A 54107-nucleotide genomic window follows, 5' to 3' on the forward strand; every position below is an offset into this window, starting at 1 on the left:
GACGAGCGGGGCGTCCGGTCGCCGCATCGCGGCGAGGGCGGCCCGGAGGTTCGATGGGGAGGAGCTGTGCGGCGCGCGGACGAGCGGGACGACACCGGGGAGGAGCGCGCTCGCGAGCGCCGCCGCCTCGGAGAGACGGGGCGCGACGACGGCCAGAAACGGCGGTCGACTCGCGGGCGTGGTCGCGTCCGAGTCGGCGTCGGTCGCCGGGCTCTCGGGTGAGGACATACGACGTGAGATTCGCTGTCACGGGTGATAAGTATGGAGCCGCACACCCGCGTTTCACGAACTGTATCGACCGTTTTATGATGATTTGTCAATTTCTGTTGCAAATCGCTTGTCGATACGCTCACCGTCTCGCGGCGACAGACAACGGCGCGGCGCGGACGCTCGATTAACGGCGTCCCAACCGACGAGTGAGCTGACAAAGCGGATGCTAACGGGCGTGAAGCCGCAAAAAACGTCGTGAATTCGGCCGAGCGATTCGAGTCGATGCGAAGTCAGAGTGTGGGTGTGAGTGGTGTAGGCCTATCTGGGGGTGCTCACATCGCACCGCCCATGCCGCCCATACCGCCCATGCCACCCATGCCGCCGCCCATGCCGCCGGGCGCGCCGCCGTCGTCGTCGTCGCCGCCGGTCTGGCCACCGGAGAGGTCGCCAGCCGCGATGACGTCGTCGATGCGGAGGATCATGACTGCGGCTTCGGTCGCGGACTCGATAGCCTGGGTCTTGACGCGGAGGGGCTCCACGACGCCCTCTTCTTCCATGTCGATGACCTCGCCCGTGTAGGCGTCGAGGCCGGCGGCGAACTCGCCGCCGTCGTGGCGCGAGCGCAGGTCGACGAGGGAGTCGATGGGGTCGAGACCGGCGTTCTCGGCGAGGGTGCGCGGGATGATGTCCAGCGCCTCGGCGAACGCCTCGACGGCGAGCTGTTCGCGGCCGCCGACGGAGTCGGCGAACTCGCGGAGTTGCAGGGAGAGCTCCGTCTCGGGAGCGCCGCCGCCGGGGAGGACCTTCCCGTCTTCGAGCGTCGTGCGGACGACGCCGAGGGAGTCCTCGATGGCGCGTTCGAGCTCGTCGACGACGTGCTCGGTGCCACCGCGGAGGATGAGCGTGACGGACTTCGCGTCCTCGACGTCCTCGACGAAGATGCGCTCGTCGCCGCCGACGTCCTTCTGTCCGACGGAGCCGGCGAAGCCGAGGTCGTCGGCCTCGATGTCGTCGAGACTGCTGACGACGCGGCCGCCCGTCGCGCGGGCGAGACGCTTGAGGTCGGAGGACTTGGCGCGGCGGACCGCGAGGATGCCCTCCTTGGCGAGGTAGTGCTGGGCCATGTCGTCGATGCCGTCACCGACGAAGACGGCGTCGGCGCCGACCTCGACGAGCTTGTCGACCATCTCTTTCAGCTGTTTTTCTTCCTGGTCGAGGAACTGCTGAAGCTGGTCGGGATCCGTGACGTTGACTTCCGCGTCGATTTCGGTCTCGCGGACTTCCAGCGCATCGTCGAGGATGGCGATGTTCGCGTCCTCGACGGCGTAGGGCATGTTCTCGTCGACGCGCTCTTTGTCGACGATGACGCCCTCGACGAGTTCGGAGTTGTCGATGGTGCCGCCGACGACCTTCTCGATGGAGACGTTGTCCGTGTCGATGCCGCTTTCGTCCTTGACGGCCAGCACGGCGTCGACGACGAGTTCGGCGAGCAGGTCCTTCGCGGACTCCGCGCCCTTCCCGGTCATCGCCGTCGCGGCGATCTTCTGGAGGGTCTCGCGGTCGTCCTCGGTGACCTCGATGGCGTTGTCTTCGAGGACTTCCTTGGCCTTCTCGGCGGCCTGGCGGTAGCCCTGCGCGACGGTCGTCGCGTGGACGTCCGATTCGAGGAGGTCCTCGGCCTGGTCGAGGAGTTCGCCGGCGATGATGACGGCCGTCGTCGTGCCGTCTCCGACCTCGTCCTCCTGGGTCTCGGAGACTTCGACGATCATGTTGGCCGCGGGGTGGTCGATGTCCATCTCCTTGAGGATGGTGACGCCGTCGTTCGTGACGACGACCTGCCCGCCGGAGTCGACGAGCATCTTGTCCATCCCCTTCGGGCCGAGCGTCGTGCGTACGGCCTCTGCGACGGCCTTCCCGGCCGTGATGTTCATCGACTGCGCATCCTGTCCGGATGTGCGCTGAGAGTCCTCGCCCAGAATGATCATGGGCTGACCCTGCTGCATTCGCTGGCTCATAGTCATCGCCTGATTGTTTGTGATTCTATAAAAAAGCTTCGTTTATTGGTATGGCAAAACGCAACACGGTGGGGTGGTCGTCCCCCGGCGACGGCGGTCGATTTCGCGGGTTTATCACCGGGTTCCGGCGGGTCGCCTCGCCAGTCTCGGAGCGGGTGCGGTGAAAAGACGATGCGGGCGAGTGCCGTGTCGGCGGTGGACTCGTCGGCGGTGGCGTCTCAGTCGTTCTGCCGGACGTTGAAGCCCTGGGTCAGTTCGTTGTGCTTCCGTTCGAGGAAGGAGTACACCGCGCCGTGGGGCGCGCCGTCGAGAATCATCTCGACGGCCCGGCGGACGGCCTCGACCTCCTCGGGCTGGCCGATGATGCCGAGCGTCGAGCCGTAGATGACCACCTCGGCACCCGTCAGCTCCTCCATGAGTTCGCGGGTGCGGCCGTTCTCGCCGATGAGGCGGCCCTTCTGCCGCCGCATGTCGTTTTTGTTTCGGGTGTGCCGGTCGATATCGATGAGTTCGAACATCATCATGTCGTCGTCGAGGAGCGCCATCGCGTCCTCCGGGGCGAAGCCGCGGCCGACCGCTCGGACCACGTCGGGAGCGACCATGCCGAGTACGGGGTCGCCGACGCTGTCGATGGCGACGCTTCCGTTCTCCGAGTCCACGTCGAGTCGGACTTCCGCGCGACTCTCTATCTCTCGGAGCGTCGAGCCACCTTCGCCGATGAGAACACCGATACGGTCCTGCGGCACCTTGACGTGCTGCATATCACCCGATACCCGTCGGAGTGGTTTAAGCGTTCGCTCGGCGACTCGCCGCGTGTCTCGGTCGCACACCCGTCTCGCGGCGGGTTCGCGTTTCTCCCGGTTCCGGCTCAGTCTTTGTCCTCGTCTTCCTCGGCCGTGACGAACTCGTACAGCGAGTCGCCGTCGGCGTCGGCCCCCTGCCGCCGGAAGAAGTTGGCCACGTTGCGGCAGTCCCGCCGGAGGAACTCCTCGGCGTTGGGGTGGTGAACCGTGACGGCCTGTCCGAGGTCGATGACGACGAGTTCGCCGTCGTGGATGATGAGGTTGTACTCCGAGAGGTCGCCGTGGACGAGGCCGGCGCGGTGGAGCCGACGCATGTACTCGCGGACCACCTCGAAGGCGGTCTGGGGGTTCTCGACGCGCACCTCCGAGAGCCGTCGCGCCCGGTCGTCGACGACGCCGACGAGTTCCATCACGAGGACGTTCCGCTGGACCGCGATGGGCTTCGGCACCCGGACGCCGGCCCGCTGGGCGCGTTCGAGGTTGGCGTACTCCTTTCTGACCCACGCGCGGACGACCTGTCCCTTGTCGTGGCCGATGTTCTCGAAGCGCGGGTCGCCTTCGAGGTAGTCGCGCATGTGCCGGAAGTCGGAGGCGTTGATGCGGTATATCTTGACCGCCACGTCGGTGTCGTCCTCGCCGAGCGCCTCGAAGACGTTGGCCTCCTTTCCGGTCGAAATCGGGCCGCCGAACGCGTCGATATACCCGTCTTGGACGAGTTTGTAGATGGCGGCGAAGGTCGCGTCGTCGAACACCGACTGCTCGACTTTGAACTGGTCGGCGTCCTTCAACCGCATCCGGAACTCGTCGAAGTCGCGGTCCTTGCGGCGCGCGATGCGGTCCGCCTCGTCGTCGGAGACGTCTATCTCCTCCCACTCGTCGCCGAACGCCTCGCCCTCCTGGGGTTCGACCATGCCGAACTCGTCAGTCATTGGACTAGGGCTACGAGAGGCGAGATGAAAAGGGCACAGGCTCTGCGTTCGGCGTCGGTCGGGGAACAATCAGGCGCGGTCTCGAACGCGTTACTGGATGTGGCCTTCGCGCCGGAGCTGGTCGGCCTCGGACTTCTCGTAGCGCCACGACACGTCGGCCTTCTCGTCCTGCCAGTCCCACGGTTCGACGAGCACCACGTCGTCCTCTCGAATCCAGATTCGCTTCTGCATCCGTCCGGGAATGCGAGCGGTCCGCTCGACGCCGTCGGCACAGCGGACGCGAATACGATTGGCCCCGAGCATGTTCGTCACGACGGCGAACACTTCGTCGTCGTTCGGCATTCGAAGGTCTCGGCGGCTCTCGTTCTCGTCGTCGCTCATGCGCGAGCGTTCGACGTGGGCATGGTTAAATCCGCCGACGTTCGGCCGGTAGGAAGCGTCCGACGGAACGACGCGTTTAGGGCGCTCCCGACCCGCCGTCGTCGTATGCTCGACAAACTCGGCACGAAGGGTATCGCCGGCGTCGTCTCTCTGCTCTTGGGTATCGGTATCGTCGCCTCTCAGGCCCCCGTCGTCGCGGCGGGCCTCGCGTTCGTCGTCGCCGGTCTCGGCCTCGTCGCCGGCGGCCTCGCCGAGGGCGTCATGAAGATGTTCGGGATGGCCTGAGCAAGCGTCGCGGTTACTCCGCTATTTTCGCGCGCCCCGGCTCGATGAGTTCGTCGAGGTAGTCGGCGAGCGCGCCCTTCGCGTCGGCCGGGTGGAGTTCGCCGGATTCGAGGTCGGCCTCCAGCGACTCGTAGTCGTCGTAGTCGAGGTTGCCGCCGTACTGGTCGGGTCGCTCGACGACGACCCGCTCGAAGCGCGGGAAGACGTGGTACTCGAAAATCTGGAGGACGGGGTTCTCGCGTTCCTCGCCCTCGTCGGTCGGGTCGGGGTCGGCCGTCGGCGGGCAGAACGCGCCGTTGACCTTGTCTTCGATGTCCTCGGTGGAGTCCTCCATCGAGATGGTGACGCCTTCCGAGGAGGACATCTTGCCGATGCCCGTCCCGAGGTCCGCGATGAGCGGCGTGTGCATGCAGGTCGGCGACTCCTCGCCGATGCTCGGGAGCGTGTCGCGGGCGAGCATGTGGACCTTGCGCTGTTCCATCCCGCCGATGGCGAGGTCCACGTCGAGGTAGACGATGTCGAGCGCCTGCATGATGGGGTAGACCGCCTGCGCGACGGTGACGCCGTCGCCGCTTTTGATTTCGGCCATGGCGCGCTCGGCGCGCGAGAGCGTCGTCTCCAGTTCGAGCGCGTGCAGGTCGAGGACGTAGCTCTCGTCGAGTTGGTACTCCGAGCCGAGGACGAACTCCGTCTGGCTCTCGTCGAGGCCGTAGGCGATGAACTGCGCTTTCATCCGCTCGGCCGTCTCGCGAATCTCCTCGAAGGTGCCCTTGCCGTTGAGGTAGGCGTGTACGTCCGCGAGGAGCACGACTACCTCGAAGCCCGCCGCTTGGAGGTCGATGAGCTTGTTGGCGGTGAGCATGTGACCGATGTGGAGGACGCCGGAGGGCTCGTAGCCCACGTACGCTCGCTTGCCCTCGGGGTCGTCGGCCAGCGCGCGCACTTCGTCCTCCGTGACCACTTCGGAGGCGTTCCGAGTGATCAGGTCGTATGCGTCCATACCTGTTCGGTGTCGGTGATGTGGGATATGACTTCTGGAAGGCGTTCGCGGGCGAAACGGACAACATCCACCGGTCCCAACTCCGGGTGATGTCCGACTCAGGAACCACGACGCGTGCGCCCGTCATCATCTTCGCCGCGCTCATCCTCGTCGTCTTCGGCCTGCTCGCGGCCATGTGGGCGTCGGTCCGCGGCGGCGACCTCCTCCCGTACATCCTCGGCTTCGCCGTCTACTTCCTCGCCGCCCACGTCTATCTGCCGTACCGGGTCCACAGGGACGCGACGCTCAAGGGACGAAACGCGACGTTCTGGGCCGTCCTCGCCTTCCTCCTCCCGCTCGTCGGCCCGGCGCTGTACTTCGTGGTCGCCGTCGTCGTCGGCCACGACGCGACCGACTGAAAATCAGACGCGACGCTATCCGCGCCGGTTCTCGGCGCGGTGTTCGGAGATAATCTGGTCCACCATCTCTTTTTGCTGTTCTTTCTGCCGTTCTTCCGCCCGGTCTTCCCAGTCGGCAATTGCAGATTCGACCTCGGACTCCTTCGCCACGGCGAGTTCGTCTATCTCCTGAATCGTCACGCCGTCGGCGGGTGCGACCGGAACGTCGGCCTCGAACAGCACCTCGTCTGCGACCTCCGAGAGGTTGCCCGACCGGAGGACGACCTTGGGGTCGAACTCGGCGAGGCGCTCGGCGGTCGTCCGCCCGGCCCCGCTGGCGTCGCGGAGGTAGACCACGTCGCCGGCGGCGATGCCGTACTCCTCGACGGTGTGGTCGAGCGCGCCGTTCGTGAACTGCTCGACGATTTTGACCGGCACCAAACTGCCGTCGGTGTTCACGTCCGCGAAGTTCGAGTGGTCGAGCTTCCACAGCGACTTCAACTGGTCGAGCTTGTCGGCGAGCTCCACCTTGTCGGATTCGAGCGATTCGACTTTCCGCTCTAACCGGCCGTTCTCGCGTTCGAGCCGGGTGACCTCGCGGCGCTCGCGGGCCTCGCGGCGCTCCTCGCGGCGGGCGTCTGAGAGCTCTTGTTTGTACTCCTCGATGGTCTCGTCTTTCTCCTCGATGGTCGAGTTCAGGTCCTCGACGTGCGATTCGAGGCGCTCGACCCGCGACCGCAACTCCCGAACCTCGCGTTCTTCGGGCGTGAGTTCGGGTTCCTCGTGGGCCTCCTCGTCGGCGTCGTCGCCGCCGGATTCGCCCCCGTCGTCATCCATCTCGCGGAGAACGGCCTCGACCGACTCCTCGCTGGCGAGGACGCGGGCGATGACCTCCTCTCTGTCCACGTCGGCGGGGACCTTCCGGGAGATGCGCTCGAACTGGTCTTCGTGGTCGTCGAACGCGAACAGCGCCGCGGCGAGGGCGTCGCGCTCGTGGTCGTTGTCGTAGTCGACCTCGCGGGTCCGGTGGAGCTTCTCGTCGACGGGGATGTCGCTCGGCGGGGCCCAGCCGGCGGCGTCGAAGCTCCGGCGGAACTTCTCGACCGTCTCGGGCATCGGCTGGACGTCGGCGGCGACGAGACTCGGTCGCCCGCGCTCGATGAGCCACTCGATGACCGCGGCGGTGTCGGCGGTCCGCGTCGAGTGCACGTCGAGGACGCGGCCGTCGAAGCCGACGACGGCGACGGCGGTGGTCGTGCCGGGGTCGATGCCGACGATGACGCGGTCGCGGCGCTTCACGAGGGGTTCGAACTCGATGCCGTCGCGGCGCTCGCGCTCGATTTCGACCCGGGTGTCGCCCGAGCGGTGGGTGGACACGGGGATGTCCTCCGGCCGCGCCTCGACGGTGAAAAGCGCCTGCGAGTAGCCGCCGTACTTCTCGGTCACGTCCCGCTCGTAGTCGAGGTTGGCCTCCTTCAGCGCGGACTCGACCTCGCGGGACTGCTGTTTGACCGACCCGTGGATGCGGCGCGTGTAGCGGTCCTGACTCCACCCGCCCTTGCCGGTCGAGCGGCCGCGAGAGACCTTCACGGTCGTCGTGTTCTCGAAGGCGGCGACCTCGTAACCGACGTTCGCGAGGGCGAGCCGGGCCGCGGCCTCGGCCTCCTTCATCGGCTCTTTGCCGTAGGGGACGCCGTGGCGAGAGGCGACCCGCGACAGCGGTTCCGGTCGCTCCGCGCCGGTCACTTGCACCAACTGCGTCCCGTGGGGGAGCCACCGCAGGAAGCGGACCAAGTCGTCCTTGTCGGTCGCCAACTCGTACATGTTGTCCGTGGCGACGACGCGCGGTTCGTCGCGCTCGATGAGCCGGCGTAACTTGCGGAAGGAGACCACGTCTCGTTCGATTCGGACCTCGTCTGACTCGGTGTCTCGGGTGTCCAACACGACCAGCGCGTACGACGGCGAGTCGCCGCGGATATCGCCGCTCTGGATGTCGACGCCGAAGACGACCGAGTCGAGCGCACTCGTCCGGTCGTTCACGACGGCGACTAGGGCCGCGCCGGATATATACTCCACGCCGGTCGCGGGTGTCGACTCGGTCGGGTGTCGCGTTTGCGCGACTCGGCCGCCGAGTGGGCGTCGCCGTCGACGGTCGCCGCGACCCCGTTTGACACGAAACAAACAAGTCTCGGCTATTTGAAATCAGAGTGATGAGTTCTGACATCCCCGACCCGCCGTCGGTGACCTCCGGGTCGCTGACGCGCATCGCCCTCATCGGTGTCGTCGCCCTCCTCCTTATCGCCGCCCCCATCGCCGGGCTTCTCGCGTGGGAACCCGTCGAAGAGGGGAACGTCAAGGTCGTCAAGAAGTGGGGCGCGACCACCGGCACCGTCTTCGATCCCGGCGCGCACTTCGTCAACCCCGTCTCGCAGTCGACCTCGTCGCTGTCGGTGCGACCGCAGTCGTACACGATGTCGTCGTCGACGAGCGAAGGCGACAGGCGCGGCGACGACGCCATCACGGTCCTGACCGAAGACGGCCTCCGGACGGACATCGACGTGACCGTCCGCTACCGCATCGACGCCGGGCAGGCCGTCGAGTTCTACCGCAACTACCGGACGCTCGAAACCGCCGAAGAGCGCCTGATTCGGCCGTCGATTCGGTCGGTGCTCCGGACCGAGGCCGGTCGGCTCCCCGTCACGGTCATCTACACCGGCGAGGGCCAGACCCAGTTGAAGGCCGCCGCCGAGCGGGAACTCGCCGAGGAGTTCGCCGACGACGGCCTCATCCTCGAAGCGGTGCAGGTCCGCAACGTCGAACTCCCCGCCGAGTACGCGCAGGCGGTCGAACAGAAGGAGATCACCGAACAGCGCCGCCAGCAGAAGCAGGACGAACTCGCCGTCGAGGAGCTGGAGGCCGAGCGCAAGCGCATCGAGGCACAGGGGCAGGCCGACGCCAACCGCATCCTCGCGGAGTCGCTGTCCGACGAGGTGCTGGCCCAGAAGTACATCGAGAAGCTCGACGAGACGGACACCGTCTACATCCCGGTCGGCGACGGCGGCTACCCGCAGTTCGTCCGGTCGCTGGATAACGACGGCTCGTCGTCGTCTTCGTCCTCGTCGTCCGCCGGTTCGTCGTCGGACACTCGCTCGGCGTCGTCCAGTTCGTCGGGGTCGTCCAGTTCGTCGGGGTCGTCGTCCTCGTCCGGCTCCGAAAACGAGACGAGCACCTGACGCCGTCGATGCGTCTCCTCCGTGAACTGGCCGTCGCGGTCACGTTGCTCGTCATCGTCGGCGTCCTCGCGCGCTCCGGCGTCGGCCGGTTCGTCCTGCCGGTCGTCGGCCTCGCGGTCGCCGCGGCGCTCGCGGCGCTCCTCTCAAAACGGCCGGCGTATCCGCGGACGGCGGTCGGCCCGCGAACGAGAATCATCGAATCGGCCGTCGAGTCCGCGGATACCGTCTGCGTCGAGTGCGGGTCGCCCGCGACGACGCGCCGGCGCTACGTCCGCGAGTGGGTCGTCCTCGGAGTCCCCGTCGTTCTCCTCGACGACGGCGAGAACCCGGTCTGCGATGACCACCGGGACTGACTCTCTTTTTCGCGCGTTTCGCCGCCCGGTTACTCCCCGGTCTCGGCCCCGCCGCCGTCGCTGTCGGCGTACGGCACCTCCAGTTTCTGACCGTCTTCGGCGACGAACGCCTCGCCGTCGTACACCTCGCGGGCCTGTTCGAGAAGCGGGCTCGGGTCGGCGGCGTACCGGGCGGAGATATGCGTCAGCGCGAAGCGTCGAACGTCGGCGTCGCGGGCGATTCGGGCGGCCTCTCGCGCGGTCGAGTGCGCGGTCTGCTTCGCTCGCTCCGCCTCCTCGTCGGTGAACGTCGCGTCGTGGACGAGCAGGTCGGCGTCGCGGGCGACCTCGACGGTCGAATCGAGCGGGCGGGTGTCGCCGGTGTAGACGACGGTTCGGCCGGGTCGGGGGTCGCCGACGACCTGCTCGGAGCGCACGACGGTTCCGTCTTCGAGCTCCACGTCCTCGCCGGCGTGGAGGCGGCCGAACGCCGGGCCGACGGGGACGCCGAGTTCCTCGGCCTTCTCGCGGTCGAACCGGCCGGGGCGGTCGTCCTCGACGAGGGCGTAGCCGACCGACGCGGTCCGGTGTTCGGTGTCGAACGCGCGGACCTCGTAGTCGTCGGCGCGGTAGGCGACGTTGCCGGGGCGGACCTCGTGGATGGAGACGTGAAAGCCGGGCTGGTAGCCGCCGGCGTGGACGAGCGTTTCGAGGTGGCCCTTGCTCCCCGGCGGGCCGTGGATGGCCAGCGAGGCCTCGCGGTCGTTGAAGTCGAGCGTCTGAATCAGGCCGGGGATGCCGAGGATGTGGTCGCCGTGGAGGTGGGTGACGAACAGGTGGCTGACGCCGAACCCGGTCCCGTAGCGCATCATCTGGCGTTGGGTGCCCTCCCCGCAATCGAACAACAGGCGCTCGCCGTCGCGGTTCACGAGGAACGCGCTCGGCGCACGCGCCGTGGTGGGGACGGCCCCGCCGGTCCCGAGGAAGGTCGCGCGCATGGACATGCACCACAATGATAGCGGCGGGACTAAACGTGCGTCGAATCCGTCGCGGCCTCGGGGCTCGCCGTCCCGAGACGGTGCGGCCGCCCGACGCCCCGGACCGACCGATTCTTACCCGACCGTCTGCTACCGGAGTCCAATGGACGCGCCGCTGTGGACCGAGACGCACGCGCCGGGGCTCGACGACCTCCCACAGCCGGAGGTCCGCGACCGCCTCCGACGCGCCGTGGACGAACCGATGAACCTCGTCGTGCAGGGCCCGCCGGGCGTCGGCAAGACCGCCGCCGTCCGCGCGCTGGCTCACGAGGCGCATTCGGACCCCGAAAACGACCTCATCGAACTCAACGTCGCGGACTTCTTCAACCGGACGAAAAAGCAGATTCGCGCCGACCCGCGGTTCGAGCAGTTCCTCGACGGCCGCAGTCGCATGGCGAAACGCGACATGATTAACCGCGTGCTGAAGGAGTCCGCCAGCTACGCCCCGATGTCGGGCGAGTACAAGACCATCGTCCTCGACAACGCCGAGTCCATCCGCGAGGACTTCCAGCAGGCGCTCCGCCGCGTGATGGAACAGCACCACCGGACCACGCAGTTCGTCATCACCACGCGCCAGCCCTCGAAGCTCATCCCGCCGATTCGCTCGCGGTGCTTCCCCGTCCCCATGCCCGCGCCGGACGACGAGGCGCTCGAAGCCCTCCTCGCCGACATCCTCGACGCCGAGGGCGTCGACTACGACGCCGGCGGCCTCCAGTTCCTCACCGACGCCTCGAACGGAAACGTCCGCAAGGCAATCCTCTCGGCCCAGCGGACGGCCACCGAGGCGGACGAGGTCACCATGTCCACGGTCCACGCCGCCCTCGGCGACGTGGGCTTCGACGACGAGTTGAAGACGCTCCTCATCAACGCCCGCGAGGGCGACATCAAGGACGCCCGCAAGACCCTCACGACGCTCCTCGACGACGAGGGCTACGAGGGGCAGGAACTCCTCCGCGACATCCTCCGGGTCGCCGACTCGACCCCCGAGCGCTTCGCCGGCGGCGAACTCGCCCGCCTGCACGAACTCGCCGGACAGGTCGACCTCGACATCTCGACGGGCATCGACGACCGACTGCACCTCACTCACCTCCTCACGAGCTGGGGCGCGGACGTCCGCGGCGAGGCATAATGCAGTTCGCACCCGGCTACCGACGGTTCGCGCTTCCCGCCTTCGTCGGCGCGGCGGTCGCGGCGGTCGTCTTCCCACCGCTCGGAGCCGCGCTCCTCGCGGTCGGCGCGTTCGTCCTCTGGTTCTTCCGCGACCCCGAGCGCTCGCCCCCCGACGAACCGGGCGTCGTCGCCCCCGCCGACGGGCGCGTCTCCGTGATTCGCGTCGAGGACGGCCGCGTCCGCGTGGGCGTGTTCATGAACGTCACCGACGTGCACGTCAACCGAGCGCCGGTCTCGGGTGCGGTCAGCGACGTGACTCACCGCCCCGGCGCGCACAAGCCGGCGTTCTCGAAGGACTCCGACCGCAACGAGCGCGTCGATATCGAACTCGACACCGACGAGGGCGACCACGAAGTGTCGCTCATCGCCGGCGCGTTCGCCCGTCGGATTCACTCGTACGTCGCGCCCGGTGACGAACTCGTCCGCGGGCAGAAACTCGGCCACATCGACTTCGGCTCGCGGGCCGACGTGCTGTTACCGCCGCAGTACAGGTCCGACGACGTGCTCGTCGAGAAAGGCGAATCGGTGCGGGCGGGCGAGACGGTACTGGCGCGGCGATAGGCCGGATAAGCGGCCCGGGCTGTCCCGCCGACACAAGACATTTGTTCTGACTGCAAAACTACATTTCATGCACCGTAGACGGGTCCTCGCGTCTCTCGGTTCTCTCGCCCTCCTCCCCGGCTGTCTCGGTGGCCCCGCCGAATCCTCGACCGAGACGACGGCCGCGACCGAAACGACGACCACGACCGCTACCGACTCGGAGACCACCGAATCCGGGCGGCCCGCGACCACGACGGACGAGTGCGGCTGGCCGCAGTTCTGCGAAGGCTCAGAGATGCTTGAGGTCACGGTCAACGGCGGCTTCGACGGCGAGGTCGTCTTGAACCCCGCGTGCCGCGAGGACGATATCGAACTCTCGCCCGGCGAGACGGAAACGCTCATCCGGCAGGTCGACGCCGAGACCTGCGACGTGAAACTCCTCGTCGACGGCGAGGTGGCGTACGACGAGCGGATTCAAGACTACGAGTTCGTGACGTTGCGCGTCGGTCCGAACGGCGAGATTACGCGTCGGAAGGAAGAACTGTAGCGGCCTCGTTCACCCCGACTACCGGAGTTTCTCGACGGCGAGCATCGCCACCGAGACGACGAGCGAGAGGACTGCCACCACGAGACCGAACAGGTAGTACGGGTTCGAACCGTCCGGGTACGACAGGAGCGAAAACAGCAGGAACGACGACCCCATCGCGACGATGACCATCGCTCGCGGGTCGGGGTCGTACGCCTCGGCGACAGCGTTTCGAACCCTACGGTACATGCGCTCGCTTCGACGCGCTGGAGGATAGCCCTGTCGGGCGACTGAATGGAAACCGTTGACTGCGACGCCTCGTCGGCCGGCGATTCCGATTACCGATGGAGCAGATGCACGTACCGCACCAGCGACCGATGCACCCGTCGCTCGAACACCCGTTCGACCTCCCAGCCGGCGTCTTCGGCCTCTTCGGTCCACGACCGGTCGGCGACCATCACGCACTCGGGGGCGACCCGTCGAACCTCCGCGAGCGCCCCACCGACCAAATCCGCTAACGAGTGCCGGGCGATTTTCGACTGCCGGCCGTAGGGGGCGTCGAACACCGCGCCGTCCATCGAGTCGTCGCTGAAGGGGAGCGCGGTGGCGTCGCCGCGGACCACGTCGCCGGAGCCGACGTAGTGACGCAGGTTCTCCCGCGCGCCGCCGACCATCTTCGCTTGGGCGTCGACGCCGACCACGTCGGCACCGACGAGACCGGCTTCGAGGAGGACGCCGCCGGTGCCGCACATCGGGTCCAAAATCCGGGCTCCGGGCTCCGCGCCGGCCATGTTGACGAAGGCGCGGGCGTCCACGGGGGCCATGCTCCCCGGCTGGAAGAACGGTCTGTCGGTCGGCTTCCGGTCGGCGAAGTCGCGGACGGCCTCGACGGCGGTCCAACCGACGAGACAGGCGTCCTCGGAGAAGTAGACCCGAAGCTCGTGGTCGGGGTCGTCCAAATCGACGCCGAAGCCGCGCTCGACGAGCGCCGACCCGAGTTCGCGCTCGGCGTCGGTCGTGCTGATATCGGTCAGCCCTCGCACGTCGCGGGCGCGGACGGCGACGGTCCCCTCGCGGTCGACGTTCGCGGCCGCGACGACGGCGCGGGCGGCGTCGATGTCGGGGTCGCACCGCCCGACCAGTTCGACGACGCGACGGGTGTAGGCGAGTCGCCTCGCGCGCTCCGGTTCGACGCCGCGGGCGGTGGCGAGGCCGGGGGCGACGACCGTCACGCCCGTCGCGGCCGCCTCGGCCTCGCGGGCGGCGAAGGCGTCCTCCTCGCCGGCGAGTTCCAGTCCGTACACGCTCGGACCTGACGGGCCGCGGAAATGAGGGTATCGGTCGTCGTCGCGCCCGCGAGGGTGTCGGCCGGCCCGGACCGACTGCGACCCCGCCGAACCTGACACCTCGGCGACGGCGAGACTTATATCGGGCGCTCCGAATTCACCCGCATGACCTCTCTCGACGCCATCCTCTGGGGCGCGGCGGCGCTCACCTACGGGCTCGGCGACTACGTCACGACCGTCCTCGGAGTCAGGACGGCCGGCGTGCAGGAGGGAAACCCCATCGTGCGACGCATCTCCGGCGGCGACCCCGGCCCCGGCTCGTTCGCGGCGTTGAAACTCGTCTCAATCGCGCTGTTCGTCGCCGCCTACTGGGCGCTCAGACCGGGGGTCGCTCGCCTCGCAGTTCCAATCTCCCTGACATTACTCGGCTCGGTCGTCACCGTCAGGAACGCCCGGATTATTCGCCGTCGTACGTAAGCTGTCAACTTCTTGCACCAATCTTTTTAACCCTTAAATACGTGCCTTAAATCGTTGTATGACCGACCCCAAGGACACAATCAACATCGAAAACGTCGTCGCCTCCACGGGAATCGGCCAAGAGCTCGACCTCCAGAGCGTGGCGATGGACCTCGAGGGCGCCGACTACGACCCCGAGCAGTTTCCGGGACTCGTCTACCGCACCCAGGAGCCGAAGTCCGCGGCGCTCATCTTTCGGTCCGGGAAAATCGTCTGCACCGGCGCGAAGTCGACCGACGACGTCCACGAGAGCCTCGAAATCGTCTTCGACAAGCTCCGCGAGCTTCAGATTCCGGTCGACGACGACCCCGAAATCACCGTTCAGAACATCGTCACCAGCGCCGACCTCGGCGAGAACCTGAACCTCAACGCCATCGCCATCGGGCTCGGCCTCGAAAACATCGAGTACGAACCGGAGCAGTTCCCGGGCCTCGTCTATCGCCTCGACGAACCGAGCGTCGTCGCTCTTCTCTTCGGGTCGGGCAAACTCGTCATCACGGGCGGCAAACAGCCGAAAGACGCCGAGGCGGCGGTCGACGTCATCATCTCGCGCCTCTCCGAACTCGGTCTCCTCAACGGGTCGTTCTAACATAGTGGGTCGCCCGGCCGTACCGCGCGACCGGGACTCGAATCGACCGAACCTAAGTCAGTCGCGTCCCTCGGGCCGATATGGACGCGCTCACCTTGCAGACGGCCGCCGGTGCGCCGGTCACGGCCGTCGCCGGAACGTTCGCGCTGTTCGCGCTGTTCCTCTCTCTCACCGCCCACATCGCCGCGCGGAACGTCCTCGGCGACGTGGAACTCAAGAAGGCGTTCGCCATCGGGCCGGTCCCGGCGGCCATCGCCGTCGTCTTCACCACCTTCGGCTGGAACTCCCTCGTCGCGCTCGCGCTCGCAATCGGCCTCGACTTCGGCTTCGTCAAGTTCCTCTACGGCCGGTCGAACCGCCTGTCGGCGTACGTGGTGACCATCCACTTCGTCGTCTCGGTACTGCTGGGCCTCGTCCTGTTCGGCCTCTCCGCCATCCTGCTGACCGCGCCTTTCTGAGGTTCCCGCCGTACTTTCTTGACCGAGGCCGTCGAACCCCCCGCCGTGTCTCCCCGTCGCATCCTCTGGAACGACACGGAACGCCGGCCGCGCGCGCCGTTCCGACTGCTCGCGACGCCCGTCGTCTTCGTCGTCGTCTCGCTCGCGGTCGGACTCTCGCTTTCGACCGCCCTCGGTGACCTCGCCCAGTCCAGCCGGCTCGTGTCGCTCGTCGTCTCGCTCGTCTCGGTCGGCGCGAGCGGCCTCGCCGCGCTCGTCGTCGCGCGGTACGTCGATAGGCGGACCGTCGCGGACCTCGGGCTCGGACTCGACCGCGAGTGGGCGGCCGACCTCGGGTTCGGCCTCGCGCTCGGGGCGGCGCTGATGACCGCCGTCTTCGTCGTCGGCGTCGCGGCCGGCTGGATTGCGGTCTCCCCCGCCCCGCTCGGCGTCGACCGACTGCTCGGCGTCGGCTCGCTCCTGGCGTTCTTCGTCGTCGTCGGCATCGCCGAAGAACTCCTGCTTCGAGGTATCGTCCTCACCGATGTCGCCGAGGGCCTCCGCTGGCGGTTCGACCCGGACGCGGCGGTCGCCGGCGGCCTCGTGATTTCGTCGGCCGTGTTCGGCGTCGCCCACTACGCCAACCCGAACGCGGGCCTGACGAGCACGCTCAGCATCACGCTCGCGGGCGTCATGCTCGGCCTCGGCTACGCGCTCACCGGCGACCTCGCCATCCCGACGGGCGTCCACATCTCGTGGAACTTCGTGCAGGGCGGCGTCTTCGGCTTCGCGGTCAGCGGCCTCGACTTCGGCACGTCGCTCGTCGAGACGACCGAACGCGGCCCCGACGTGATTACCGGCGGCGCGTTCGGCCCGGAAGCCGGTCTGCTCGGCGTCGGCGCAATCGTCCTCGGCGCGGTCTGCATCACGGCCTACGTCCGGGCGCGCCGCGGCGACCTCGGGTTCGACCCGTCGGTCACGGTGCCGGACCTGCGCTGGAAAAAATGACGGCCGCGACGGGCAGGAGGCCGCGTCGCTTACTCGACTAACCGCTCGATTTCGGTCACGAGGATGCCGCTCGCGCCGACGTTTTTCAGGTCGCTGACGACCTCGAACACGTCGCGTTCGTTCACGACGGCGTGGACGGCGACGGTCGAGTCGCCGGCGACGTCCATCACGGTCGGGCCGCCGAGGCCGGGGATGACCTCCTTCACGTCGTCGAGTTTCTCGCGCGGCGCGTTCATCATCAGGTAGCGCTTGCCCTCCGCCGAGCGGACGGATTCGAGCGCCATGAGCAACTGCTGGACCTTCGGGTCGTCGACCACGTCGGGGCGGGCGAACAGCCGGACCGACGACGACAGCACCTCGTCGATGACGGCGAGGCGGTTCACCCGGAGGGTCGTCCCGGTCGAGGTGATGTCGATGATGGCGTCGGCCATCTCGACGTGGGGCGTCAGTTCGGTCGCGCCCGTGACCTCGACGACCTCGGCGTCGATGCCCGCCTCCTCGAAGTAGGTCCGCGCGATGTGCGGGAACTCGGTGGCGACGACCTTGCCCGACACGTCCTCGACGGTCTCGATGTCGCCGTCCTCGGGCGCGGCGAGGACGAGCCGACACTTGCCGTACTCCAAATCGAGCAGGTCTTCGAGTTCGTGGCCCGACTCGCGGACCTGGTCGAGGCCCGTGATGCCGACCTCGGCGGCCCCGTCGCGGACGTACTCGGGGATGTCGGCGGCGCGGGCGAACAACACGGTCACGTCGGGGTCGACGGTCCCGGCGTAGAGTTTGCGCTCGGCACCGTTGTCGAGGTGCAGTCCCGCACGCTCCAGGAGTTCAATCGTCGGTTCGTGCAGGCGGCCCTTGTTGGGCACGGCGATTCGCATACCTGCCCGTCACGTCCCGGAGGTAATTGACTTTCGCAAGCCGGAACGGTTTTTTGACACATCTGTGAAGTGTCATCTATGGCTTCCGCCACGTTCGCCGGCGCGCTCGTCGGCGTCTCCCTCCTCGGTGCCGGCTGGTCGCGGCTCAGCGCCGCGTTCCACGAGCGCCGCGGGTCGTCCGTCCAGCGGTTCAGAAAACGGGTTCGAAGCAACTGGCTCTACGCCGCCCTCCTGTTCGTCGGCGTCGTCTGGTGGACGGACGCGGACCGGGCGCTCCTCGCCGCCGTCGGCCTCCCGGTCGACTGGCCATGGGCCGTTCTCGGCTGGGCGCTCGTCGCCGTCGGTGCCGCGGTCGTGGCGACCGTCTCGTACATGGGCGCGTTCCCGGTGGCGAGGCGCGTGCGAGACGCCGATATGGGCGCGGGGGCGGCGGCCGCGAAGATGTTCCGCTACCAGCTCTTCATCGCGGCATTCGTCTTCTGCGTGGTGGCCGTGCTACAAGTCGAATTCCGGGTCTTGGGGACCGGCGGCCTGCTCACCCTGCTCGCGTTCGTCGCCGCCGCATACGTCTTTTCGGCACCGCTCGTCGGCGTCTCGCAGACGACGGCGGCCCCCGACGACGCGACGCGCGAGCGACTCGACCGCCTGTGCGACCGCGGCGGTCTCTCGGTCGCTCGGGTTCGACTCCTCGACGGCGGCGGCCACCGCTCGGACCACCTCACTCGCGGCCCGGTCGGGCGGAAGACGCTCTTTCTCACCGACTCGCTTCTCGACCGCTACGACGACGAGACGGTCTCGGCGCTCCTCGCGGTCGGCGCCGGACGCGTCGCTCGGTACGTCTACGAGCTTCGGCTGTTCACCGTAACCGCGGTGGCCGGGCTCGTCTTCTGGGGCGTCGCGTGGTCGCCGTTCGGGTTCTCCCTGTCGTTCTTGGCGTTCGCCGGAGTCGGCGTGATACTGCTCGTGACCGGCGAGTACGCGAGCAAACGGCTCATCTATCGGGCCGACGAGGCGGCGGCAGAACGGGTCGGACGCGCGGCCGTCGCCGACGCGCTCGACGCGACCGCCGACGAGGTCGACACCGGCCGCGCGGGGTCGTTCCTCTCGTTCGAGCCGTCGCTGGCGTCGCGGATTGGTCGGCTCCGAGACGCGGGCGGCGCGGGCGAGACGGAAGCGTAAGGTCGCCGCTTTGCGGACCCGCGGCTACCCTTCGACGAGGTGGTCGAGCAGGCGGTCGAACCGGTCGACGAACCGCTCGGGGAGCGACGGCGACACGTCGTCTAACAGCCGGGTCGTCCGCTCGGGGTGGGTGAGGACGAGCGTCACGCGGTTGTGCAGGTCGCGCTCCTTGCGGACCACGTCGCGCTCGACGAGGTGGTCGAGGTGCCACTCCAGCGTGCTCCGGGCGACGCCGATGTCGTCGGCCACGTCGTCGGGGCGGGCGTCGCCGTGTTCGAGGAGGTGGCCGAGGATGTCGCGGGCGGTCTCCCGGCGGACGAGCGCGAGCGTGCCGCGCTCCCACGCGTCGAACTCCGGGGGGAAGTAGTGCGTCCGCCCGTAGAACTCGGCGCGGCGGACCGTCTCGTCGGAGAGCAGTCTGCGGACGTGGTGTTGTACCTGGCCGGGGGCGAGGTCGAGCGCGCGAACGAGCTCGTTGAAGTGGACTCCCGGACTGTGCTTGATGTGGTCGGCGACGCGGGTTCGTGTCTCACTCATGGGTCGTTGACCCCCGCCTCGCGCTCGATGCTCCGGGCGTAGTAGATGGCCGCGAGGACGAGACCGGCCATCACGAGGTCCAAGAAGTGTTCGACCACGTGGTGGTCGAACTCGGAGAGGACGCCGGTGAGCGTCAGCGCCGCGACGGCCGCCCGCGACGCGAACGCCAACAGCGCCAGCGCGACGAGCAGGTGCGACCGCGTCCGCCGCCGGAGGAAGACGGCGACGCCGAGCGCGGCCAGCGTGACCGACGAGACGCCCGCGAGGACGACGACCGCGGTCATCCACGGACTTCCTTGGACGTGCCCCGGAACGAGCGCGAGGTTCGACGGGGGCTCCATGTCCCCCGATACTTGGGGTTCGGACCTAAGGGGGGGTGCTCGTTCTCGATTTTCGGGAATCGGACTACCGCCGGTATCCCGACCGCTCCGCGGCGAACTCGGCGGTTGGGCCTCGCGGCCGCGAGACGGTGGATTCACCACCCCGCCGACCCGAACGAGCGACATGAACACGCTCCGAATCGCCGGCGGACAGGTGCTCCGCCCCGACGCGACGGTCGAGGACGCGGACGTACTCGTGGACCGAGACGAGGGCACGATTCTCGATATCGGCGCGGACCTCGACGCCGACGCCGACGAGACGCTCGACGCCGAGGGCTGTCTCGTCACGCCGGGTCTGGTCAACGCCCACTGTCACGTGGCGATGACGCTCCTGCGCGGCTACGCCGACGACAAGCCGCTCGACGCGTGGCTCCGCGAGGACATCTGGCCCGCCGAGGCCGCGCTCACGCCCGAGGACGTGCGCGCCGGCGCGGAACTCGGCCTCGTGGAGATGATTAAGTCGGGGACCACCGCGTTCGCGGACATGTACTTCCACGTCCCCGAAATCGCCGCCGCGGTCGACGAGGCCGGCCTCCGCGCCCGCCTCGGCCACGGCGTCGTCACGCTCGGGAAGGACGACGCGGACGCGCGGGCCGACATCGACGAGAGCCTCGACGTGGCCCGCGAGTTCGACGGCGCGGCCGACGGCCGGATTCGGACCGCCGCGATGCCGCACTCGCTGACGACGGTCGCGGAGGAGTACCTCCGCGAGTTCGTCGCCGACGCCCACGACGAGGGCATCCCGGTCCACTACCACGCCAACGAGACGACCGACGAGGTCGACCCCATCGTCGACGAGCGCGGCGAGCGGCCCCTGTCGTACGCGAAGGACCTCGGCATGCTCACCGCCGACGACTTCCTCGCCCACGGCGTCCACGTCGACGACGCGGAAATCGACCTGCTCGCCGAGGCGGGCACCGGCGTCGTCCACTGCCCGGCGTCGAACATGAAGCTCGCCTCCGGCATGGCTCCCGTCCAGAAACTGCTCGATTCGGGCGTCACGGTCGGCCTCGGCACCGACGGCGCGGCCTCGAACAACGACCTCGACATGTTCGACGAGATGCGCGACGCCGCGATGCTCGGCAAACTCGCCGCGGACGACGCCAGCGCCGTCGCCGCGCCCGACGTGGTGCGGATGGCGACCGCCGGCTCCGCCGCCGCCGTCGACCTCCCCGGCGGCGCGCTCGAAGTCGGCGGCGCGGCCGACCTCGCCGTCGTCGACCTCGACGCGCCGCACCTCGCGCCCGCCAACGACCTCGTGAGCCACCTCGCGTACGCCGCCCGCGGCTCCGACGTCCGCCACACGGTCTGCGACGGGCGGGTGCTGATGCGGGACCGCGAGGTGCTGACGCTCGACGAGGACGCCGCGATGGCCCGCGCCCGCGAGGCAATCGCGTCGCTCCGCGAGCGCGTCTGAATCGCCGCGTCCGGCCCGCCGCCGTCTGGTCCCCCGTCTGGTCCGCCCACACCGCCTTCCGACCTCGCTACCCGGCCAGTTCGATGCGCAGTCCGTCGTCGGTCACCCTGACCTCCATCCGCTCGAACGTCCGGTGGTACTGCGCGACGTGTCGCCCGTCGCTGTGGTCGACCATGATGGACTTCTCGAACAGCGACGCCTCGTGGAGCCGCTTGACCTCTCTGTAGGCCGTCGACAGCGGTACGTCGGCTCGACAGCTCAGCTCCTTGACCGTCAGCGGCTCGTCGGCGACGCGGAGGAGGTCCGGAACCGCGGGGGCGCTCATCAGGGCGAACAACTCCTGCTCGGCGACCGTCTTGCCGTTTTCTATGACGAGCATCGGCCCTCGGCGATACAATCTCCCGGTTGACACTTGTAGATTCGGGGGCGGCGACCGCCTTCGGTAGGGTTTTCGGACCCCTCTCCGAACCCACGGGTATGAGCGAACACTACGCTCCCGTCTCCGAGCACCTCGACGACGTCGAGGCCGCCCGGACCGAGGGACGACGCAAGATGGACTGGGCGCTCCAGCACATGCCCATCCTGCAGGAGCTCCGCGAGCAGTTCGAGTCGGAACAGCCGCTCGCCGGCGAGGTCGTCGGCATGGCGATGCACGTCGAGGCGAAGACGGCGAACCTCGTCGAACTGCTGGCGCTCGGCGGCGCGGAAGTCGCCATCACCGGCTGTAACCCGCTTTCGACCCACGACGACGTGTCGGCGGCGCTCGACGCCAACGACGACATCACCTCCTACGCCGTCCGCGGCGTCGACGACGAGGGCTACTACGCGGCCATCGACGCCGTCATCGCCCACGAGCCGACCGTCACGGTCGACGACGGCATGGACATGGTCTTTACCATCCACGAGGAGTACCCCGAACTCATCGACACCATCGTCGGCGGGGCCGAAGAGACCACGACCGGCGTCCACCGCCTCCGCGCGATGGACGAGGACGGCGAGCTGAACTACCCCGTCTTCGCCGTCAACGACACGCCGATGAAGCGCCTGTTCGACAACGTCCACGGCACGGGCGAGTCGTCGCTGGCGACCATCGCCATGACGACGAACCTCTCGTACGCCGGCAAGAACGTCGTCGTCGGCGGCTACGGCTACTGCGGCAAGGGCGTCGCCAAGAAGGCCGCCGGCCAGAACGCCGACGTCATCGTCACCGAGGTCGACCCCCGCCGCGCGCTCGAAGCCCACATGGAGGGCTACGACGTGATGCCGATGGAGGAGGCCGCGAAGGTCGGCGACGTGTTCATCACGACCACCGGCAACCGCGACGTCATCACCCGCGAGGACTTCGAGAACATGAAAGACGGCGTTCTCCTCGCGAACGCCGGCCACTTCGACATCGAAATCGACCTCGACGCGCTGTCGGACCTCGCCGTCGACGAGTACGAGGCCCGCGACGGCGTCGACGCCTACGAACTCGAAGACGGCCGCCGCCTGAACGTCCTCGCCGAGGGCCGCCTCGTCAACCTCGCGTCGCCCATCGCGCTCGGCCACCCGGTCGAGGTCATGGACCAGTCGTTCGGCGTGCAGGCCGTCGTCGTCCGCGAACTCGTCGAGAACGGCGACGCCTACGACGCCGGCGTCCACGACGTGCCCGACGAACTGGACCGCGAGGTCGCCGAAATCAAGCTCGAAGCCGAGGGCATCGAGTTCGACTCGATGACCGACGAACAGCGCGAGTACATGGGTAGCTGGGCCCACGGGACGTAAGCCGACCCGCGCTCTCTCTCTCACCCGCGCCTCTCTCACCTGCGCTCTCTCTCTCACCCGCGCCTCTCTCACCTGCGCTCTCTCTCGTTTCTCACACCCGTCAGCGACCGCGCTCGGTCCACTCGCCGGCCCGCCAGACGCAGGCGACGCCGCCTATCCACGCCGCGAGTCGCATCGCCTCGATGGCCGCGTCGGACGGCGCTTTCCACCCCCAGCCGGTCGGGACGCGCTCGGTTTCGACCGGTTCGACGACGTAGTACCGCCCCTCGAACGCGACGTAGTGGGTCTCCGGTTCGTGCAGTTCGGATTCGGTCACGGTGCTACTGCCGTTTCGGACGGCCTCGCGGACGTATCGCGGCGACTCGGCGAGGCCCTCCGAGAGGTCGCGTCTGACCGTCTCGGTCGACACCGGGTGGAGCGAGAGCGTGAGCGTGCGCCCGTCGAGGGTCGCGTTCGGTTCGAAGTACTGGCCGTCGGCCCGGACGTAGTCGAACGACCAGAACTCGGGGTCGACGCCGCGGTCCGGGTCCAACTCCAGTTCGACCGGGTCGCCGCGGGCCATGTCGATGATGGCGGCGCACTCCGCCGACTGGAGGGGGTTCCACCCGCACGATTTGACCCGGTAGAACGCGTCGGCGGTGTGCGGGAGGTAGTCCACCGCCGACGCCTCGTAGGTGTACCTCTCCTCGTAGGAGACGCCGTCGGGATAGAGGAAAAGCGGGTTCGCGAGGAGGGCGACCCCGAGAACGAGGAAGACGAGGCCGAGGCGGTTCTCGCGGTTCATACGAGCAGTATCCGCCAGCCGATGGATAGCTCTGGTGGCGCGGTTCCTCGCTACCGCCGGTCGCCCCATTTATGACCGCCCGCGGCCGACTCCCGACCATGTCTTCGAACAGAAAGGGAGACCGACGCGAGCGCGAACTCGTCAACGCTCTCGACGAGGCCGGGTTCGCCGTCATGCGCGCGCCCGCCTCCGGGAGCGCGACGACGCGCGAACTCCCCGACGTACTCGCGGGCAACGGCGAGGTCTTCTACGCCATCGAGGCGAAGTCCTCCAGCGGTCGCCCCATCTACCTGAGCGGCGAGGAGGTCGAAGCGCTCGTCTACTTCTCGCGGAACTTCGGCGCGAAAGCCCGCATCGCCGTCCGGTTCGACCGCGAGGACTGGTACTTCTTCCACCCCGGCGACCTCTACGTGACCGACGGCGGGAACTACCGCGTGAAAAAGGAGACGGCGCTGGCGGAAGGCGAGGACTTCGAGTCGTTCACCGGCGGCCCGACTCAGACCAAGCTCGGCGGCGACTGAGGTTGCGGCGCGGATTTTCTGGCGCTCCGCTCACGCCCGAGCGAGTCGCTCGCCGAGCGTGCGAGCGCCGACGAACCCGCGCTCGACGCGACTGAGCCGCGAGGCGGGGAACCGGTAGGCATGCAGTTCGCCGAGGTCGGCGAGGCCGGCGTTCACCGGCAGCGAGTCCAGATACACGGCCTCGAAGGCTGGTTCGTGGTCGCCGTAGTCGCGGTTGCTCTCGTACGCCGAGACGAGGCGTCCCGTCTCGGTCGGCGTCTCGTCGGCGCGGGTGCCGAGCGCCCGCGTGACGACGAGGAGGCTCCCGCTCTCGCGGTCGTGGACGAGGTCGCCGGCGCGGTGTTCGTGGTCGGGACAGAGCTGTGGCCCCGTCGCGTCCATCGGGACGAACGTCTCGTCGCCGCAGACGGCGCAGGTGGCGCTCCGGCGGCCCGGCGGCGGGACCTCGCCGCGGGTGATCTCGATGGCGACCCGGCGGAGGTGCTTACAGCGGGCGTGCCGGATGGCGTTGTCGGGGCAGGTGCAGGTGCGCGCCTCCACGTCGACGACGTAGGTTCCGCCGTCGGTTTCGACGACGTAGCGACCGTCGCGGAGCGGCCGGACGGCCATCGGCTCGACGCGGGCGCGGCGGGCGCGCCCGACCAGTCCGTCGGACGGGAGCGTGGTCTTGCGGCGCACCGGGCGGCGAGTCGACGCGGGTGTGTGTGCGATGTGCGTCATGGTGGTGCGGGATTCCGACCTTACCAGCGGCTGTTCGAGGTCGGTTTCCGTCACCTGCAAGTAGGTTCTCGAACGACCTAAACCCTCGTTTCGCGTGGAAAATCGGGCGCGTGAGTGGCTCTCGTCGGGCATCCGCCCATCGAAGACCTTTTAGAACGGCCGCGGATACGTCGTCGCATGGCTATCGAAGCGGAGATGCGGCGGAAGATTGCCGTCTCCATCGTCGCGGTCGGGGTGTTTATCGCCCTCATCGTCGGCATCGGTGCGACCTACAACCAGAGTGGACTCGCCTCCACCGGCGGGTTCGCACTCGTCGGCGCTATCACGGCGTTCGTCCTCGTGATGGCTGGTATCGGCGTTTGGCTGTCGCGTTCTTCCTAACTCGGTCGGTCGGTTTCGGTGACGTGTTCGCCGTCGCGGGGCGCTCGACGCGTAGCGGCGGCGCTCGGCGGTCGGCTGACGGCCCGCGGACGGCTCGCAGAAACGCTCTTCGTGCCCTCGTCAGTCGGCGGCTTCGTCCGCGGCGGCCGCGTCCGCGTCGGTCGTCGCCGTCTCGAAGTACTTCATCGGGTGCTTGATGGTGTCACAGCGGTCGTCGCGGTTCACACAGAGGTCGTACGCCTGCATCGTCTCGCAGGTCGGCGGCGCGTACTGCGACCCGCTTGAGTCCGCGAGGACGGTCGCCCGCTTTTCGAGCTCCTCGGCGTTCGCGTCGCCGACGACGCCCCCGACCGCCTCGGGTTCGAGGCCGACGCCGACGAGGAACGCCGCGAGCGCGAACGCCGCCTCGTTCGGGAGGTCCTCGCCCTCTCGCGCCCGCGCCAACAGCGCCTCGACGCAGGGCGGGAAGTGGTCGGGGTCGACCGAGTCGACGTAGACGACGTTGACCGCGCCGCGGTCCGAAAGCAGGTTCCGCAGGCGCTCGACGTGGGGTTTGAGCGCGTCGGCGAGCCGGTCGCCGGCGTCGCTCCCGCGGACGGCGAAGGGAAGCCCCTCGGCGACCCGGCGGCGGACCGCCTCGCGGAGCAGTTCCGAGAGCTCCTCGCGGGTGACGCGGACCGCGCCGCCGGCCAGCGAGCGGTTGACGAGCCGCCAGTCCGCGCCCCAGTCGGTGTCGGAGTAGGTGAGGTACGGCCCCACGTCGACCCAGTAGTGGTCGGGCGCGCGGCGGCTGTTGCGGTTCCGGGTCGACTCGGCCCGCACCGCGCCGTCGAGGTCGAACTCGCGGAGGAAGTCGTCGAGGCTCGCGCGGGCCTCGCCGTGGACGTCGTCGTCGCCGGCGTCGAAGTCGGCGAGCATGCGCTCGTAGGCCGTGTCGGCCTCGGCGCGGGCGTACTTGTCCACCGCCGCGGGCGTCTCGACGAGCGAGACGATGATGCGCGAGATGGGGTAGGAAAGCAGTTCCGTCTGGGTGTCCCGCCCGTAGGCCTCGTCGGGGTCGGGTTCGACGGTGCCCTCCATGAGGGCGCGTTCGACGCGCTCGACGCCACGCTCGACGGCCGGGGCGTCCTCGGCGACGAGCGTCGCGATGGCGACGTCGGCCGATTCGACCGCCTCTCTGGCCGCGGCGAAGAACGGGTATCGGGCGTGGAGCGGGCGCATCCGCATACCGCCACGTTCCGGGTGCCCACCGATAAACGCGACGGATTCGGCGGTGGCGCACGGGTCGCGTGACCCCGTCACAGACCCGCCGGCGGCGACGCGCATCACACAACCTATTACCGACCACTTCCTCAGGCTCTCACGTGCCGCACTTCGACTACCCGTGTCCGGACTGCCGCGCCACGACCAGTCTCCACGACGCCGACTGCCGCTTCGAGGGGACGCCGTGGGTCGAAGTCGAGCGGGCCTACGTCGACATCGTCTCCGTCCTCGCTGGCGGCCCGTGCGACGAGGAGACGCTCCGCCGCGAAGCGCCGGGCGAGTGGGGACCGCTCCAGCAGGCCGCGCTCCGCCGACTCAAGCGCGACGAGCGGGTGTCGGAAGCGAACTCGGGCGTCCTTCGGCTCCTCACCGCCGAGGAGTTCAGAGAGGAGGTCTCGGAGCCGACCCGGGAGCCGATGCGGACGCTCCACCAGTACGGGAGCGTCCCCGGCTGTCACGACAACGCCGTCTTCGCCATGATAGCGTGGTACGAGATGGTCGGCCTGTCGTGGCCCGAGACGCGCGAGAACGTCGTCAACTGGCTCCGCGACACCGGTACGTGGGACCGCGGCGGCTTCGAGGAGGCGACGCCCGCCGAACTCGTCGAGAAGAAGCGCCACGTCTACGACGCGGGCTACGGCTGGAAGGAAAAGGCCGTCTCGGCGAAGCGCGTCATCGACCGCTACCGCTCTTGAGCGTCGACCTCATTCTCCTGCCAACTCGGCCAACTACGTCGTAACTGTTAGGCGCTTCTCGCGCGTCTGTGGTGTCGTGAGTGCCCCCGAGTCCGCCGTGTCTTCCGACGCCGAGATTTCCGAGGAGTCGCGGGGGACGCGACGCGCCCTCGCGGTCGTCATCGCCGTCGTCTTCATCGACCTCCTCGGGTTCGGCGTCGTCATCCCCATTCTGCCGTTCTACGTCCGGAGCTTCGGCGTCAGCGACGTGTACATCGGATTTCTGGCGGCGTCGTACTCGCTCATGCAGTTCCTCTTCGCGCCCGTCCTCGGTCGCATCTCCGACCGGCGGGGCCGCCGGCCGGTCATCATGCTCTCGCTCGTTGGGAGCGTCCTCGCGTGGACCGTCTTCGGCGTCGCCGGCGAAATCGACCTGCTTTTCGGGACGGCGCTCGCGGTGGCGACGCTGTTCGCCTCGCGGATGCTCGCGGGCGCGATGGGCGGCAACATCGCCACGGCGCAGGCGTACATCGCCGACATCACGCCGCCGGCGCGGCGGGCCGGCGCGCTCGGCCTCGTCGGCGCGTCGTTCAGCCTCGGGTTCATCTTCGGCCCGGCCATCGGTGGCCTGATGGCCTCCGACCCGGCGGTCGCGCTCGCCCGCGACCTGCTCCCGTCGTTCGTGCCCGCGACGCGCTTTTCGCTACCGAGCTTCACCGCGGCGGCGCTGAGCCTCGTGAGCCTCGGCTTCGCGTTCGTCTTCCTGCGCGAACCCGAGCGGACCCGCGCGCCCGCCGGCACGCCCGCGACGACGCTCGTCTCGCAGTTCCGCGCCGCCCTCGCCGACGACGACCTCCGGGGACTCGTCGTCTCGTTTTTCGTCGTCTCGGTCGCCTTCTCGGGGATTCAGGTCATGTTCATCCCCTTCGCGGCCGACGTGTACGGCTACGGCGAGACCGAGACGGCGCTGTTTCTGACCTACATCGGCCTGCTCGGCACGCTGAATCAGGGGGTCGTCGTCGGCCGCCTCGCCCGGCGCTACTCGGAGGAGAAACTGGCGGTCGTCGGCGCGGTCGGGCTCCTGCTCTCGCTCGCGTTGCTCCCGTTTTCGCCCGACATCGGGGCGGTGCTCCCCGCGGTCGGCGGGCCGCCGTGGCTCACCCGCGAACTCGTGGCGCTCCTCCTCGTCGGGGCGCTCCTGTCGTTCGGCAACGGGATGTTGAACGTCTCGCTGTCGACGCTCGTCTCCACGTCGGCGTCGGCCGACCAGCAGGGCAACGCCTTCGGCGTCACGCAGGGCGCGGGGAGCCTCGGCCGGACGCTCGGCCCGCCGTCGATGGCGGCGCTGTACGTCTTCGCGTACTGGTCGCCGTTCGTCGTCGGGGCCGTGCTCATCGTCCCCGTGGTCTACGTCCTCGCGTCCGTGGCGCGAGGTCCGCGGACTGAACCCACCTGAGGTTCGGTTCGCGCCGCCCGCCGCCCACGCCGACGCGGTCGCTGGCGGGTGAGAATCGAGAGAAACGAGTGGGACGGCTCGGATGGTCCGAAAACGACGCGGCCGCCGCGGCCGCCGAAACGTCCGTTCAGTCGCTCTGGATGCGCGGGGCGAGCATGTACGTGATGGTTCCCATCCCCTCTGCGATCTGGTAGTGAAGCTTGACCGGGAACTCCTCGCCGAGTTCGACGGTGACCTCGGCGTCGGTCGGAATCGCCTTGTTCATGTCCTTCAGGTAGTCGAGCGAGAACAGCGAGTCGGCCGCGCCCGCTTCGATGCTGATGAGGTCCGCCGGGGGGAGCGACAGGTCCACGTCGTCGGTGTCGCCCTCGGCCTCGATGTGGAACGTCTCTTCCGCGCCGTCGACGCGGAGGCGGATGTGGTCCGAGACCATGTCGGCCGCCTTGATACCGCGGTCGAGGTGCGTCCCTTCGAGGACGATGTTCGCGGCGAGGTCGAGGTCCGGGATGTCGGGTTCCTGGCGAATCGAGTCGGGGTCGATGAGCGCGAGCGTGTACGACAGCCCGTCGATGCGGATGTTGAGCTTGCGCGTCTCCTCGTCGAGCGTGAGGTGGATGAGGTCGCCCGCGCCCGCCATCCCGGCGACCTCTTCGAGGCGCGAGAGGTTGACGCCGATGACGCCGCCGTCGGCTTCGTAGGATTCGAACGCCGCCGCGTCGAGCGTGAGGTCCACCATGCCGACGTTCGCGGGGTCGACGGCGCGGATGGAGAGACTCTCCTCGTTGAGTCGAATCTTACACTCGTCGACGAGGACGCTCACGGAGTCGAGCGCGTCCCGGAGCGTCGCGGCGCTCACGATGGCCTTGAACATATGTGCCGTCGTACGACAGCGGTCTTAAAAATACTCCTGATTTGGACTCACCGCAATATGATGTTCGCACGCTCTCCCGCGTGCGCGCTCCCGCGAGCACCCCGCCGTTCCCCTCGGCTCCCCATGCGTGTTGTTGTCACAGTTTGGCTATCGAGCTAATCTCCTGATTTCAGTGGATACAGGCTCCAAAGCACTCAAATAGCTGATTGTGCAACTCCCGAGCATGGCGCACGACGAGACGAAGCCAGCCGCCCGCCGACGAGGTGCCGAGCGATGACCGACGCCGCCGATGTCGATGTAGACGCCGACGCCGACGCGACTGCGACCCGCGTCGCCTTCGTCTGCGTCCAGAACGCCGGCCGGAGCCAGATGGCGACGGCCTTCGCCCGCCGGGAGCGCGACGAGCGCGGCGTCGGCGACCGAGTCGAGGTCGTCACCGGCGGCACCGACCCCGCCGACCACGTCCACGACGAGGTCGTCGCGGTCATGGGCGAAGCGGGGTTCGACCTCGCCGACGAGACGCCCCGCGCAATCGAGCAGGACGAGATTATGGGCGTGGATATCGTCGTCACGATGGGCTGTTCGGCCGAGGGTATCTGCCCGATGACGTGGCGCGGCGACGCCCGCGACTGGGACCTCGACGACCCGGACGGACAGGACCTCGATGCGGTTCGGGCGATTCGCGACGACATCGAGGGGCGCGTCTCGGCGCTGTTCGACGAACTCGTCGGCGACGACTGAGTCGGGGGCCGGCCGGTCTCGATGCCGGACGTCCGACCCGCCCGTCAGCCGAACAGCCGCTCTCGGAGCGACCGCCGCCGCGGGCGCTCGGCCAGCAACACGGTCGTCTCGAGGTCGTTGAGCACGGACAGCGCCAGCGACCCGCCGACGAGTCGGGACAGCAGGCCGGACTCCGTCGCGCCGACGAGGACGAGCGACTTGTCCGCCGCCGCCTCGCCGATGACGGTCTCCACGTCGCCCGTTTCGACCAGTCGCTCCACTCCTTCTAGTTCGTGGTCCGCGACCCACTGTTCGAGGAACTCCCGACCGGCGGCGACCTCGTCGGCGACGTGTAGCACCGAGATGTTCGCGTCGGTCGTCGCTTGCAGTGCCCGTGCGACCTCCGCGGAGAGGTCCGACGAGTGGCCGCCCGCCGTCGGGAGGAGCACCTCGCTCGGGTCGAACTCCCCTCCGTCGAGGACGAGCACGTCGCACGGGAGGTCGTGGGTGAGTTCGTCGAGCGCGCCCTCGACCCGTCCGCCGGCGAGTTTCGCGCCGCTGTGGCCCATGACCAGCCTGTCGACGCCGTGTTCGCGCGCCGCGTCGAACACCTCTGCGAGTCCCTCGTGGGAGAGAATCGTCCGCGTGTCGACCGGCACGTCCAACTGTTCGACGTCGGCTCGCGCGTCGGCCATGAGCTGTTCGGACGTCTTCGAGATGCGGTCGCGCTGGTCGGCGGCGGCCGCCAGCGAGGTCTGGTCGGGGACCTGAATGACGTGGGTGGCGAGGACCCGCCCGCCGTCGAACTTGGCGAGCGCGGCCGCGAGCGTCACGAGCGCCCGCTCGGTTCGGGGGTTCGAAACCGCGACCATCGTCGTCGTCGCGGGCGCGTCGTCGATGTGCCCCGACCCGTTCGGCGCGACCGTCGCCGCGGCGTCGACGACCGAGTTCGGTAGCTCGTCGCCCCGAGAGAGGATGTGCCGACCGAGCAGGCCCTGCCTGTCGGCGTTGTTCCGTGCGTACACGAAGTACCAGACGACCGCGCCGACGACGAACAGCCCCGAAAGCAGGAGCTCCTCCCCGCCGACGAACGCCAGCAGTCCGAGCGAGAGCGCCATGCCGACTATCGGCGTAAACGGGTACAGCGGCACGGTGAACGCCGGGTCGTACTCGGGGTCCGTCTCCCGGAAGACGATGAGCGCCGCGTTCATGAGCGCGTAGACGACGAGGTGGAGGACGCTCGCGGCTTTCGCCAGCACCTCGATGTCTCGGCCGAGCGCCGCGATGAAGAGGATGATGACGGCACCCGTGACGAGAATCGAGCGGTAGGGCGTCGCGTAGTTCGGGTGAATCTCGTTGAGCCAGTTGGTGACGATTCTGTCCCGACCCATCGCGAAGTTGATTCGGGCCGACGCCAGAATCGACGCGTTCGCGCTGGAGGCGGTCGCGAGAAGCGCGCCCAGCGTCACGACGGTGACGGCGAGACCGGCCAGTCCGCCGGGGAACGCGACCTGCGTCGCCTGCGTCAGCGGCGCGCTCTGGCTCAGGTCCGGCCACGGAACCACGCCGAGCATGATGCTCACGAGAATCGCGTAGAGGACGGTGACGATGGCGACGCTCCCGATGACAGCCAGCGGGAGGTTCCGACCGGGGTTCTTCAGCTCCTCGGCGACGGTCGCAATCTTCGCGTATCCGAGGAACGAGACGAACACGAGCGCCGTGCCCGGCAGGATGGCACCGTAGCCGAACGGCGCGAGACCGCCGTCGCCGACGAGCGTCGCGAAGTCGAACGACAGCCAGCCCTGAACCGCGAACAGGGCCAGAATCGCCAACAGGACGGTGACGATGACCGTCTGCACGCCGCCGGTCTCCTTGGCACCGATGTAGTTGACGCCCACGAAGACGGCACCGGCGACGAGTGCGCCGACCTGCACCTCGTTGAGAAAGAGGAACTCCGGCATCGGCACGAGCGTCGCGAGGTACTGCCCGAAGCCGATGCTGTAGAACGCGGAGGCGAACGCCAGCCCCATCCAGTCGCCGAGGCCGGCGATAGAGCCGAAAAGCGGCCCGAGCGCGCGGTTGACGTAGTAGTACCCCCCGCCGGCTTTCGGCATCGCGGTGCCGAGTTCAGAGACCGAAAGCGCGTTCACCAGCGCGATGAGTCCCCCGACGACGAACGAGGCGACGACGACCGGGCCGGCGGTGCTGGCCGCGACGCCGGGCAGGACGAAGATGCCCGCGCCGATCATCGTCCCGATGCCGATGGTCAGCGCCGACAGGAGGCCGAGGTCTTTCGCGAGTTCCTCGTCGCTCATCCGTTGGCCTCCGTGCTGGCACCCTCGGTCCGTCGCTTCGGGACCCGCTGTTCGGGTCGGAGCGCCGCGTTGTCGGCCGTCTCGGTGACGTTCGTCTCGTTCATAGACGCTACCCGGTTGTGTAACGATATAAGCTCTGCCCTTCTACTACGGATTCGAAAATAGAAACGAGTATAATTTCTAAGAACGAAATTGTGGGCGAGTGAGAGAGAGAGAGGTCGCCCGCGTCCGGACTGGCTCGTCGTCGCGGCCCCTCACGGACCGGTACGGGGCCGCCCTCCGCCCCGCGGCTCCTCGTTCGAGCGGTTCCGTCTCGCAAAACGGGGGTCGTCCAGACAAGCCTTATAAGAAAACGCGGGGTAGCTAACTTCGCAAACCGAAACTCGACACAGCCACCGATGCCATATCGCAACACCGACCACCGCCTCGACGAAATCGACCGACGCATCCTCCACGCCCTGATGACCGATGCGCGTAACACGTCCGCCAGCACGCTCGCCGCGGAGGCCGGCGTCTCCGGAGCGACCATCCGGAATCGCATCCACAAGCTCGAAGACTCCGGAATCATCCGCGGCACCACCGCGCAGGTCGATTTCGAGCGCGCCGGCGGGAAGCTCACGAACCTCTATCTCTGCGACGTTCCCGTGACCGAAAGAGAGGCGCTCGCGCACGAGGCGCGGGCGATTCCGGGCGTCATCAACGTCCGGACGCTGATGACCGGCCGCCGCAACCTCCACGTCCTCGCGGTCGGCGAGAGCACCGGCGACCTCCGGCGCGTCGCGCGACTGCTCACCGACATCGGCATCCACATCGAAGACGAAGACCTGCTCGAAGAGGAGCTGTTCGCCCCCTACGGGCCGTTCGACCCCGAGGACGGCGGCCACGCGCCCGAGGCGAACGACTTCATCAGCCTCACCGGCGACGCGAGCGTCGTCGAGGTCTCGGTGCAGTCCGACGCGCCGATAGCCGACCTCACGCTCGAAGACGCCTCCGAGCGGGGGATTCTCGACGAAGAGACGCTCGTCATCGCCATCGAGCGGGGCGACCGGGAACTCACGCCGCACGGGGACACGGTCATCGAGCCGGACGACATCGTGACGATTCTCTCTCGCGCCGGCGGCGACGCGGACGCGCTGTCGGCGTTCCGCGGCCCGCAGACGGAGTCGTCTGCGGGCTGACTTCGGCGGTGTCGCGCCCCGGCCGCGCCGACGCGCCTTCGGGTGGTATCCGATGTGCCTTTCCGGTTCGACCACGTCACACCGATATGAACGCGAATTCGCCGGCTGTTCCCGCGCGGAACATCTCGGGCAGTTCAGCGAGGTAACCATGGCACGAAAAGACCACTACTACAACAAGGCCAAACAGGAGGGCTATCGCGCCCGCTCGGCCTACAAGCTGAAGCAACTCGACGGGGACGCGGGCCTGTTCGGTCCCGGTAACACCGTCGTCGACCTCGGTGCCGCCCCCGGCGGGTGGCTCCAGGTCGCCTCCGAAGAAGTCGGTGACCACGGCAAGGTCGTCGGCGTCGACCTCCAGCGAATCCGCGGCATCGACCGCGACAACGTTCAGACGATTCGCGGCGACATGACCGAAGACGAGACGAAAGAGGAGCTGACGGCCGTCATCGGCGAGCGCGGGGCCGACGCCGTCGTCTCCGACATGGCACCGAACATGACCGGCGAGTACTCGCTGGACCACGCCCGCTCGGTCTACCTCGCCCGGCAGGCGTTCGAGGTCGCACAGGAGCTGTTGGCGACCGGCGGCGACTTCGCCGTGAAGGTGTTCGACGGCCCGGACGTCGCGGACCTCCGCGCCGACATGGAACGGGAGTTCCAGTACGTCCGGTCGATGCGCCCCGACGCCTCCCGCGATAGCTCCTCCGAGCAGTACCTCGTCGGCAAGCACTTCCTCACCGCTCCGGTCCGCAAGGGCGACGAACTCGACGTGGAAATCGTCGACGTGGGAAGCGAGGGCGACGGCATCGCCAAGGTCGAGGACTTCACGCTGTTCGTCTCCGGCACGGAGGCGGGCGACACGCCGACGGTCCGCGTCACCGACGTGAAGCCCCGGTTCGCCTTCGCCGAACCGATAGACGACGAAGACTGAGCGCACCGACCGCACGCGACTCGCCGCCCGAGTCCGGCGTGTCTCGCGCCCGCGGGCCACCACGTCGCCGACCTCGTTTCCTCCGCAATTTGTGTCTAAGTTCGGGCAAGCATTATCCCCGTTTGACACGACTCTGCTCGTAAGTCACTATGTCAGCAGATACGACGACCACCGACTCGCAACCGTTGTTCACCGGCCTCCCGTCAGGCATCGTTCCGTACGTCGCCATCCTCGGGGCGTTGGCGTCCGTGTACGCCCACCTCTCGCTCGCGCCGGTGTTGATGCAGTTCAACCAGACGCAGGCGATTCTGTTCGTCCTCGCCGGCGTCGGGTTCCTCGCGGGCATCGCCGTCTACCTGAGCAAGTTCTGGCGGCGCGAGTTCTACCTCGTCGCCATCGCGTTCGCGCTCGCCCAAATCGTGGCGTGGGTCGTCATGAGCGGGCGAATCAGCGAGATGGCGATTCTCTCGAAGGGCGGCGAGGCCGTCTTCGCCGTCGCGGCGGCGTACCTCTATCTGAACGAGTGAACGAGCCGCCGGACGCCGACGGGACCGCCTGAGCGCGCGCTGTTCTTCCGCTTGTGCTTCTGCGTCTGCTTCCGCTTCCACTCCGCGACTCGGCGTCTCGTCGGTCTCGCCCGTCGTTTTCAGTCGTACACCACGAGGTCGAGCCGAAGTCCCGTTCGACACCCCTTCCACCCGCCGCGGCAGGCCCCGGTGGCGAGGATGTCCCCGAACGACGTGTAGGTCCCGCAGTTCGGACAGCGAACCCCCATCTCCATCCCGTCTCGCTCGGTGAGCCTGTGGCGGTGCTCGTCGGCCATACGTCGTGTGGTATGCTACCAAAAGAGATAAGGCGTCCGTCGCCCCGGGCGCGTCTCAGTCCGCGACCCAGCCGTCGGTCGAGGACTCGTCGTCGCCGCGGAGGAGCGCGACGGTCCCGTAGACGAACGGCGTGTCCACGATTGCGATGAGGAGCTTCAGGAGGTACTGGCCGACGGCGAGGCCGATGAGGACGTTCCACGGGAGCACGTCTCCGATGCCGAGGACCGTCGGCGCGACGTAGAACCCGACGCCGACGAAGATGACCGTGTCGATGGCCTGACTCGTCGCCGTCGAGACGATGTTGCGGAGCCAGAGGAACGAGCCGTCGGTCAGCTCGCGGATGCCGTGGAAGACGATGACGTCCCAGTTCTGACTCACGAGGTACGCGAGCAGGCTCCCGGCGACGATGTTCGTCCCCGACGAGAGCACCGTGGCGAACTGCGCGGCGAACTCGGGGTTCGCGGCGGGCGCGGCGATGGTGCTCCAGACGAGGCCGAGGAGGACGAAGTTCATGGCGAAGCCGACGTTCACCATGACCTGCGCCGCCCGGCGGCCGTACAGTTCGGAGTAGCAGTCGGACGCGAAGAAGGTGAGCGCGTACGCCAGCGCCGCCCCCGGCATGAGGATGGCCGCGCCGACGAACGGGAGTTCGCCCACCGCCGACGGCAGGGGAATCGAGAGCAGTTTCGACGCCGTCAACTGCGCCGTCGTCAGCGCGGTGACGAACAGGCCGACGAGGGCGACCTGCCCGACGGCCGAGCGCCCCTCACTCATCTTCGACGAGGCGGTTGTGTCGGTCGTCGATTTCGTCGAGGATGTCGAGCGTCTTCCGGATGGACGCCCGAACCGCATCGCTCCGGTTCACGAACTTCTTGTCGTCGCCGACGTGCTCGTCCAGGTCGCCGAGCAACTCGTCGGGAATCTCGACGCTTATCTTGGCCATATTCAGCGATTCTCGTGAGAATACTTAACGCCTTTTCAACGGCCGTAACGGCCGTGTTCGGCGCGCCCCCGGAACGGCGAGTCGCCGGGGGACTGCCGAGACAGTCGCGGGCGACTTCCGGTCACTCCGCCGCGCCGCGGGCGGGCGAGAGGTCGCGGCGGCCGCCGACCGTCAGCACGAACAGGACGCCGAGACCGACGCCGTAGGCGGCCATCAGCGGGAGCGTCACCATGAACATCGTGGTGATGCTCGCCGGGGTGAACACCGCCGAGATGGCGAGGATGAACACCGTGACCTCGCGCCAGCGCTTCCGCATCATCCGGTAGCTGACGCCGGCGGTGTTGAGAAGCACCATCAGGATGGGGACGTCCGCGAGGAGGCCGATGCCCGCGGTCGTGAAGAAGATGAGCCAGAAGAAGTTGGTGATGCGGTAGGAGATTATCATGTTCGCCGCGAGCGCGTCCTCGACGAGGAACGTGATGACCGTCGGCGCGACGTAGCTGTAGCCGAGCGCGAAGCCGCCGAGGAGGCCGCCGGCGAGCGCGCCGGTCCACAGGAAGACGGTCCGGCGGCGCTGGCGGATGATGTTGCGCTCGCGGAGTGCGGGCCACGCGAAGTACGCGAGGAGCGGAAGCGTCGCCAACACGGCCAGAATCGTCGAGAACTTCACCTCGAAGATGAGCGCCTCCATCGGGTGGAGCGCGACGACGTTGAGCACTTCTTCCGGCGTCACGACGGCGGGGAGCCGGCCGAGGAAGTCCTCGTAGACGTCCCGGATACCGCCCGTGTAGAGCCAGCCGAACGTCACCGCGAGGACGAGCATGAACCAGCCGACGACCCAGAACGCCCGCGAGGTGAGCGAGTCGACGATGAACGCGATGTCGGTGTAGTAGCCGCCGATGTCGTCCTCGTCGGTCTCGCCTTCGGTCAGTTCGGCGAAGAACGCGCCGCCCGCGCGAGTCGTCCGGTCTTCGAGTTCGCCCGGCTCGTCTTCGGCCTCGCGGTCCGCTTCGGCCTCGTCGAACCGGTCGATGAGCGCCTGCGCTTTGGCCTTGTCGCCGTCGTCGATGGCGGCGGACGCGAGGCCCATAATCTCGTCTTCGTCGCGGTCGGCGAAGACCTCCGGCGGCGCGGCGCGGACGCCGGCGACGTCGAGCGCCGAGAGGTCGAGCTTCGAGGGGTCGCCGACGCCGACTTCGGTGCGTTCGATCCGCTCGATGTCGCGGTAGACGAGGTACGCGAGCCCGAACGCGAGGCCGACGACGCCGCCGGCGACGACGAACGCGCCCAACGCGAGTTGCGAGCCGGGGTCGAGGAACACGTAGTCGCTTCCGACCGCGGCGAGGCCGTCGTTGACGAGTTCTACGCCGCCGTACTCGTAGAAGGCGTAGACGAGGAGGCCGCCGACGACGCCGACGCCCGCGAGGTGGTTCCAGTGGTGGGCCGCTGTCGCCTTGACGTCCATCTTCTCGCTCCCGCGTTTGGCCGTGACGACCACGCGGGCGAGATAGAGGCTGAACGCGTACAGCGAGATGACGGGGACCGCCCACATGATTTGGGTGAACGGGTCCGGCGGCGTGAACAGCGCGCCGAAGGCGAAGATGCCGACGACGGCGTGCCGCCACTTGTCGCGGAACAGTTCGTAGGGGACGATTTCGGCGTACGAGAGGCCGGTCATCGCGAGCGGGAGCTGGCTCGCGAGGCCGAACGAGAGCGTGAGCAGGAAGATGAACTGCGCCCACTTCACGATGGAGTAACTCGGCGTGAAGCCGGCCGACAGCGCGTTCTGCGCGAGGAACGCGAAGGTGAACGGGAAGAAGACGAAGTAGCCGTAGGCGACGCCCGCGGCGAACAGCACGACCATCGTCAGCCCGATGAGCGCGAGTTTCCACGGCGCGACGGGCGATTTGGGCCACGCGCCCCGGGCTTTCAGCGCGTCCCGCGAGACGTAGATGAACGGCGGGACCGCGAAGAGAATCCCCACGACGAGGCCGATTTTCGCCTGCAAGAGAATCACGTCGAACGGCGTCTGGGCGATGATGCTGACGTTTCCGGAGACGCTGGCGTCCATCTGCGCCTTGGTCACGCCCCGGAAGAACCCCCAGACGTAGAGTCGGAGCGCGTAGAACGTGCCGAGGAACCCGACGAGGAAGACGATAAAGACCTTCTGGAGGTCCTTTTGCGCCGCTCGGAGCATCGCACCGGCGGTCTCGCGGCCTGCCGCGATGGTCTGTTGGGTGTCCTCGTCGAGGGCGCTGGACATACGTACGTGGCGAAAGCAGTCTGGCGGTTATCAATCTTTTTCACCGCGGGCGTGATTTCGACCCCCTCGACGCGCCTCCTCGGCGCGATGCGAAAAGACCTATAACTGGCCGGAAGCGTAGGACACCTGAATGGCGGACGAGGAGCGCGACACAGGGCTCTCTGCGGCCGACGACGAGACGGATGCCTCGGGCGACGCCGACCAGCGCTCGTCCGACGAGTCTGGCGACGACGGGCCTTCGTCGTCCGACGGTCCGGTTTACGGTCGAGTCACCCCGCGAGACGAGGCCGTCACCGACGGGTTTGACGACGGCGAGACCGACGACGCTCCTGACGAGACGGACGACGACGCTCCCGACGAGACGGACGACGACGCTCCCGACGAGACGGACGACGACGCTCCCGACGAGACGGACGACTCCAACTCGGGCGACGACGATTCTGACGAGACCGGCGACGCCGACGGCGCTTCCGGCGATACTGACGACAGCGACGACGGCGACGACCCGGACGACGGCAACGACCCGGACGACGGCGACGACCCGGACGACGGCGACGACCCGGACGACGGCAACGACCCGGACGACGGCGACGATAGCGCTTCCGGCGACGCCGACGAGCCCCGCCTCCTCGCCGACGACGAACACACCTCGCACGTTCCCGAGGGGACGTACGACGATTCGCCCGAGGCGTCGGCCGACGCCGGAGCCGGACCGAACGCGGCGGCCGACGACGCGACCCCCGCTCTTTCGGGCGAGGACGAGGTGACCGGCGTGGCCCCGTCGACCGCGCCCGTCGAGGACGACTTCGACGACGAAGACGTGGGCGGCCTCGTCGGCGAGGCCCCCGAAAGCGACCAGGAGATGCCGCTGACCGCGCACATCGAGGAGATGATTCGTCGGTTGGCGGTCGTCCTCGGCGTCGCCGGCGCGATTACGCTCGTGCTCTTCCCCGGCGCGGACATCCTCAACGCGCTCGTGGACACGCAGGCCGCCTTCGGCGTCCACATCCCGAGCGCGACCGACGTCATCAACTTCCTCTGGAACTCCCACATCCCCGGCGCGGAGACCATCGTCGACCGCCGGCCGCGACTCTACGGCCCGCTCGAACTCATCCTCACCAAACTGAAGGTCGCCGGCCTCGCCGGGACCGTCATCGGCCTCCCCGTGTTCGTCTACGAGACGTACCTGTTCATGCGCCCCGGCCTCTATCCGAAAGAGCGCAGATACTACCTCGCGGCCGTCCCGACGAGCCTCATCCTCGCGCTCGTCGGCGTCCTCTTTGCGCACTTCGTGGTGCTCCCGGCCATCTTCGCGTACTTCACCTCCTACACCGAGGGGACCGCGGTCGTCGCGTTCGGTCTCAAAGAGACGTTCAACCTCATCCTCATTCTGATGGGCTACATGGCGGTCGTCTTCCAGATTCCGCTGTTCGTGGAGCTGGCCATCATGATGAACCTCGTCACCCGGCGGTGGCTCGAAGACCGCCGCCTGCTGTTCTGGGGCGCGTTCCTCGGCCTCGCGTTCCTCGTCAGCCCCGACCCGACCGGGATGGCCCCCATCATCATCGGCGCGACGATGATCGTCCTGTTCGAGGGGACGCTCGCGGCCCTGCGCTGGACCGGGAACTGACCGGCTTCTCGTTTCTCCCGTCTCCCCCTCGGCCGGTTCGCTCCTCCTCGTTTCCGCCGACCGCCGACCGTTCAGAAGACCTATCTTAGAATGGTTAGAATATCTATACGATGGCCGACCTCGTCGCCCTGTCGGTGGTCGCCCTCCCGCTCTGGTTCGTCGTGAGCGTCTGGGCCGGCATCGACGCGACCAGGCACAGTTCGCACAACGCCTTCCTCTGGGGTTTCTCGGTGTTCGTCGGCGGGGTTCTCGGCTTGGCGCTGTACCTCAACCTCGGGCGCGACGAACCCGGGGTTGGTCGCCGCGCGGCCGGTCAGTCGGCGTCGCCGAACGGCGTCCCTTCCGTCCGCACCGAGACCGTCACCTGTCCGAACTGCCACTCGTTGGAGGAGTCAGGGAGAGACACCTGCCGTTTCTGCGGCGAGTCGCTGTAACGCGCCGAATCCCCGAGACCGCGGGAAATCACGCCGCGTCCGTCGACTCCGCCGCCTCCCGTTTCTCGGCCGCGACCACTCCCTCGACGCGCGTCTTCAGCCCCTCGTTCATGGCGACGAACCCCGCCCGCGTCTCGTCGCCGACGAACCGCAACAGGAGTCCGGCGAAGACGCCCGAGAACGTCTCGGACTGCTCGAATCGGGTGCGCTCGCCGCCGTCGAGCGGTTCGAGGCGGAACCGGTGTTCGCCGTCGAACAGCCCCGGGAAGACGAGGTGGCCGAGCCAGCGCAGTTCACGGTGCTTCTCGCAGTGGGTCACGTCGGGTTCGAACTCCGACTCGCGGCCGCCCGGCGGCCGCAGGTGGACGGTGAGCGTCGCGCCCTCGTTCGGCCGCCCGGCGATTCGCATGAACGGGTTCCACTCGGGGTAGCGGTCGAAGTCGACGAGGGTCTCCCACACCCGTTCGGGCGGGGCGTCTATCTCGATGCTCGTTTCGAGTTCGTGTGCCATACCCAACAGTTGGCGCGCCGAGACCGTGAATCTCGCGCGGAACGTTCATTGCCGGTGGGGAGAGAGACGGACGTATGGCAACCCTCCTTCTCGCCAGACACGGCGAGACGACGTGGAACCGCGCCGGGCGCATACAGGGGTGGGCCCCCGTGTCGCTCACCGAGCGCGGCCGCGCGCAGGCCGACGCCCTCGCGCGCCACGTCGCGGACTCCTACGAGGTCGACCGCCTCGTCTCCTCTGACATCGAACGCGCCCAAGAGACCGCCCGCCCCGTCGCTCGCGAACTCGGGCTCGAACCCGTCCTCGACTCCGCGTGGCGCGAGCGCGACGTGGGGTCGCTTCAGGGGCTCGAATTCGACGAGCTCACGGACCGGTACCCGCAGTACTCCCTCTCGGCCGTGGGGACGCCCGCCGCCCGCGAGCGCCCCCCGAGCGGCGAGAGCCTCGTCGAGGTCCGCCGCCGCGTCCTCAACGCCCGCAAGGGGCTCGCCGACTCGCTCGCCACCGACGAGACGGTGCTCGTCGTCAGCCACGGCGCGCCGATTCGGCTGTCGCTCGGCGAGGTGAAGGGACTCGACGTCGTCGAGGCGATGCTGTCGCAACCGCTCGACAACGGCGGCATCTGCGAGCTCGAAGTCGAACTGAGCGACGACGGCGACGAGCCGTCCGTCCACGTCGTCGCCGAGAACGAGACGCGATTCCTGACGACGTAGGCCGTTCTGCGGGCGATTGGGCGATTCTCGGTGGGGTCGCGGCGCTCGCGTTTCCTCGCGTTTCCTCGCGTTCCGCTTACTTCCGCATCGGGTAGTCCTGCGCGAACACGTCGTCCACGAGGAGGTCGTCGTCGCCCGCGTCGGCGTCCGTACCCGCCTCGGCCGCGGGGCTGACGCTCCCGGTTCGGTAGCCGTGGAGGTCGAGCGTGACGTGGTCGAAGCCGGCGTCCTTCAGGTGGTCGCGGGCGGCGCGGACGAAGTCGGTGTCGAGCGCGCGGTCGAGTTCCTCCGGCGCGACCTCGATGCGGGCGAGGCCGTCGTGGTCGCGGACGCGGAACTGCTCGAAGCCCCACGTCCGGAGAATCGTCTCGGCGCGTTCGACCCGCGAGAGCCGTTCCTCGGTGACTTCGAGCCCGGTCGGAATCCGCGAGGAGAGACAGGCCATCGAGGGCTTGTCGGCGACCGACAGGTCGTAGTCGTCGGCGATGGCGCGGACCTCCTCTTTCGTGATGTCGTGGGCGAGAAGCGGCGACAGCACCTCTAACTCCTCGACGGCGCGGAGGCCGGGGCGGTGGCCCTCGCCGGGGTCCGAGGCGTTGGTCCCGTCGCAGACGGCCTCGATGCCGCGGTCGCGGGCGGCCTCGTACATCCGGCCGAGGCGCATCGTCCGGCAGTGGTAACACCGGTCGTCGTCGTTGGCGACGAAGTCGGGGTTGTCCAACTCGGAGAACTCGACGGTCAGGTGTTCGATGCCGATTTCCTCGGCGACGCGCCTCGCGTCGTCCAACTCGGCGTCCGGCAGGGTCTCGCTTTTCGCGGTGCAGGCGACCGCGTCGTCGCCGAGCGCCTCGTGGGCGAGTGCGGCGACCACGCTGGAGTCCACGCCGCCCGAAAAGGCGATGAGGACGCTCTCGCGCTCCGCGAGCGCCTCGCGTACTTCGTCGGCCTTCGCCGCGACGTCTCGCTCGCTCATGGCCTTCCTTCCCGGCCGACGGGCAAAAGCCCCTCGCCCCCGGCGCGAACGACCGCGAAGGCCGGACGCGCCGGCGAACCGGCCGCGACAGGCGCTCTCTCGGCGGGCGCGACCCGCGCGTCGTCCCGCGGTCACCACCCCGCGACTTTTTGTCCTATGCCGCGATAGGTCCGCCCGAATGGACTTCGAGACCATCCCGGGCGTCGGCGAGAAGACCGCCGCCGCGCTCGCGGAACTCGACGACGCCGAGCGAGCGCTCACCGACGGCGACGTGGCGGCGCTCGCGCGGGCACCGGGGCTCACGGAGGGCAGGGCGGCGGCCATCGCCCGCGGGGCGATTCGCCGCGACCACGACGACCCCGGCGGCTTCCTCGCCACCGACCGCGCCTCGGAGATATACCGCGACGCGCTCGGCCTCCTGCAGGCGCGGACGGTCACGACGTACGCCGAGAAGCGACTGGAGACGCTGTTTCCCACCGGGTCGGCCTCGCGCATCGAGGAGGTCCGGGCGTTCGCCGCCGACGCGACCGACCTCGACCCCGACCCCGACGTGCTCGCGGCGCTGGCGGGCGTCGAACCCCTCGCGGACCCGAAGCCGCGTCGCGTCCGCGAGCGCTGTCTCGCCACCGCCGACGCGGAGCGCTACGCCGCCGCCAAGGAGGCGTTCCCCGAACTCTCCATCGAGGTCGTCGAGAACGGCCGCGACATCGCCGAACTCGCGCGGTCGTACTCGACGGTGGTCGTCCTCGACGAGTCGTTCGCCGGCATCGACGTCGAGGGCGACGTGCGCGTCCTCCCCGACGCCGCCGAGCGGACCGACGAGGTCGTCCCCGAGCGACTGCTCGCCTTCTTCGCCGCGAACCGCGAGGCCTTGCAGGCGGCCGCCGCGGTCCACGAAGTCGCCGGTCTCGACCCGCCGTGTGACCTCGCCGCCCTCCGCGACGCCCTCTCTCGGCTGGCCGACGACGGGACCGTCCTCGGCGACGACGAACTCGAACGCCTCTCGAACGCGGTGGACGACCTCGACACCGCCGTCTCGACCGCCGAGTCGGTCGCCAACGACCGCCTCCGCGACGTGATTCGAGAGCGCGACGTGACCATCGAGGGGACCGATTTCCTCTCGCTCGTCGAGCAGGGCGCGCGCGTCGACTCCCTGCTGTCGCGCGAACTCGAAGACGAGTTCGACGAGGCGCTGGCGGCCGCCCGAAACCACCTCGTCGAGTCGCTGTCGCTCCGCCCCGGCGAGGCCGACCTGACGGAGCGGGTGTTCCCCGAGGACCCGTCGTTCCCGCTCGGCCACGACGAGGACGCCGTCGGCCGGCTCCGAACCGAACTGAAGGCCGCCCGCGACCGCCGCGCCGCGAAGCTGAAAGCCGGCCTCGCCGCCGACCTCGGCCACCTGCGCGACCCCGTCGAGACGCTGGTCCGCGACGCGCTCGAACTCGACGTGCGCCTCGCCGTCTCGCGGTTCGCCCGCGACTTCGACTGCGTCTTCCCCGAGTTCACCGGCGCGGCCGGCGACGACGGTGCCGGGTCGTTCGCCATCGAGGCCGGCCGCTCGCCCCTCCTCGACGTGGACTTCGCGGACGTCGACCCCGTGGACTACGAGGTGTCGGGCGTCACGCTCCTGTCGGGCGTCAACAGCGGCGGCAAGACCTCGACGCTCGATCTCGTGGGCCTCGTCGTCGTCCTCGCGCACATGGGGCTTCCCGTCCCCGCCGAGTCGGTCCGGCTCTCGCGGTTTTCCGAACTCCACTACTACGCCAAGTCGCAGGGCACCCTCGACGCCGGCGCGTTCGAGAGCACGCTCCGCGACTTCGCCGCGCTCACCGACGGCGCGGCCGACCGACTCGTCCTCGTGGACGAACTGGAGAGCATCACCGAACCCGGCGCGTCGGCCAAAATCATCGCCGGCATCCTCGAAGAACTCGCCGAACAGGGCGCGGCCGCGGTGTTCGTCTCGCACCTCGCCGGCGGCATCCGCGAGGCGGCGGACGTGTCGGTCGCGGTCGACGGCATCGAGGCCGTCGGACTGGAGGACGGCGAACTCGTCGTCAACCGCTCGCCCGTGAAGGACCACCTCGCGCGCTCGACGCCGGAACTCATCGTGGAGAAACTGGCTGGCGAGAACGAGACGAGTTTCTACGGGCGACTGCTGGAGAAGTTCGACTGATTCGACCGTCTGTGGCGATGTTCGACTGACGCGGCCGTCTGTGGCGATGTTCGACTGACGCGGCCGTCTGTGGCGATGTTCGACTGACGCGGCCGTCTGTGGCGATGTTCGACTGACGTGGTCGCCCGCGGCGACACACGATTTATCTTGGCCCGCCGACAACTCCGCCCGTGCCCTCCGACTCGCTCTCCCCCGAGGAACGACAGCAGTACGATCTCGTCTACCACGCCACGAAGAACGCCCTCTGGGACGTGCTCGGGACCGCCGTCTACCTGGTGTTTCTGGTGTTCGGCGGGTTCCTCGTGCTGTTCGTCTTCGTGCTTCCGGCGCTTAGTGCGCTCTCGCGGACCGGTGGGACGCCGGTCGCCCTCGGTATCGGCGCAGTCGGACTGCTCCTACTCGTCGCCATCGGCTACCGACTCGTTCGGCTCCTCCAGTAGGCGACGCCCCGATTCGTGAGTTCCCACCGGACCGCGGCGACGACGGCGACCGCCTCTCGCGGGCGGGTGCGAGCGAGCCGACGCCCGTCTGTCCCCCGTCGGACGCCGGCGCGGTAAACGATTAAGTCCCCCGCGCGTGGTACTTCACTCGATGAGGGAGGACCCCGAAGAGGGGATGCTGTCGTGGGACGAGACGGTGTTCCGCGACGAACACGTCTTCGAAATCGACCACGTTCCGGAGACGTTCAACCACCGCGAGAGCCAACTGCGGAGCCTGAAGTACGCGCTTCGGCCCGCGGTCCGCGGCTCTCGCCCCCTGAACACGATGGTGCGTGGTCCGCCGGGGACGGGCAAGACCACCGCGGTCCAGAAGCTGTTCGGCGAGTTGGGCACGCAGTCGGGCGTCCGGACCGTCCGGGTGAACTGCCAGGTCGACTCGACGCGCTACGCGGTGTTCTCGCGGGTCTTCGAGCACATCTTCGAGTACGAACCCCCGTCGTCGGGTATCTCGTTCAAGAAGCTGTTCGGCCAGATAACCGACCGCCTCGTCGAGGACGACGAGGTGCTCGTCGTCGCGCTCGACGACGTGAACTACCTGTTTTACGAGAACGAGGCCTCCGACACGCTCTACTCGCTGTTGCGCGCCCACGAGGCGCACTCCGGCGCGCGCATCGGCGTCATCATCATCTCGTCGGACCTCTCGCTCGACGTCATCGACGAACTCGACGGGCGCGTCCAGAGCGTCTTCCGGCCCGAGGAGGTGTTCTTCCCCCGCTACGACGTGGACGAAATCGTCGACATCCTCCGCGGCCGGTCGAAGCGCGGCTTCCACGAGGACGTCATCGGCACGCCCGAACTCGACCAAGTCGCGGAGTTCACCGCCGACAGCGGCGACCTCCGGGTCGGCATCGACCTGCTCCGCCGCGCCGGTCTCCACGCCGAGATGCGCGCCTCCCGCACCGTCGACATGGAGGACGTGGAGGCGGCCTACGACAAGTCGAAGTACGTCCACCTCTCGCGGTGTCTGCAGGGGCTTTCGGACCCCGAACGCGAGCTCGTCCGGGTCGTCGCCGAGTACGACGGCGAGCGCGCCGGCGAGGTTTACGAGGCGTTCAACGAGGAGACCGGTCTCGGTTACACGCGCTACTCCGAGCTCGTGAACAAACTGGACCAACTGGGCGTCATCGAGGCGCGCTACACCGAAATCGAGGGACGGGGTCGGACCCGCGCCATCTCGCTCGCCTACGACGCGGACGCCGTCTTGGACCGCCTCTGAGGGCGTCTCGCCCGCCCCGTTTCAGGACCATTTTTACTCGCCGGCCGAGTCGGCTGAGCCATGAAGACTACCGGCGGAACCGACGCGCAGAAGCGCCGAGCCGCGGCCGCGGCGGTCGAAGCGGTCGAAAACGGGACCGTCGTCGGCCTCGGAACCGGCAGTACCACCGCGTTCGCCATCCGCGCCATCGGCGACCGCGTCGCCGACGGCCTCGACGTTCGGGGCGTCCCGACCTCCTTCGCGGCCCGCGAACTCGCCCGCGAGTGCGGCATCCCCGTCGCCGACCTCGACGAAGTCGACGCCATCGACCTCGCTATCGACGGGGCCGACGAGGTGGCGACGACCGACGGCGCGCTCGTCAAGGGCGGCGGCGCGGCCCACGCCCGCGAGAAAGTGGTCGACGCCTTCGCCGACCGGTTCCTCGTCGTCGCGGACCCCTCGAAGACCGCCGAAACGCTCTCGCACGCCGTCCCCATCGAGGTGCTCCCGTCGGCGCGGACGACCGTCTCAGCGGGCGTCTCGGACCTCGGCGGCGAGGCGACGCTCCGCCGCGCCGAGCGCAAGGACGGCCCCGTCGTCACCGACAACGGGAACCTCGTTCTCGACTGCGACTTCGGCGCGGTTTCGGACCCCGAGTCGCTCGCGACCGACCTCGCGTCGCTCCCCGGCGCGGTCGAACACGGCCTGTTCGTCGGCCTCGCGGACGCGGTCTACGTCGGCACCGACGACGGCGTCGACGTCACCGAATACTGACTCGATTGGTCCGGCGCTCGAACGGACCTGCGGCAGACCGGGTGGTCCGGCGCTCGAACGGACACCGCCGACAGACTCGATTTGCGGGACACAGCCGGCGCTCACCGGCCGGCGATAAAAGAACGAGAGGTCTAAAGACCGAGTTTACAGGTCGCGGGGCTGGACCGTCTTACGGTCGTTCTGCTCAGCGCGGCGAGCAGCGTCTTCGAGAAGCTCCTTGACTTCCTCGTCGAGAGCGTCGTAGAAGTCCGAGGCCACGTTCTTGTCCTTGAGCGCTTCCTTGACGGCTGCCTTGACAATGAGGTCTGCCATACAGAATGTCCTACCGATTCTCCTTTAATAAACTTTCCTATATTGGACGTTAATACCGCCGGATTTGGGGGTTATGGCGCTTCTATGAGGACGGATTTATCGGGAACAATCTCCACTTATATATGCTTTATCCTCGCGAGGGCGGAACGACGGGTATGAGTACGCCTCGGGCCAACGTGCGGCCATGCGCGACATCTTGGAGGCGGTCGCGGACGGTTCGCTCTCGCCCGCCGAGGCCGAGGTACGACTCTCCGGGTACGCGACGACCGACGCCGGGCGGTTCGACGCCGCCAGAGAGACGCGGCGCGGCGTCCCCGAAGCGATTCTGGCAGAGGGAAAAACCCCCGACGAGACGGCGACGCTGGCCGTCGCGGCGGTCGAGACCAGCGGTCGGGCGCTCGTCACCCGGGCAGACACCGCCCACGCCGAGGCCGTCGCCGACGCCCTCCCGGACGCCGACATCGACCGCGACGCCCGGGCGAAGACAATCGTCGCGGCCGCGCCGGAGTTCGAGCGCCCCGACCTCGACGCGACCGTCGCCATCGCCACCGGCGGCACCTCCGACGCCGAGGCCGCGGGCGAGGCGGCCGCCGTCCTCCGCGAGATGGGCGCGGACGTCGAGCGAATCGAGGACGTGGGCGTCGCCCACCTCGGCCGCGTGCTCGACCACCTCGACACGCTCCGCGAGGCCGACGTGGTCGTCGTCGCCGCCGGCCGCGAAGGCGCGCTTCCGACCGTCGTCGCCGGTCTCGTCGATACGCCGGTCATCGGCCTCCCCGTCTCGACGGGCTACGGCCACGGCGGCGACGGCGAGGCCGCCGTCCTCGGGATGCTCCAGTCGTGTACCGTCCTCTCCACGGTGAACGTCGACGCCGGCTACATCGCCGGCGCGCAGGCCGGACTCATCGCCCGCGCGGTCGCCGACGCCCGCGACGCCGACGCCTGACTGGGCGCTGTAGACACGCCTGAACGGCGGCAGTTGTCCCTCCGTGGTCGTGCGCGATTTCGCGTGCGTACGCACACGCGCGAAGCCCTCATATGGGTGGGGTACCGTGTAACATACACCGGCTCGGTGGCTGCCGGACCGCAACAATGCCAGTCTGTGACCACTGCGGGTCACACGTCTCCGAGCGCTTCGCACGCGTGTTCGCCGACAAGGACGGTCAGGTTCTCGCCTGCCCCAACTGCTCGGCGAACGCGGGTATCGCGGAGGTCGCTCGACAGCGTGCCCGCACTGCATGACCACTGAAGCGACAAAAGACCACCACGCGAAGCCAACTCCTCGTGCGCGAGGTCGGGCGCAGGGTTCATACCCGCGCCCCTGAACCACTCTCTCGTGCACTTCGTCTACGTCATCGAGTGTAGCGACGGCTCGCTGTACACCGGATACACGACCGACGTGGAGCGACGCGTCGCGGAGCACGAAGCCGGCGAGGGCGCGAAGTACACCCGCGGCCGGACCCCGGTCGAACTCGTCCACGTCGAGGAGTTCGACTCGAAGTCGGCCGCGATGTCCCGCGAGTACGAGATTAAACAGCTCCGCCGCCGGGAGAAACAACGCCTCGTCGAGTCGTGAGCGCGTCGGAGCCGCGTCGTGGTCGCGTCGCGGTCGCGGTCGCGGTTCTCGCCGGGTCCTTCCACTGTCGCCCCGCCGAGATGTGCCCCGAATCTGTTCGCTCGTAACGTAGTTTTTTGCCCCGCCGCGGAGTGGTGCGCGTATGGACGAAATCTCATTCGGGACCGACGGGTGGCGCGCCACGCTGGACACCTTCACCGACGACCGCGTCCGCGTCGTCGGACAGGCCGTCGCCGACTACCTCGCCGACGAGGGCTTCACCGCGCCGGTGCTCGTCGGCTACGACGCCCGCGAGACCTCCCCCGGCTTCGCGGAGTCGCTCGCGGAGGTCGTCGCCGGCAACGGCTTCGACGTGCTCCTGCCGGAGCGTGACTGCCCGACCCCGCTCGTCGCCTACGCCATCGCCGAGCGCGGCCTCTCGGGGGCGCTCATGGTCACGGCCTCGCACAACCCGCCGGAGTACAACGGCGTCAAGTTCATCCCCTCGGACGGCGCGCCGGCGCTCCCCGACGTGACCGACGCGGTCGCCGAGCGACTCGCCGAACCGGACCTCCTGCCCGAGTCCGAGCGCGGCACCATCGAGCGCGTCGACGTGGTCTCGCCGCACGCCGACCACGCGATGGACCTCGTCGGCGACGACCTCTCGGACCTCACGGTCGTCTACGACGCCATGCACGGAAGCGGTCGCGGCGTCACCGACGCGCTCCTCGAAGCCGCCGGCGCGGAGGTCGTTCGCCTCCGGTGTGAACGCGACGCCGACTTCGGCGGCATCTCGCCGGAACCCTCCGCGGAGAACCTCGGCGGCCTCGCCGAGGCGATGGCCGAACACGACGCCGACCTCGGGGTCGCCAACGACGGCGACGCCGACCGCATCGGCATCGCCACGCCCGACCGGGGCGTCCTCGACGAGAACCTCTTTTTCGCCGCCGTCTACGACTACCTGCTCGAATCGGACGCCGGACCGGCCATCCGGACCGTCTCGACCACGTTCCTCATCGACCGCATCGCCGAGGCCCACGGCGAGGAGGTGTTCGAGACCGCGGTCGGATTCAAGTGGGTCGCCGACGGCATGCGCGAACACGACGCGCTCATGGGCGGCGAGGAGTCCGGCGGCTTCTCCGTCCGCGGGCACGTCCGGGAGAAGGACGGCGTGCTGATGGGCCTGCTCGCGGCCGCCGCGACCGCCGAGGAGGACTTCGACGCGCGCCTCGACCGCATCGAGGCCGAACACGGCGAAATCGTCGCCGACAAGATAAGCGTCGCCTGCCCCGACTCCGAGAAGGCGCGCGTCATCGACGAGTTGGAGGACGTGCTCCCCGAGACGGTCGCCGGCCGCGACATCGCCAAGGTCGTCACGCTCGACGGCTTCAAACTCCTCTTAGAAGACGGCTCGTGGCTCCTCGTCCGCCCCTCGGGGACGGAGCCGAAGATGCGCGTCTACGCCGAAGCCGGGAGCGAAGACGCGGTCTCGTCGCTCCTCGAAGCCGGCCGCGAACTCGTCGAACCGCTCGTCTGAGCGGACCGCTCTCAGAGCTCTCGTCTCTCTTCTTCGTCGCCGACCGGTCTGACGACCCCGCGGTACGCCGGCGTGAAAAGCGGGAGCGTCTCCGCGTGCTCGGTCAGAAAGACGCCGTCTTCCGCCGACTCAACGAGGTCTGCGGCCTGCAACTTCGGCAGGTGGACGTGGACGATGCCGACCTCCGCCTGCTGGACGACCTGCACGTCCACCTCGTCGGGCGGGAGGTCGGTCGTCCGAACCGCGAGGGCGACCGCGAGGTCCCAGACCGACGCCGGCTCCGACCGGTCGTGAAGATACTCCAGCACGTAGCGGCGCGACGGGTCCGCGAGCGCGTCGAAAACGCGGTCCCAGTCGGTCAGGATACGGTCGCTCCGGTCTCGCTTTGCCATGGGCTTGACTCCCTAGCCCTTGACGACCGGCGGCTAAATCTGTGTCGATTGTTAACGACCCACATTCGGGCGGCGCGGCCGTCACTCGTCGCGCAGGACGCCGCGAAACCGCCTTTCGCCGTCGCCTCGCCCATCTCCACCGTCTCGCTCTTCGATGTCGAATCCGAGCGCCTCGTAGAACGGCCTGACGCCCTCGTCGAAGTCGGCGACGAGACGGCCCCGGCGGTCGAGCGCCGCCCGCACGAGTCGGGTTCCGACGCCCCGGCCGCGGCGGCTCGGCGAGGCGGCCACGGCGTCGATGTAGTCGCCGTCGAGCGCCAGCGCGCCGACGACCCGGCCGGACGCCTCGGCGACGAGGCAGTCGCCGGCGGCCAGTCGGTCGCGGACCTCGCCCGCGTCGGCTTCCAACAGCCCGGCGTCGAACACGCGCATCACGGCCACCAGTTCGTCGGGGTCGCCCTCGCGGACTGTGGTTGCGTCGCCGACGCCGTCGGTCGCACGGCCTCTCTCGGTGTCGTCCATCCGCCGACTACCCGCCCTTGATGAGGCGGAGTATCTGCACGCGGTCGACTTCGACGGGCTGGTCTTCGGGGACGGGGCGGCCGTCGACGAGGACGGTCACCTCGTGGGGGCTGAGGTCCACCGCCCGCACGAGGTCCGCGTAGGTCCCGTCGTCGCCGACGGCGACCTCGCTGGTCTCCTCGCCGACGACCTCGACGGTCACGTTCATGGTCGCTCGTGGGTCGGGCGCGGGTTTCAGTCCGTCGGCTCGGCGTCGGCCGGCGGCGCTCTCCGTCTCGCACGGTTTATGTGCGGGGCGGTCGGTAGAACGGATATGAGCGAGGCCGCGGAGTCGGGCGACGCCCCGGCGGGTCGAGAAATCTGGATAGAGAAGTACCGACCGCAGACGTTCGACGACGTCTACGGACAGGACGACATCGTCGAGCGCCTGCGGAGCTACATCGAGCGCGACGACCTGCCGCACCTCCTGTTCGCGGGGCCGGCGGGCGTCGGCAAGACCACCTCCGCGACGGCCATCGCCCGCGCCATCTACGGCGACGACTGGCGCGGCAACTTCCTCGAACTCAACGCCTCCGACGAGCGCGGCATCGACGTGGTCCGCGACCGCATCAAGAACTTCGCGCGCTCGTCGTTCGGCGGCCACGACTACCGCGTCATCTTCCTCGACGAGGCCGACTCGCTGACGAACGACGCGCAGTCGGCGCTCCGCCGGACGATGGAGCAGTTCTCCGACAACACGCGCTTTATCCTCTCGTGTAACTACTCCTCGAAGATTATCGACCCCATCCAGTCGCGCTGTGCGGTGTTCCGCTTTTCCCCGCTCGGCGACGACGCCGTCGCGGAGCAGGTCCGCGACATCGCCGCGGCCGAGGACATCGAGGTCACGGAGGACGGCCTCGACGCGCTCGTCTACGCCGCCGGCGGCGACATGCGCCGCGCCATCAACTCCCTGCAGGCCGCCGCGACGACCGGCGAAGTCGTCGACGAGGAGGCCGTCTACATGATTACCTCGACCGCCCGCCCCGAGGACATCGAGGAGATGGTCCGGAACGCCATCGACGGCGAGTTCACGGCCGCGCGCAAGCAGTTAGAGACGCTCATCGTCGACACCGGGATGGCCGGCGGCGACATCATCGACCAGCTTCACCGCTCGGTCTGGGAGTTCGACCTCGACGAGCGCGAGGCCGTCCGCCTCATGGAGCGCATCGGCGAGGCCGACTACCGCATCTCGGAGGGCGCGAACGAGCAGGTCCAGCTCGAAGCGCTCCTCGCGTCGCTCGCGCTCTCGCGGAACTGAACGCAGGACACTGCACCGGTCGTTTCGACGCCGCGGTCTCCGGTTTCTCCGCTCGTTTTTACTCGTCCGTCACGCCCGGAACTCGAAGCGTGCGCCGCCCGCCGTCCCCGACGTCACGACGGCCGTCCAGCCGTGGGCCTCGGCGATGGACTCGACGATGGCGAGGCCGTAGCCGATGCCGTCCTCGCCGGTCGTCTCGCCCGGTTCGAACACCTCGTCGCGGCGCTCGGGTTCGATGCCCGGGCCGTCGTCTTCGACGTAGAAGCCGCCGTCGACGCCGCCGACCTCGACGCGCACGTCGCGGCCGCCGTGTTCGACCGCGTTCCGAAACAGGTTCGCCAGCAGTTCGACGAGGCGGTCCTCGTCGGCGTCGACGACGACCGACTGGCAGGTGACCAACTCGGCGTCGGCGGTCTCGGTCGTCGCCCACGCCTGTTTGGCGACCGCCGGGAGGTCGACCCGCTCGGTCTCGTCGACCAGTTGGCCGCGGCGGGCGAGCGACAGCAGGTCGTCGATGAGCTGTTCCATCTGTTCGAGCGCCCGCTCGGCGGTGTCGAACCGCGACTCGTCGCCGGTCTCGCGGGCGAGGTCGAGGTTTCCGCGGGCGACCGAAAGCGGGTTCCGCAGGTCGTGGCTCACGATGTTCGCGAACTCTTCGAGCCGCTCGTTCTGTCGCTCTAGCTCGCTTTCGCGGGTCTTCCGCTCCGTGATGTCGGTGTAGATGGCGTAGCCCGCCCCGCGCTCCTCGCCGGGCGACAGCGGGACCACGTTCAGGATGAACTCGCGGACGCCGCCTTCGGTCCGGCGGCGGACCTCCCCGCGGTAGCTCTCGCCGGCGGCGACGAGGAGTTCGGGGATGGTCTCGTCGGCCCCGGGTTCGGGGACGGGGTCCGGGTCCGGCTCCGGGGGGACGATTCGCCCG

General features: G+C 68.5%; 64 protein-coding genes (2 of these 64 only partly in view). 34 read left to right on the forward strand and 30 right to left on the reverse strand.

Features of this window, described 5'->3' with window-relative positions; translation table 11 throughout:
* The 5 genes from C438_RS08195 to eif1A form a co-directional block, all read right to left on the reverse strand.
* A protein-coding gene (locus tag C438_RS08195) for an ABC transporter ATP-binding protein/permease (protein ID WP_004968890.1) crosses the window boundary here: on the reverse strand, window positions 1–228 show its 5' portion. 186 nt of this gene lie to the left of the window's left edge; 228 of the gene's 414 nt are visible here — the first part of the coding sequence; the start codon lies at window positions 226–228; its stop codon lies beyond the left edge, outside the window.
* A gap of 314 nt (window positions 229–542) precedes the next feature.
* On the reverse strand, window positions 543–2195 hold the full coding sequence (gene thsA, locus C438_RS08200) for a thermosome subunit alpha (RefSeq protein ID WP_004968891.1): 1653 nt from the start codon (window positions 2193–2195) through the stop codon (window positions 543–545).
* Between the two features lie 248 nt (window positions 2196–2443).
* The gene (locus tag C438_RS08205; RefSeq protein ID WP_004968892.1) at window positions 2444–2986 is read right to left on the reverse strand and encodes a KH domain-containing protein; all 543 of its coding nucleotides are present in this window, start codon (window positions 2984–2986) and stop codon (window positions 2444–2446) included.
* Window positions 2987–3093: 107 nt separating this feature from the next.
* The gene (gene rio1, locus C438_RS08210) at window positions 3094–3957 is read right to left on the reverse strand and encodes a serine/threonine-protein kinase Rio1 (RefSeq protein ID WP_004968893.1); all 864 of its coding nucleotides are present in this window, start codon (window positions 3955–3957) and stop codon (window positions 3094–3096) included.
* A 90-nt stretch (window positions 3958–4047) separates the two neighbouring features.
* Window positions 4048–4338 (reverse strand): translation initiation factor eIF-1A, encoded by a 291-nt coding sequence (gene eif1A / locus C438_RS08215; protein ID WP_004045248.1) that lies wholly within the window; start codon window positions 4336–4338, stop codon window positions 4048–4050.
* Between the two features lie 105 nt (window positions 4339–4443).
* Here eif1A and C438_RS08220 point away from each other — a divergent pair, with 105 nt between their 5' ends.
* Window positions 4444–4623, forward strand: a complete 180-nt coding sequence (locus tag C438_RS08220) for a DUF7470 family protein (protein WP_004045249.1) — start codon at window positions 4444–4446, stop codon at window positions 4621–4623.
* Window positions 4624–4636: 13 nt separating this feature from the next.
* Here C438_RS08220 and C438_RS08225 read toward each other — a convergent pair whose 3' ends face one another.
* The gene (locus tag C438_RS08225; protein WP_004968894.1) at window positions 4637–5623 is read right to left on the reverse strand and encodes a tyrosine--tRNA ligase; all 987 of its coding nucleotides are present in this window, start codon (window positions 5621–5623) and stop codon (window positions 4637–4639) included.
* A gap of 20 nt (window positions 5624–5643) precedes the next feature.
* Here C438_RS08225 and C438_RS08230 point away from each other — a divergent pair, with 20 nt between their 5' ends.
* The gene (locus C438_RS08230) at window positions 5644–6021 is read left to right on the forward strand and encodes an ATPase Class I type 8B member 2 (protein ID WP_004968895.1); all 378 of its coding nucleotides are present in this window, start codon (window positions 5644–5646) and stop codon (window positions 6019–6021) included.
* 15 nt (window positions 6022–6036) lie between these two features.
* Here C438_RS08230 and C438_RS08235 read toward each other — a convergent pair whose 3' ends face one another.
* A complete protein-coding gene (locus C438_RS08235; RefSeq protein ID WP_004968896.1) occupies window positions 6037–8040 on the reverse strand; it encodes a DUF460 domain-containing protein in 2004 nt (667 codons plus the stop codon).
* A 170-nt stretch (window positions 8041–8210) separates the two neighbouring features.
* Here C438_RS08235 and C438_RS08240 point away from each other — a divergent pair, with 170 nt between their 5' ends.
* Both C438_RS08240 and C438_RS08245 read left to right on the forward strand, forming a co-directional pair.
* Window positions 8211–9233, forward strand: a complete 1023-nt coding sequence (locus tag C438_RS08240) for a prohibitin family protein (protein WP_004968898.1) — start codon at window positions 8211–8213, stop codon at window positions 9231–9233.
* Window positions 9234–9241: 8 nt separating this feature from the next.
* Complete coding sequence (locus C438_RS08245; RefSeq protein WP_004968900.1) at window positions 9242–9586, forward strand: hypothetical protein; 345 nt, start codon at window positions 9242–9244, stop codon at window positions 9584–9586.
* A 29-nt stretch (window positions 9587–9615) separates the two neighbouring features.
* On the opposite strand, the gene rnz is transcribed toward C438_RS08245, so the two are convergent.
* Window positions 9616–10563, reverse strand: a complete 948-nt coding sequence (gene rnz, locus C438_RS08250; protein ID WP_193363628.1) for a ribonuclease Z — start codon at window positions 10561–10563, stop codon at window positions 9616–9618.
* A gap of 142 nt (window positions 10564–10705) precedes the next feature.
* Here rnz and C438_RS08255 point away from each other — a divergent pair, with 142 nt between their 5' ends.
* From C438_RS08255 to C438_RS08265, 3 genes are all read left to right on the forward strand, one after another.
* Window positions 10706–11731 (forward strand): AAA family ATPase, encoded by a 1026-nt coding sequence (locus C438_RS08255; protein WP_004968902.1) that lies wholly within the window; start codon window positions 10706–10708, stop codon window positions 11729–11731.
* The gene (locus C438_RS08260) at window positions 11731–12333 is read left to right on the forward strand and encodes a protein sorting system archaetidylserine decarboxylase (protein ID WP_004968903.1); all 603 of its coding nucleotides are present in this window, start codon (window positions 11731–11733) and stop codon (window positions 12331–12333) included. Before C438_RS08255 ends, C438_RS08260 begins: the two co-directional genes overlap by 1 nt.
* 67 nt (window positions 12334–12400) lie before the next feature.
* The gene (locus C438_RS08265; protein WP_004968904.1) at window positions 12401–12859 is read left to right on the forward strand and encodes a hypothetical protein; all 459 of its coding nucleotides are present in this window, start codon (window positions 12401–12403) and stop codon (window positions 12857–12859) included.
* An 18-nt stretch (window positions 12860–12877) separates the two neighbouring features.
* Here C438_RS08265 and C438_RS08270 read toward each other — a convergent pair whose 3' ends face one another.
* Entirely contained in the window at window positions 12878–13087 is a 210-nt protein-coding gene (locus tag C438_RS08270; protein WP_049917885.1) for a hypothetical protein, read from the reverse strand.
* An 89-nt stretch (window positions 13088–13176) separates the two neighbouring features.
* On the reverse strand, window positions 13177–14133 hold the full coding sequence (locus C438_RS08275) for a methyltransferase domain-containing protein (RefSeq protein ID WP_049917922.1): 957 nt from the start codon (window positions 14131–14133) through the stop codon (window positions 13177–13179).
* A 156-nt stretch (window positions 14134–14289) separates the two neighbouring features.
* Here C438_RS08275 and C438_RS08280 point away from each other — a divergent pair, with 156 nt between their 5' ends.
* From C438_RS08280 to C438_RS08295, 4 genes are all read left to right on the forward strand, one after another.
* Complete coding sequence (locus C438_RS08280) at window positions 14290–14601, forward strand: DUF5658 family protein (protein WP_004968906.1); 312 nt, start codon at window positions 14290–14292, stop codon at window positions 14599–14601.
* A gap of 58 nt (window positions 14602–14659) precedes the next feature.
* Window positions 14660–15229 (forward strand): TATA-box-binding protein, encoded by a 570-nt coding sequence (locus C438_RS08285; protein WP_004968907.1) that lies wholly within the window; start codon window positions 14660–14662, stop codon window positions 15227–15229.
* 80 nt (window positions 15230–15309) lie between these two features.
* The gene (locus C438_RS08290) at window positions 15310–15687 is read left to right on the forward strand and encodes a DUF7473 family protein (protein WP_004968908.1); all 378 of its coding nucleotides are present in this window, start codon (window positions 15310–15312) and stop codon (window positions 15685–15687) included.
* Window positions 15688–15705: 18 nt separating this feature from the next.
* Window positions 15706–16674 (forward strand): CPBP family intramembrane glutamic endopeptidase, encoded by a 969-nt coding sequence (locus C438_RS08295; RefSeq protein ID WP_004968909.1) that lies wholly within the window; start codon window positions 15706–15708, stop codon window positions 16672–16674.
* 29 nt (window positions 16675–16703) lie between these two features.
* Here the strand turns inward: C438_RS08295 and hisG are convergent, their stop codons facing one another.
* Window positions 16704–17549, reverse strand: a complete 846-nt coding sequence (gene hisG / locus C438_RS08300) for an ATP phosphoribosyltransferase (protein ID WP_004968910.1) — start codon at window positions 17547–17549, stop codon at window positions 16704–16706.
* A gap of 78 nt (window positions 17550–17627) precedes the next feature.
* Here hisG and C438_RS08305 point away from each other — a divergent pair, with 78 nt between their 5' ends.
* Window positions 17628–18728 carry a hypothetical protein gene (locus C438_RS08305; protein ID WP_004968911.1) on the forward strand — a complete coding sequence of 367 codons (1101 nt, stop codon included), beginning with the start codon at window positions 17628–17630 and terminating at the stop codon, window positions 18726–18728.
* 24 nt (window positions 18729–18752) lie between these two features.
* Here the strand turns inward: C438_RS08305 and C438_RS08310 are convergent, their stop codons facing one another.
* Window positions 18753–19265, reverse strand: a complete 513-nt coding sequence (locus C438_RS08310; RefSeq protein ID WP_004968912.1) for a winged helix-turn-helix transcriptional regulator — start codon at window positions 19263–19265, stop codon at window positions 18753–18755.
* Window positions 19262–19606 carry a DUF7471 family protein gene (locus C438_RS08315; protein ID WP_004968913.1) on the reverse strand — a complete coding sequence of 115 codons (345 nt, stop codon included), beginning with the start codon at window positions 19604–19606 and terminating at the stop codon, window positions 19262–19264. Before C438_RS08315 ends, C438_RS08310 begins: the two co-directional genes overlap by 4 nt.
* Before the next feature lie 163 nt (window positions 19607–19769).
* On the opposite strand from C438_RS08315, the gene C438_RS08320 reads away from it, so the two are divergent.
* Entirely contained in the window at window positions 19770–21062 is a 1293-nt protein-coding gene (locus C438_RS08320) for an amidohydrolase (protein WP_004968914.1), read from the forward strand.
* A 67-nt stretch (window positions 21063–21129) separates the two neighbouring features.
* On the opposite strand, the gene C438_RS08325 is transcribed toward C438_RS08320, so the two are convergent.
* Window positions 21130–21441 carry a helix-turn-helix transcriptional regulator gene (locus tag C438_RS08325; protein ID WP_004968915.1) on the reverse strand — a complete coding sequence of 104 codons (312 nt, stop codon included), beginning with the start codon at window positions 21439–21441 and terminating at the stop codon, window positions 21130–21132.
* A gap of 98 nt (window positions 21442–21539) precedes the next feature.
* Here C438_RS08325 and C438_RS08330 point away from each other — a divergent pair, with 98 nt between their 5' ends.
* On the forward strand, window positions 21540–22826 hold the full coding sequence (locus tag C438_RS08330) for an adenosylhomocysteinase (protein WP_004968916.1): 1287 nt from the start codon (window positions 21540–21542) through the stop codon (window positions 22824–22826).
* Window positions 22827–22926: 100 nt separating this feature from the next.
* Here C438_RS08330 and C438_RS08335 read toward each other — a convergent pair whose 3' ends face one another.
* Complete coding sequence (locus C438_RS08335; RefSeq protein WP_004968917.1) at window positions 22927–23610, reverse strand: hypothetical protein; 684 nt, start codon at window positions 23608–23610, stop codon at window positions 22927–22929.
* A 98-nt stretch (window positions 23611–23708) separates the two neighbouring features.
* Here C438_RS08335 and hjc point away from each other — a divergent pair, with 98 nt between their 5' ends.
* On the forward strand, window positions 23709–24131 hold the full coding sequence (hjc, locus tag C438_RS08340; RefSeq protein WP_007275553.1) for a Holliday junction resolvase Hjc: 423 nt from the start codon (window positions 23709–23711) through the stop codon (window positions 24129–24131).
* 30 nt (window positions 24132–24161) lie between these two features.
* Here hjc and C438_RS08345 read toward each other — a convergent pair whose 3' ends face one another.
* On the reverse strand, window positions 24162–24809 hold the full coding sequence (locus C438_RS08345; protein ID WP_004968919.1) for an SWIM zinc finger family protein: 648 nt from the start codon (window positions 24807–24809) through the stop codon (window positions 24162–24164).
* Window positions 24810–25028: 219 nt separating this feature from the next.
* On the opposite strand from C438_RS08345, the gene C438_RS08350 reads away from it, so the two are divergent.
* Entirely contained in the window at window positions 25029–25232 is a 204-nt protein-coding gene (locus tag C438_RS08350; protein WP_004968920.1) for a DUF7472 family protein, read from the forward strand.
* 120 nt (window positions 25233–25352) lie between these two features.
* Here the strand turns inward: C438_RS08350 and C438_RS08355 are convergent, their stop codons facing one another.
* Window positions 25353–26453, reverse strand: coding sequence for a DNA primase (locus C438_RS08355; protein ID WP_049917924.1), 1101 nt, complete (start codon window positions 26451–26453; stop codon window positions 25353–25355).
* A 143-nt stretch (window positions 26454–26596) separates the two neighbouring features.
* Between C438_RS08355 and C438_RS08360 the strand changes: the two genes are divergently transcribed.
* Both C438_RS08360 and C438_RS08365 read left to right on the forward strand, forming a co-directional pair.
* Entirely contained in the window at window positions 26597–27190 is a 594-nt protein-coding gene (locus C438_RS08360) for a DUF7474 family protein (RefSeq protein WP_004968922.1), read from the forward strand.
* Between the two features lie 76 nt (window positions 27191–27266).
* Window positions 27267–28625: an MFS transporter gene (locus C438_RS08365; RefSeq protein WP_049917889.1), complete on the forward strand. Its 1359-nt coding sequence runs from the start codon at window positions 27267–27269 to the stop codon at window positions 28623–28625.
* A 127-nt stretch (window positions 28626–28752) separates the two neighbouring features.
* On the opposite strand, the gene C438_RS08370 is transcribed toward C438_RS08365, so the two are convergent.
* Window positions 28753–29496 (reverse strand): DNA polymerase sliding clamp, encoded by a 744-nt coding sequence (locus tag C438_RS08370; RefSeq protein ID WP_004968924.1) that lies wholly within the window; start codon window positions 29494–29496, stop codon window positions 28753–28755.
* Window positions 29497–29769: 273 nt separating this feature from the next.
* Between C438_RS08370 and C438_RS08375 the strand changes: the two genes are divergently transcribed.
* Window positions 29770–30237: an arsenate-mycothiol transferase ArsC gene (locus tag C438_RS08375; protein ID WP_004968925.1), complete on the forward strand. Its 468-nt coding sequence runs from the start codon at window positions 29770–29772 to the stop codon at window positions 30235–30237.
* Between the two features lie 44 nt (window positions 30238–30281).
* Here C438_RS08375 and C438_RS08380 read toward each other — a convergent pair whose 3' ends face one another.
* A complete protein-coding gene (locus C438_RS08380; RefSeq protein WP_004968926.1) occupies window positions 30282–32531 on the reverse strand; it encodes an amino acid permease in 2250 nt (749 codons plus the stop codon).
* Between the two features lie 398 nt (window positions 32532–32929).
* Here C438_RS08380 and C438_RS08385 point away from each other — a divergent pair, with 398 nt between their 5' ends.
* The 3 genes from C438_RS08385 to C438_RS08395 all read left to right on the forward strand — a co-directional run bounded on the left by C438_RS08385 (window position 32930) and on the right by C438_RS08395 (window position 35164).
* The gene (locus tag C438_RS08385; RefSeq protein WP_004968928.1) at window positions 32930–33709 is read left to right on the forward strand and encodes an Lrp/AsnC family transcriptional regulator; all 780 of its coding nucleotides are present in this window, start codon (window positions 32930–32932) and stop codon (window positions 33707–33709) included.
* Between the two features lie 148 nt (window positions 33710–33857).
* Window positions 33858–34637, forward strand: coding sequence for a 23S rRNA (uridine(2552)-2'-O)-methyltransferase (locus tag C438_RS08390; RefSeq protein WP_004968929.1), 780 nt, complete (start codon window positions 33858–33860; stop codon window positions 34635–34637).
* A 149-nt stretch (window positions 34638–34786) separates the two neighbouring features.
* A complete protein-coding gene (locus C438_RS08395; RefSeq protein WP_004968930.1) occupies window positions 34787–35164 on the forward strand; it encodes a DUF7475 family protein in 378 nt (125 codons plus the stop codon).
* Between the two features lie 119 nt (window positions 35165–35283).
* Here the strand turns inward: C438_RS08395 and C438_RS19675 are convergent, their stop codons facing one another.
* The 4 genes from C438_RS19675 to C438_RS08410 form a co-directional block, all read right to left on the reverse strand.
* Window positions 35284–35460 (reverse strand): hypothetical protein, encoded by a 177-nt coding sequence (locus tag C438_RS19675; protein ID WP_004968931.1) that lies wholly within the window; start codon window positions 35458–35460, stop codon window positions 35284–35286.
* A gap of 55 nt (window positions 35461–35515) precedes the next feature.
* On the reverse strand, window positions 35516–36235 hold the full coding sequence (locus C438_RS08400; protein WP_004968932.1) for a queuosine precursor transporter: 720 nt from the start codon (window positions 36233–36235) through the stop codon (window positions 35516–35518).
* On the reverse strand, window positions 36228–36404 hold the full coding sequence (locus C438_RS08405) for a ribbon-helix-helix domain-containing protein (protein ID WP_004968933.1): 177 nt from the start codon (window positions 36402–36404) through the stop codon (window positions 36228–36230). Before C438_RS08405 ends, C438_RS08400 begins: the two co-directional genes overlap by 8 nt.
* 121 nt (window positions 36405–36525) lie before the next feature.
* Window positions 36526–38667 carry a twin-arginine translocase subunit TatC gene (locus C438_RS08410; protein WP_004968934.1) on the reverse strand — a complete coding sequence of 714 codons (2142 nt, stop codon included), beginning with the start codon at window positions 38665–38667 and terminating at the stop codon, window positions 36526–36528.
* A 130-nt stretch (window positions 38668–38797) separates the two neighbouring features.
* Between C438_RS08410 and tatC the strand changes: the two genes are divergently transcribed.
* Together tatC and C438_RS08420 are read left to right on the forward strand one after the other, a co-directional pair.
* A complete protein-coding gene (tatC, locus tag C438_RS08415; protein WP_004968935.1) occupies window positions 38798–40297 on the forward strand; it encodes a twin-arginine translocase subunit TatC in 1500 nt (499 codons plus the stop codon).
* 110 nt (window positions 40298–40407) lie between these two features.
* Window positions 40408–40731 (forward strand): hypothetical protein, encoded by a 324-nt coding sequence (locus C438_RS08420; protein WP_004968936.1) that lies wholly within the window; start codon window positions 40408–40410, stop codon window positions 40729–40731.
* 28 nt (window positions 40732–40759) lie between these two features.
* Here the strand turns inward: C438_RS08420 and C438_RS08425 are convergent, their stop codons facing one another.
* A complete protein-coding gene (locus C438_RS08425) occupies window positions 40760–41242 on the reverse strand; it encodes an SRPBCC domain-containing protein (RefSeq protein WP_004968937.1) in 483 nt (160 codons plus the stop codon).
* Between the two features lie 74 nt (window positions 41243–41316).
* Between C438_RS08425 and C438_RS08430 the strand changes: the two genes are divergently transcribed.
* A complete protein-coding gene (locus C438_RS08430) occupies window positions 41317–41955 on the forward strand; it encodes a histidine phosphatase family protein (RefSeq protein ID WP_004968938.1) in 639 nt (212 codons plus the stop codon).
* A 76-nt stretch (window positions 41956–42031) separates the two neighbouring features.
* Here the strand turns inward: C438_RS08430 and larE are convergent, their stop codons facing one another.
* Window positions 42032–42928, reverse strand: a complete 897-nt coding sequence (gene larE / locus C438_RS08435; protein WP_004968939.1) for an ATP-dependent sacrificial sulfur transferase LarE — start codon at window positions 42926–42928, stop codon at window positions 42032–42034.
* Between the two features lie 178 nt (window positions 42929–43106).
* Here larE and C438_RS08440 point away from each other — a divergent pair, with 178 nt between their 5' ends.
* From C438_RS08440 to rpiA, 4 genes are all read left to right on the forward strand, one after another.
* Window positions 43107–45101 (forward strand): MutS-related protein, encoded by a 1995-nt coding sequence (locus C438_RS08440; protein WP_004968940.1) that lies wholly within the window; start codon window positions 43107–43109, stop codon window positions 45099–45101.
* A gap of 170 nt (window positions 45102–45271) precedes the next feature.
* Window positions 45272–45541, forward strand: a complete 270-nt coding sequence (locus C438_RS08445) for a hypothetical protein (protein WP_004968941.1) — start codon at window positions 45272–45274, stop codon at window positions 45539–45541.
* A 151-nt stretch (window positions 45542–45692) separates the two neighbouring features.
* Complete coding sequence (locus C438_RS08450) at window positions 45693–46817, forward strand: ORC1-type DNA replication protein (protein WP_004968942.1); 1125 nt, start codon at window positions 45693–45695, stop codon at window positions 46815–46817.
* Between the two features lie 60 nt (window positions 46818–46877).
* Window positions 46878–47570 carry a ribose-5-phosphate isomerase RpiA gene (rpiA, locus tag C438_RS08455; RefSeq protein ID WP_004968943.1) on the forward strand — a complete coding sequence of 231 codons (693 nt, stop codon included), beginning with the start codon at window positions 46878–46880 and terminating at the stop codon, window positions 47568–47570.
* A gap of 144 nt (window positions 47571–47714) precedes the next feature.
* Here rpiA and C438_RS08460 read toward each other — a convergent pair whose 3' ends face one another.
* Window positions 47715–47882: a DUF1931 family protein gene (locus C438_RS08460; protein WP_004045310.1), complete on the reverse strand. Its 168-nt coding sequence runs from the start codon at window positions 47880–47882 to the stop codon at window positions 47715–47717.
* 184 nt (window positions 47883–48066) lie between these two features.
* On the opposite strand from C438_RS08460, the gene larB reads away from it, so the two are divergent.
* From larB to C438_RS08475, 4 genes are all read left to right on the forward strand, one after another.
* Window positions 48067–48828 carry a nickel pincer cofactor biosynthesis protein LarB gene (gene larB / locus C438_RS08465; protein ID WP_004968944.1) on the forward strand — a complete coding sequence of 254 codons (762 nt, stop codon included), beginning with the start codon at window positions 48067–48069 and terminating at the stop codon, window positions 48826–48828.
* Between the two features lie 146 nt (window positions 48829–48974).
* Window positions 48975–49124: a DUF7563 family protein gene (locus tag C438_RS20325; protein ID WP_187367346.1), complete on the forward strand. Its 150-nt coding sequence runs from the start codon at window positions 48975–48977 to the stop codon at window positions 49122–49124.
* A 94-nt stretch (window positions 49125–49218) separates the two neighbouring features.
* Window positions 49219–49458, forward strand: a complete 240-nt coding sequence (locus tag C438_RS08470) for a GIY-YIG nuclease family protein (RefSeq protein WP_004968945.1) — start codon at window positions 49219–49221, stop codon at window positions 49456–49458.
* Between the two features lie 142 nt (window positions 49459–49600).
* Entirely contained in the window at window positions 49601–50974 is a 1374-nt protein-coding gene (locus C438_RS08475; protein WP_004968946.1) for a phosphoglucomutase/phosphomannomutase family protein, read from the forward strand.
* A gap of 11 nt (window positions 50975–50985) precedes the next feature.
* On the opposite strand, the gene C438_RS08480 is transcribed toward C438_RS08475, so the two are convergent.
* The 3 genes from C438_RS08480 to samp2 form a co-directional block, all read right to left on the reverse strand.
* Window positions 50986–51366, reverse strand: a complete 381-nt coding sequence (locus C438_RS08480; RefSeq protein WP_004968948.1) for a DUF7344 domain-containing protein — start codon at window positions 51364–51366, stop codon at window positions 50986–50988.
* An 81-nt stretch (window positions 51367–51447) separates the two neighbouring features.
* Window positions 51448–51888, reverse strand: coding sequence for a GNAT family N-acetyltransferase (locus C438_RS08485; RefSeq protein ID WP_004968949.1), 441 nt, complete (start codon window positions 51886–51888; stop codon window positions 51448–51450).
* A 7-nt stretch (window positions 51889–51895) separates the two neighbouring features.
* Entirely contained in the window at window positions 51896–52096 is a 201-nt protein-coding gene (gene samp2, locus C438_RS08490; protein WP_004968950.1) for a ubiquitin-like small modifier protein SAMP2, read from the reverse strand.
* A gap of 105 nt (window positions 52097–52201) precedes the next feature.
* Here samp2 and C438_RS08495 point away from each other — a divergent pair, with 105 nt between their 5' ends.
* Window positions 52202–53185 carry a replication factor C small subunit gene (locus C438_RS08495; protein WP_004968951.1) on the forward strand — a complete coding sequence of 328 codons (984 nt, stop codon included), beginning with the start codon at window positions 52202–52204 and terminating at the stop codon, window positions 53183–53185.
* 69 nt (window positions 53186–53254) lie between these two features.
* Here C438_RS08495 and C438_RS08500 read toward each other — a convergent pair whose 3' ends face one another.
* On the reverse strand, window positions 53255–54107 hold the final stretch of the coding sequence (locus C438_RS08500; protein ID WP_004968952.1) for a GAF domain-containing protein. The gene runs 1418 nt beyond the window's last position; 853 of the gene's 2271 nt are visible here — the last part of the coding sequence; the start codon falls outside the window, past its right edge — the gene reads right to left on this strand; the stop codon is at window positions 53255–53257.

It is taken from the genome of Haloferax denitrificans ATCC 35960 (assembly GCF_000337795.1).
Taxonomy (GTDB): domain Archaea; phylum Halobacteriota; class Halobacteria; order Halobacteriales; family Haloferacaceae; genus Haloferax; species Haloferax denitrificans.

Coding starts and splice junctions, on each gene's coding strand:
- C438_RS08240 (WP_004968898.1), top strand. CDS start 8,211: ATGAGTTCTGACATCCCCGACCCGCCGTCGGTGACCTCCGGGTCGCTG.
- C438_RS08255 (WP_004968902.1), top strand. CDS start 10,706: ATGGACGCGCCGCTGTGGACCGAGACGCACGCGCCGGGGCTCGACGAC.
- C438_RS08400 (WP_004968932.1), bottom strand. CDS start 36,235: ATGAGTGAGGGGCGCTCGGCCGTCGGGCAGGTCGCCCTCGTCGGCCTG.
- hisG (WP_004968910.1), bottom strand. CDS start 17,549: ATGCGAATCGCCGTGCCCAACAAGGGCCGCCTGCACGAACCGACGATT.
- C438_RS08420 (WP_004968936.1), top strand. CDS start 40,408: ATGGCCGACCTCGTCGCCCTGTCGGTGGTCGCCCTCCCGCTCTGGTTC.
- C438_RS08260 (WP_004968903.1), top strand. CDS start 11,731: ATGCAGTTCGCACCCGGCTACCGACGGTTCGCGCTTCCCGCCTTCGTC.
- C438_RS08355 (WP_049917924.1), bottom strand. CDS start 26,453: ATGCGCCCGCTCCACGCCCGATACCCGTTCTTCGCCGCGGCCAGAGAG.
- hjc (WP_007275553.1), top strand. CDS start 23,709: ATGTCTTCGAACAGAAAGGGAGACCGACGCGAGCGCGAACTCGTCAAC.
- C438_RS08350 (WP_004968920.1), top strand. CDS start 25,029: ATGGCTATCGAAGCGGAGATGCGGCGGAAGATTGCCGTCTCCATCGTC.
- C438_RS08495 (WP_004968951.1), top strand. CDS start 52,202: ATGAGCGAGGCCGCGGAGTCGGGCGACGCCCCGGCGGGTCGAGAAATC.
- C438_RS08315 (WP_004968913.1), bottom strand. CDS start 19,606: ATGGAGCCCCCGTCGAACCTCGCGCTCGTTCCGGGGCACGTCCAAGGA.
- C438_RS08245 (WP_004968900.1), top strand. CDS start 9,242: ATGCGTCTCCTCCGTGAACTGGCCGTCGCGGTCACGTTGCTCGTCATC.
- C438_RS08425 (WP_004968937.1), bottom strand. CDS start 41,242: ATGGCACACGAACTCGAAACGAGCATCGAGATAGACGCCCCGCCCGAA.
- C438_RS08330 (WP_004968916.1), top strand. CDS start 21,540: ATGAGCGAACACTACGCTCCCGTCTCCGAGCACCTCGACGACGTCGAG.
- C438_RS08395 (WP_004968930.1), top strand. CDS start 34,787: ATGTCAGCAGATACGACGACCACCGACTCGCAACCGTTGTTCACCGGC.
- C438_RS08410 (WP_004968934.1), bottom strand. CDS start 38,667: ATGTCCAGCGCCCTCGACGAGGACACCCAACAGACCATCGCGGCAGGC.
- C438_RS19675 (WP_004968931.1), bottom strand. CDS start 35,460: ATGGCCGACGAGCACCGCCACAGGCTCACCGAGCGAGACGGGATGGAG.
- C438_RS08205 (WP_004968892.1), bottom strand. CDS start 2,986: ATGCAGCACGTCAAGGTGCCGCAGGACCGTATCGGTGTTCTCATCGGC.
- C438_RS08430 (WP_004968938.1), top strand. CDS start 41,317: ATGGCAACCCTCCTTCTCGCCAGACACGGCGAGACGACGTGGAACCGC.
- C438_RS08270 (WP_049917885.1), bottom strand. CDS start 13,087: ATGTACCGTAGGGTTCGAAACGCTGTCGCCGAGGCGTACGACCCCGAC.
- C438_RS08310 (WP_004968912.1), bottom strand. CDS start 19,265: ATGAGTGAGACACGAACCCGCGTCGCCGACCACATCAAGCACAGTCCG.
- C438_RS08220 (WP_004045249.1), top strand. CDS start 4,444: ATGCTCGACAAACTCGGCACGAAGGGTATCGCCGGCGTCGTCTCTCTG.
- C438_RS08320 (WP_004968914.1), top strand. CDS start 19,770: ATGAACACGCTCCGAATCGCCGGCGGACAGGTGCTCCGCCCCGACGCG.
- C438_RS20325 (WP_187367346.1), top strand. CDS start 48,975: ATGCCAGTCTGTGACCACTGCGGGTCACACGTCTCCGAGCGCTTCGCA.
- C438_RS08485 (WP_004968949.1), bottom strand. CDS start 51,888: ATGGACGACACCGAGAGAGGCCGTGCGACCGACGGCGTCGGCGACGCA.
- C438_RS08450 (WP_004968942.1), top strand. CDS start 45,693: ATGAGGGAGGACCCCGAAGAGGGGATGCTGTCGTGGGACGAGACGGTG.
- C438_RS08480 (WP_004968948.1), bottom strand. CDS start 51,366: ATGGCAAAGCGAGACCGGAGCGACCGTATCCTGACCGACTGGGACCGC.
- C438_RS08380 (WP_004968926.1), bottom strand. CDS start 32,531: ATGAGCGACGAGGAACTCGCGAAAGACCTCGGCCTCCTGTCGGCGCTG.
- C438_RS08285 (WP_004968907.1), top strand. CDS start 14,660: ATGACCGACCCCAAGGACACAATCAACATCGAAAACGTCGTCGCCTCC.
- C438_RS08475 (WP_004968946.1), top strand. CDS start 49,601: ATGGACGAAATCTCATTCGGGACCGACGGGTGGCGCGCCACGCTGGAC.
- larE (WP_004968939.1), bottom strand. CDS start 42,928: ATGAGCGAGCGAGACGTCGCGGCGAAGGCCGACGAAGTACGCGAGGCG.
- C438_RS08225 (WP_004968894.1), bottom strand. CDS start 5,623: ATGGACGCATACGACCTGATCACTCGGAACGCCTCCGAAGTGGTCACG.
- C438_RS08290 (WP_004968908.1), top strand. CDS start 15,310: ATGGACGCGCTCACCTTGCAGACGGCCGCCGGTGCGCCGGTCACGGCC.
- C438_RS08370 (WP_004968924.1), bottom strand. CDS start 29,496: ATGTTCAAGGCCATCGTGAGCGCCGCGACGCTCCGGGACGCGCTCGAC.
- C438_RS08325 (WP_004968915.1), bottom strand. CDS start 21,441: ATGCTCGTCATAGAAAACGGCAAGACGGTCGCCGAGCAGGAGTTGTTC.
- tatC (WP_004968935.1), top strand. CDS start 38,798: ATGGCGGACGAGGAGCGCGACACAGGGCTCTCTGCGGCCGACGACGAG.
- eif1A (WP_004045248.1), bottom strand. CDS start 4,338: ATGAGCGACGACGAGAACGAGAGCCGCCGAGACCTTCGAATGCCGAAC.
- samp2 (WP_004968950.1), bottom strand. CDS start 52,096: ATGAACGTGACCGTCGAGGTCGTCGGCGAGGAGACCAGCGAGGTCGCC.
- C438_RS08375 (WP_004968925.1), top strand. CDS start 29,770: ATGACCGACGCCGCCGATGTCGATGTAGACGCCGACGCCGACGCGACT.
- rpiA (WP_004968943.1), top strand. CDS start 46,878: ATGAAGACTACCGGCGGAACCGACGCGCAGAAGCGCCGAGCCGCGGCC.
- thsA (WP_004968891.1), bottom strand. CDS start 2,195: ATGATCATTCTGGGCGAGGACTCTCAGCGCACATCCGGACAGGATGCG.
- rnz (WP_193363628.1), bottom strand. CDS start 10,563: ATGCGCGCGACCTTCCTCGGGACCGGCGGGGCCGTCCCCACCACGGCG.
- C438_RS08440 (WP_004968940.1), top strand. CDS start 43,107: ATGGACTTCGAGACCATCCCGGGCGTCGGCGAGAAGACCGCCGCCGCG.
- C438_RS08305 (WP_004968911.1), top strand. CDS start 17,628: ATGGCTTCCGCCACGTTCGCCGGCGCGCTCGTCGGCGTCTCCCTCCTC.
- C438_RS08385 (WP_004968928.1), top strand. CDS start 32,930: ATGCCATATCGCAACACCGACCACCGCCTCGACGAAATCGACCGACGC.
- C438_RS08265 (WP_004968904.1), top strand. CDS start 12,401: ATGCACCGTAGACGGGTCCTCGCGTCTCTCGGTTCTCTCGCCCTCCTC.
- C438_RS08390 (WP_004968929.1), top strand. CDS start 33,858: ATGGCACGAAAAGACCACTACTACAACAAGGCCAAACAGGAGGGCTAT.
- C438_RS08335 (WP_004968917.1), bottom strand. CDS start 23,610: ATGAACCGCGAGAACCGCCTCGGCCTCGTCTTCCTCGTTCTCGGGGTC.
- C438_RS08280 (WP_004968906.1), top strand. CDS start 14,290: ATGACCTCTCTCGACGCCATCCTCTGGGGCGCGGCGGCGCTCACCTAC.
- C438_RS08460 (WP_004045310.1), bottom strand. CDS start 47,882: ATGGCAGACCTCATTGTCAAGGCAGCCGTCAAGGAAGCGCTCAAGGAC.
- larB (WP_004968944.1), top strand. CDS start 48,067: ATGCGCGACATCTTGGAGGCGGTCGCGGACGGTTCGCTCTCGCCCGCC.
- C438_RS08405 (WP_004968933.1), bottom strand. CDS start 36,404: ATGGCCAAGATAAGCGTCGAGATTCCCGACGAGTTGCTCGGCGACCTG.
- rio1 (WP_004968893.1), bottom strand. CDS start 3,957: ATGACTGACGAGTTCGGCATGGTCGAACCCCAGGAGGGCGAGGCGTTC.